The organism is Mixta intestinalis, assembly GCF_009914055.1.
In the GTDB taxonomy this organism is placed as follows: Bacteria; Pseudomonadota; Gammaproteobacteria; order Enterobacterales; family Enterobacteriaceae; genus Mixta; species Mixta intestinalis.
In genome coordinates this window covers 1198810-1256480 of the sequence record NZ_CP028271.1, presented here as the reverse complement: position 1 = coordinate 1256480, position 57671 = coordinate 1198810, and the positions used below count along the sequence as shown (strand labels likewise).

51 protein-coding genes, 2 tRNA genes and 1 other RNA gene (2 of these 54 only partly in view) are annotated in these 57671 nt (G+C 54.4%); 24 read left to right on the top strand and 30 right to left on the bottom strand.

Annotation, left to right across the window (positions count from 1 at the left end):
* The 4 genes from eptA to rnt all read left to right on the top strand — a co-directional run.
* On the top strand, window positions 1-1140 hold the 3' portion of the coding sequence (gene eptA / locus C7M51_RS05945; RefSeq protein ID WP_160620936.1) for a phosphoethanolamine transferase EptA. It extends 495 nt beyond the left edge of the window; the window shows 1140 of its 1635 coding nt (coding positions 496-1635); its start codon lies beyond the left edge, outside the window; the stop codon is at window positions 1138-1140.
* 38 nt (window positions 1141-1178) lie between these two features.
* Window positions 1179-1772: a TetR/AcrR family transcriptional regulator gene (locus C7M51_RS05940; RefSeq protein WP_160620935.1), complete on the top strand. Its 594-nt coding sequence runs from the start codon at window positions 1179-1181 to the stop codon at window positions 1770-1772.
* Between the two features lie 132 nt (window positions 1773-1904).
* Window positions 1905-2312 carry a lactoylglutathione lyase gene (gene gloA / locus C7M51_RS05935; RefSeq protein ID WP_160620934.1) on the top strand — a complete coding sequence of 136 codons (408 nt, stop codon included), beginning with the start codon at window positions 1905-1907 and terminating at the stop codon, window positions 2310-2312.
* A gap of 101 nt (window positions 2313-2413) precedes the next feature.
* A complete protein-coding gene (rnt, locus tag C7M51_RS05930; protein WP_160620933.1) occupies window positions 2414-3094 on the top strand; it encodes a ribonuclease T in 681 nt (226 codons plus the stop codon).
* Window positions 3095-3160: 66 nt separating this feature from the next.
* On the opposite strand, the gene C7M51_RS05925 is transcribed toward rnt, so the two are convergent.
* On the bottom strand, window positions 3161-3496 hold the full coding sequence (locus C7M51_RS05925; protein ID WP_208615362.1) for a Grx4 family monothiol glutaredoxin: 336 nt from the start codon (window positions 3494-3496) through the stop codon (window positions 3161-3163).
* A gap of 358 nt (window positions 3497-3854) precedes the next feature.
* Here C7M51_RS05925 and C7M51_RS05920 point away from each other — a divergent pair, with 358 nt between their 5' ends.
* Window positions 3855-4691, top strand: coding sequence for a C40 family peptidase (locus C7M51_RS05920; protein WP_160620932.1), 837 nt, complete (start codon window positions 3855-3857; stop codon window positions 4689-4691).
* Between the two features lie 62 nt (window positions 4692-4753).
* On the opposite strand, the gene cydH is transcribed toward C7M51_RS05920, so the two are convergent.
* Window positions 4754-4831 (bottom strand): cytochrome bd-I oxidase subunit CydH, encoded by a 78-nt coding sequence (cydH, locus tag C7M51_RS22725; RefSeq protein ID WP_425281005.1) that lies wholly within the window; start codon window positions 4829-4831, stop codon window positions 4754-4756.
* Window positions 4832-5130: 299 nt separating this feature from the next.
* On the opposite strand from cydH, the gene purR reads away from it, so the two are divergent.
* On the top strand, window positions 5131-6156 hold the full coding sequence (purR, locus tag C7M51_RS05910) for an HTH-type transcriptional repressor PurR (RefSeq protein ID WP_160620930.1): 1026 nt from the start codon (window positions 5131-5133) through the stop codon (window positions 6154-6156).
* Between the two features lie 10 nt (window positions 6157-6166).
* Here the strand turns inward: purR and punR are convergent, their stop codons facing one another.
* Window positions 6167-7102 (bottom strand): DNA-binding transcriptional activator PunR, encoded by a 936-nt coding sequence (gene punR / locus C7M51_RS05905; protein WP_160620929.1) that lies wholly within the window; start codon window positions 7100-7102, stop codon window positions 6167-6169.
* A 110-nt stretch (window positions 7103-7212) separates the two neighbouring features.
* Between punR and punC the strand changes: the two genes are divergently transcribed.
* A complete protein-coding gene (punC, locus tag C7M51_RS05900) occupies window positions 7213-8403 on the top strand; it encodes a purine nucleoside transporter PunC (RefSeq protein WP_160620928.1) in 1191 nt (396 codons plus the stop codon).
* A gap of 293 nt (window positions 8404-8696) precedes the next feature.
* A complete protein-coding gene (cfa, locus tag C7M51_RS05895) occupies window positions 8697-9845 on the top strand; it encodes a cyclopropane fatty acyl phospholipid synthase (protein WP_160620927.1) in 1149 nt (382 codons plus the stop codon).
* A 60-nt stretch (window positions 9846-9905) separates the two neighbouring features.
* Here cfa and C7M51_RS05890 read toward each other — a convergent pair whose 3' ends face one another.
* On the bottom strand, window positions 9906-10556 hold the full coding sequence (locus C7M51_RS05890) for a riboflavin synthase subunit alpha (RefSeq protein ID WP_160620926.1): 651 nt from the start codon (window positions 10554-10556) through the stop codon (window positions 9906-9908).
* A 221-nt stretch (window positions 10557-10777) separates the two neighbouring features.
* Between C7M51_RS05890 and mdtK the strand changes: the two genes are divergently transcribed.
* The 6 genes from mdtK (at window position 10778) to C7M51_RS05860 (ending at window position 15769) form a co-directional block, all read left to right on the top strand.
* Window positions 10778-12151 carry an MdtK family multidrug efflux MATE transporter gene (mdtK, locus tag C7M51_RS05885; protein WP_160620925.1) on the top strand — a complete coding sequence of 458 codons (1374 nt, stop codon included), beginning with the start codon at window positions 10778-10780 and terminating at the stop codon, window positions 12149-12151.
* Between the two features lie 138 nt (window positions 12152-12289).
* Window positions 12290-12366: transfer RNA gene (locus tag C7M51_RS05880), tRNA-Val, on the top strand.
* A 4-nt stretch (window positions 12367-12370) separates the two neighbouring features.
* A tRNA-Val gene (locus tag C7M51_RS05875) sits at window positions 12371-12447 on the top strand.
* 230 nt (window positions 12448-12677) lie between these two features.
* Window positions 12678-13196: a ClbS/DfsB family four-helix bundle protein gene (locus C7M51_RS05870; protein WP_160620924.1), complete on the top strand. Its 519-nt coding sequence runs from the start codon at window positions 12678-12680 to the stop codon at window positions 13194-13196.
* A gap of 623 nt (window positions 13197-13819) precedes the next feature.
* The gene (gene pykF / locus C7M51_RS05865) at window positions 13820-15232 is read left to right on the top strand and encodes a pyruvate kinase PykF (RefSeq protein WP_160620923.1); all 1413 of its coding nucleotides are present in this window, start codon (window positions 13820-13822) and stop codon (window positions 15230-15232) included.
* Window positions 15233-15532: 300 nt separating this feature from the next.
* Window positions 15533-15769, top strand: coding sequence for a major outer membrane lipoprotein (locus tag C7M51_RS05860; protein WP_002908860.1), 237 nt, complete (start codon window positions 15533-15535; stop codon window positions 15767-15769).
* A gap of 88 nt (window positions 15770-15857) precedes the next feature.
* On the opposite strand, the gene C7M51_RS05855 is transcribed toward C7M51_RS05860, so the two are convergent.
* From C7M51_RS05855 to sufA, 7 genes are all read right to left on the bottom strand, one after another.
* Window positions 15858-16844, bottom strand: a complete 987-nt coding sequence (locus C7M51_RS05855; RefSeq protein ID WP_244323830.1) for a L,D-transpeptidase family protein — start codon at window positions 16842-16844, stop codon at window positions 15858-15860.
* A gap of 115 nt (window positions 16845-16959) precedes the next feature.
* The gene (sufE, locus tag C7M51_RS05850) at window positions 16960-17376 is read right to left on the bottom strand and encodes a cysteine desulfuration protein SufE (RefSeq protein WP_160620921.1); all 417 of its coding nucleotides are present in this window, start codon (window positions 17374-17376) and stop codon (window positions 16960-16962) included.
* A 28-nt stretch (window positions 17377-17404) separates the two neighbouring features.
* Window positions 17405-18628 (bottom strand): cysteine desulfurase SufS, encoded by a 1224-nt coding sequence (gene sufS, locus C7M51_RS05845; protein WP_160620920.1) that lies wholly within the window; start codon window positions 18626-18628, stop codon window positions 17405-17407.
* Window positions 18628-19905: a Fe-S cluster assembly protein SufD gene (gene sufD, locus C7M51_RS05840; protein ID WP_160620919.1), complete on the bottom strand. Its 1278-nt coding sequence runs from the start codon at window positions 19903-19905 to the stop codon at window positions 18628-18630. The genes sufS and sufD overlap by 1 nt, the downstream gene beginning before the upstream one ends.
* Window positions 19880-20626, bottom strand: a complete 747-nt coding sequence (sufC, locus tag C7M51_RS05835; RefSeq protein WP_160620918.1) for a Fe-S cluster assembly ATPase SufC — start codon at window positions 20624-20626, stop codon at window positions 19880-19882. The genes sufD and sufC overlap by 26 nt, the downstream gene beginning before the upstream one ends.
* A gap of 48 nt (window positions 20627-20674) precedes the next feature.
* Complete coding sequence (sufB, locus tag C7M51_RS05830) at window positions 20675-22171, bottom strand: Fe-S cluster assembly protein SufB (RefSeq protein ID WP_160620917.1); 1497 nt, start codon at window positions 22169-22171, stop codon at window positions 20675-20677.
* A 7-nt stretch (window positions 22172-22178) separates the two neighbouring features.
* Window positions 22179-22553 (bottom strand): Fe-S cluster assembly scaffold SufA, encoded by a 375-nt coding sequence (gene sufA, locus C7M51_RS05825; protein ID WP_160620916.1) that lies wholly within the window; start codon window positions 22551-22553, stop codon window positions 22179-22181.
* A 391-nt stretch (window positions 22554-22944) separates the two neighbouring features.
* Here sufA and C7M51_RS05820 point away from each other — a divergent pair, with 391 nt between their 5' ends.
* A complete protein-coding gene (locus tag C7M51_RS05820) occupies window positions 22945-23349 on the top strand; it encodes a hypothetical protein (RefSeq protein ID WP_160620915.1) in 405 nt (134 codons plus the stop codon).
* Window positions 23350-23352: 3 nt separating this feature from the next.
* Here the strand turns inward: C7M51_RS05820 and C7M51_RS05815 are convergent, their stop codons facing one another.
* On the bottom strand, window positions 23353-23784 hold the full coding sequence (locus C7M51_RS05815; protein WP_160620914.1) for a hotdog fold thioesterase: 432 nt from the start codon (window positions 23782-23784) through the stop codon (window positions 23353-23355).
* Window positions 23784-26837, bottom strand: coding sequence for a D-2-hydroxyglutarate dehydrogenase YdiJ (ydiJ, locus tag C7M51_RS05810; RefSeq protein ID WP_160620913.1), 3054 nt, complete (start codon window positions 26835-26837; stop codon window positions 23784-23786). The genes C7M51_RS05815 and ydiJ overlap by 1 nt, the downstream gene beginning before the upstream one ends.
* 215 nt (window positions 26838-27052) lie before the next feature.
* Between ydiJ and ydiK the strand changes: the two genes are divergently transcribed.
* Both ydiK and rprA read left to right on the top strand, forming a co-directional pair.
* Window positions 27053-28183, top strand: coding sequence for an AI-2E family transporter YdiK (gene ydiK / locus C7M51_RS05805; protein WP_160620912.1), 1131 nt, complete (start codon window positions 27053-27055; stop codon window positions 28181-28183).
* 246 nt (window positions 28184-28429) lie between these two features.
* Window positions 28430-28539, top strand: an RNA gene (gene rprA / locus C7M51_RS05800) — antisense sRNA RprA.
* A gap of 68 nt (window positions 28540-28607) precedes the next feature.
* Here rprA and ppsA read toward each other — a convergent pair.
* Window positions 28608-30983: a phosphoenolpyruvate synthase gene (ppsA, locus tag C7M51_RS05795; protein WP_160620911.1), complete on the bottom strand. Its 2376-nt coding sequence runs from the start codon at window positions 30981-30983 to the stop codon at window positions 28608-28610.
* A 481-nt stretch (window positions 30984-31464) separates the two neighbouring features.
* Here ppsA and ppsR point away from each other — a divergent pair, with 481 nt between their 5' ends.
* Window positions 31465-32298, top strand: coding sequence for a posphoenolpyruvate synthetase regulatory kinase/phosphorylase PpsR (gene ppsR / locus C7M51_RS05790; RefSeq protein WP_160620910.1), 834 nt, complete (start codon window positions 31465-31467; stop codon window positions 32296-32298).
* A 148-nt stretch (window positions 32299-32446) separates the two neighbouring features.
* Window positions 32447-33493 (top strand): 3-deoxy-7-phosphoheptulonate synthase, encoded by a 1047-nt coding sequence (locus C7M51_RS05785; protein WP_160620909.1) that lies wholly within the window; start codon window positions 32447-32449, stop codon window positions 33491-33493.
* Window positions 33494-33557: 64 nt separating this feature from the next.
* Here C7M51_RS05785 and C7M51_RS05780 read toward each other — a convergent pair whose 3' ends face one another.
* The 14 genes from C7M51_RS05780 to thrS form a co-directional block, all read right to left on the bottom strand.
* On the bottom strand, window positions 33558-34997 hold the full coding sequence (locus C7M51_RS05780; protein ID WP_160620908.1) for a protein adenylyltransferase SelO: 1440 nt from the start codon (window positions 34995-34997) through the stop codon (window positions 33558-33560).
* 76 nt (window positions 34998-35073) lie between these two features.
* Complete coding sequence (locus tag C7M51_RS05775; RefSeq protein ID WP_244323805.1) at window positions 35074-35733, bottom strand: EAL domain-containing protein; 660 nt, start codon at window positions 35731-35733, stop codon at window positions 35074-35076.
* 454 nt (window positions 35734-36187) lie between these two features.
* Window positions 36188-36649 (bottom strand): C40 family peptidase, encoded by a 462-nt coding sequence (locus tag C7M51_RS05770; protein ID WP_160620906.1) that lies wholly within the window; start codon window positions 36647-36649, stop codon window positions 36188-36190.
* Between the two features lie 72 nt (window positions 36650-36721).
* A complete protein-coding gene (gene btuD / locus C7M51_RS05765; RefSeq protein WP_160620905.1) occupies window positions 36722-37471 on the bottom strand; it encodes a vitamin B12 ABC transporter ATP-binding protein BtuD in 750 nt (249 codons plus the stop codon).
* 1 nt (window position 37472) lies between these two features.
* Window positions 37473-38018: a glutathione peroxidase gene (locus tag C7M51_RS05760; RefSeq protein ID WP_160620904.1), complete on the bottom strand. Its 546-nt coding sequence runs from the start codon at window positions 38016-38018 to the stop codon at window positions 37473-37475.
* A gap of 35 nt (window positions 38019-38053) precedes the next feature.
* On the bottom strand, window positions 38054-39037 hold the full coding sequence (gene btuC / locus C7M51_RS05755) for a vitamin B12 ABC transporter permease BtuC (RefSeq protein WP_160620903.1): 984 nt from the start codon (window positions 39035-39037) through the stop codon (window positions 38054-38056).
* A gap of 111 nt (window positions 39038-39148) precedes the next feature.
* Entirely contained in the window at window positions 39149-39556 is a 408-nt protein-coding gene (locus C7M51_RS05750; RefSeq protein WP_160620902.1) for a DUF2502 domain-containing protein, read from the bottom strand.
* 202 nt (window positions 39557-39758) lie between these two features.
* Window positions 39759-40058: an integration host factor subunit alpha gene (gene ihfA / locus C7M51_RS05745; protein ID WP_038626354.1), complete on the bottom strand. Its 300-nt coding sequence runs from the start codon at window positions 40056-40058 to the stop codon at window positions 39759-39761.
* A 4-nt stretch (window positions 40059-40062) separates the two neighbouring features.
* Window positions 40063-42450 (bottom strand): phenylalanine--tRNA ligase subunit beta, encoded by a 2388-nt coding sequence (gene pheT / locus C7M51_RS05740; protein ID WP_160620901.1) that lies wholly within the window; start codon window positions 42448-42450, stop codon window positions 40063-40065.
* Between the two features lie 14 nt (window positions 42451-42464).
* Window positions 42465-43448, bottom strand: a complete 984-nt coding sequence (gene pheS / locus C7M51_RS05735; RefSeq protein WP_160620900.1) for a phenylalanine--tRNA ligase subunit alpha — start codon at window positions 43446-43448, stop codon at window positions 42465-42467.
* A 312-nt stretch (window positions 43449-43760) separates the two neighbouring features.
* On the bottom strand, window positions 43761-44117 hold the full coding sequence (gene rplT, locus C7M51_RS05730; protein WP_010616241.1) for a 50S ribosomal protein L20: 357 nt from the start codon (window positions 44115-44117) through the stop codon (window positions 43761-43763).
* A gap of 40 nt (window positions 44118-44157) precedes the next feature.
* On the bottom strand, window positions 44158-44355 hold the full coding sequence (gene rpmI / locus C7M51_RS05725) for a 50S ribosomal protein L35 (protein ID WP_038626362.1): 198 nt from the start codon (window positions 44353-44355) through the stop codon (window positions 44158-44160).
* Window positions 44356-44452: 97 nt separating this feature from the next.
* On the bottom strand, window positions 44453-44995 hold the full coding sequence (gene infC / locus C7M51_RS05720) for a translation initiation factor IF-3 (protein WP_160623582.1): 543 nt from the start codon (window positions 44993-44995) through the stop codon (window positions 44453-44455).
* A 3-nt stretch (window positions 44996-44998) separates the two neighbouring features.
* On the bottom strand, window positions 44999-46927 hold the full coding sequence (gene thrS, locus C7M51_RS05715) for a threonine--tRNA ligase (protein ID WP_160620899.1): 1929 nt from the start codon (window positions 46925-46927) through the stop codon (window positions 44999-45001).
* Window positions 46928-47456: 529 nt separating this feature from the next.
* On the opposite strand from thrS, the gene treZ reads away from it, so the two are divergent.
* From treZ to glgX, 3 genes are all read left to right on the top strand, one after another.
* Complete coding sequence (treZ, locus tag C7M51_RS05710; protein ID WP_160620898.1) at window positions 47457-49244, top strand: malto-oligosyltrehalose trehalohydrolase; 1788 nt, start codon at window positions 47457-47459, stop codon at window positions 49242-49244.
* On the top strand, window positions 49241-51775 hold the full coding sequence (gene treY / locus C7M51_RS05705; protein WP_160620897.1) for a malto-oligosyltrehalose synthase: 2535 nt from the start codon (window positions 49241-49243) through the stop codon (window positions 51773-51775). Before treZ ends, treY begins: the two co-directional genes overlap by 4 nt.
* A gap of 72 nt (window positions 51776-51847) precedes the next feature.
* Complete coding sequence (glgX, locus tag C7M51_RS05700; RefSeq protein WP_160620896.1) at window positions 51848-53923, top strand: glycogen debranching protein GlgX; 2076 nt, start codon at window positions 51848-51850, stop codon at window positions 53921-53923.
* A 48-nt stretch (window positions 53924-53971) separates the two neighbouring features.
* On the opposite strand, the gene C7M51_RS05695 is transcribed toward glgX, so the two are convergent.
* Together C7M51_RS05695 and C7M51_RS05690 are read right to left on the bottom strand one after the other, a co-directional pair.
* Window positions 53972-54127, bottom strand: a complete 156-nt coding sequence (locus tag C7M51_RS05695; protein WP_160620895.1) for a hypothetical protein — start codon at window positions 54125-54127, stop codon at window positions 53972-53974.
* A complete protein-coding gene (locus C7M51_RS05690; protein WP_160620894.1) occupies window positions 54120-54416 on the bottom strand; it encodes a hypothetical protein in 297 nt (98 codons plus the stop codon). The genes C7M51_RS05695 and C7M51_RS05690 overlap by 8 nt, the downstream gene beginning before the upstream one ends.
* Window positions 54417-54625: 209 nt before the next feature.
* Here C7M51_RS05690 and fdhF point away from each other — a divergent pair, with 209 nt between their 5' ends.
* A complete protein-coding gene (fdhF, locus tag C7M51_RS05685) occupies window positions 54626-57598 on the top strand; it encodes a formate dehydrogenase subunit alpha (RefSeq protein WP_160620893.1) in 2973 nt (990 codons plus the stop codon).
* Window positions 57598-57671 carry the beginning of a helical membrane plugin domain-containing protein gene (locus C7M51_RS05680; RefSeq protein ID WP_160620892.1) on the top strand. It continues 415 nt past the right edge of the window, so only the first 74 of its 489 coding nucleotides appear in the window; the start codon lies at window positions 57598-57600; its stop codon lies off the right edge, out of view. The genes fdhF and C7M51_RS05680 overlap by 1 nt, the downstream gene beginning before the upstream one ends.

Below are 57671 nucleotides of genomic sequence, written 5' to 3'. Positions count from 1 at the left end.
ATCCTGCTGATCGCGGTGTTGATGTATAAAGATTACGCCTCGCTGTTTCGCAATAATAAGGGGCTGGTGAAAATGGTCACGCCACCGAACGTGATAAGCGGTGCCATTCACTACGTTGACAACCGCTGGCTACAGGGCAATAAGGCGCTGGTACGTATCGGTCAGGACGCCCATAAAGGCCCATTGATTCAGGCCGCACAGAAAAAAACGCTGGTGATATTTGTGGTGGGCGAAACGGCACGGGCGGAGAATTTCTCGCTTGGTGGCTACGAGCGTGAAACAAATCCCAGGCTGAAACAGCAAAACGTCATCTACTATCCGCACGCCACCTCATGCGGTACCGAAACGGCTGTCTCCGTACCCTGCATGTTTTCCGGCATGCCGCGCGCTGATTATGATGCGAACCTGGCGCGCCATCAGGAAGGATTGATGGATGTACTGGCGCACGCTGGCGTCAATGTGATGTGGCGAGAAAACGATGGCGGCTGTAAAGGGGTCTGCGATCGTATCCCCCACACGGATATGACCCTGTGGAAGCTGAAGTCGCTCTGCCAAAGCGATTACTGCCTGGATAAAGTTCTGCTGCACCGCCTGGCGAATTACATTAATGGCGTCAATAACGACACGGTAGTGGTACTGCATCAGATGGGCAGCCACGGCCCCGCCTACTACCTGCGCTATCCGCCGGAAATGCGCCAGTTTACCCCCACCTGTGACAGCAAACAGATTCAGGACTGCGATCATCAGGCGCTGGTGAATACCTATGATAATACGCTGCTTTATACCGATTCGATGCTGAGCGATACCATCGATTTACTGAAAAGCTATCAGAGCCGGTTTAACGTTGCGCTAATCTACCTGTCCGATCATGGTGAATCGCTGGGTGAACATGGGATGTATCTGCATGGCGCGCCTTATCTGTTCGCGCCCAGTCAGCAGACCCACATACCGTTCCTGATGTGGCTCTCCGCCGACTATGCCCGTACTTTTGGCATCAACGAAAAATGTCTGCGCCAGCATGCCCAACAGGATGAGATATCGCAGGACAACGTGTTCCATACGCTGCTGGGGATGATGAATATTCAAACCGCTCTCTATCAGCCGGGACGCGATCTGTTGAAAAACTGTCAGACGCAGTAGGGTTGCATTAGACCAACTGGTCTATTACTCTGAACGCTATGAGTAAAACGACCCGACAAGATACCCGTGAACATCTGCTCGCTATCGGCGAGCAGCTTTGTTTACAGCGCGGTTTTACCGGCATGGGCCTGAGCGAACTGCTCAGCCGGGCTGGCGTGCCGAAGGGATCGTTTTACCACTATTTTCGCTCGAAAGAAGCCTTTGGCGTGGCGATGCTTGAACGCTATTTCAGCGCTCTGCAACAGGATATGTCCGGCTGGTTCGCCAGCCATCAGGATACGCCACGGGAACGTTTACTGCGCTATTATCAACAGGCCGAGCAGCGCTTTCGCGAAACCGGTCACATAGAAAATTGTCTGGCAGTAAAAATTTCGGCGGAAGTGTGCGATCTCTCTGAAGAGATGCGGCTGGCGCTGGAACGCGGCGCAGCCGCACAAACGGCGATTCTGGCATCGGTATTACGCAACGCGGCAGCTCAGCGCGCATTACCGTTCAGCCTTGATCCAGATGTGATGGCCCAGACGCTCTACTCGCTCTGGCTGGGTGCCAGTTTACAGAGCAAGATACGTCGTGACGGCAGCGCGTTAACCCATGCGCTGGCGGCAATTTTACAGCTGTTGCCGTCCAGCTAAATTAAAAAACGTGCGCTTCAAGACGACTGGTCTATTTCTTTGTCCTCCCAGTTCCGTCCCCTGAATCGCACGTTTGTACTACGCTTTTTTGACCGTTATCGGATGATGACACTCTTTTTTCAGGAGAAAACTATGCGCTTACTTCATACCATGCTGCGCGTTGGCGATATGCAGCGCTCCCTCGATTTTTATACGCGTGTACTGGGCATGCGCCTGCTGCGTGAAAGCGAAAATCAGGAGTATAAATACAGTCTGGCGTTCGTTGGCTACAGCGATGAAAGCGAAGGCGCGGTTATTGAACTGACCTACAACTGGGGCGTGGAAAAATACGATCTGGGCAACGCTTACGGCCACATCGCGCTGGGCGTGGATGATGTTGCGGCAACCTGCGAAAAAATTCGTCAGGCTGGCGGCAACGTAACCCGTGAAGCGGGCCCGGTCAAAGGCGGCAGTACCATTATCGCCTTCGTGGAAGATCCGGACGGTTACAAAATCGAACTGATTGAAAATAAACAGGCGGGACAGGGGCTCGGCCAGTAAGTTTTCAGGGCGTCTGCGGACGCCCTTCTTTTTCCGGCTGCTGCAAGCTGCGGCGAAATTTGCCATAATACGCGCTGCAATTTTTCGCCAATGAGATGCTGATGTCTGAATCGAAACAACTGAATGCGTTATCTGACCGCTTTCGCGGATTTTATCCGGTAGTTATTGATGTGGAAACCGCCGGGTTTAATGCTAAAACCGATGCGCTGCTGGAAATCGCCGCTATCACGCTGAAGATGGATGCCGACGGCTGGCTACAGCGTGACCAGACGCTGCATTTTCACGTCGAGCCTTTTGAAGGCGCGGTTTTACAACCCGAAGCGCTGGCGTTCAACGGCATCGATCCCCATAACCCGCTGCGCGGTGCCGTCAGTGAATATGATGCGCTGCACGAAATATTCAAGCAGGTTCGTAAAGGCCTGAAAGATTGCGGCTGCAATCGCGCCATTATGGTGGCCCATAATGCCAATTTCGATCACAGCTTTATGATGGCGGCCGCCGAGCGCGTTGGCCTGAAGCGTAACCCTTTTCATCCGTTTGCCACCTTTGATACCGCTGCGCTTAGCGGCCTGGTGGTTGGTCAGACGGTGTTGGCAAAAGCCTGCAAGGCAGCCGGTATCGCCTTTGACGCCAGCCAGGCGCACTCCGCGCTGTATGATACCGAGCGCACCACCGAGCTTTTTTGCGAACTGGTAAACCGCTGGAAACGGCTGGGCGGCTGGCCACCGCTGCCGGTAGAAGAAGACATGTCTGTCGAGAATATGCTGACGGCGGAAAAATAGTTCGTATCAGGCAATAAAAAAGGGCACCACTCCGGGTGCCCCTTGCTAATTATGCTGCGCTGAAGCTTATTCTGCTTCTTTATACTTCTCGGCGGTTTCTTTAATCAGCGTTTGCAGTTCGCCGCGCTGAAACATCTCAATGACGATATCACAACCGCCAACCAGCTCGCCGTCTACCCACAGCTGAGGGAAGGTCGGCCAGTTAGCATATTTCGGCAGCTCTGCGCGAATATCAGGATTTTGCAGGATATCCACATAGGCGAAGCGTTCGCCACAGGCAGAGAGAGCCTGAACCGTCTGAGCAGAAAAACCACAGCTTGGCAGCTTTGGCGAACCTTTCATGTACAGCAGGATCGGGTTTTCTGCGATCTGGCGCTGAATTTTTTCAACAGTACTCATAATTGCCTTCCTTAAATAGCTTGCTTCGTGTCAGATGATTGTAGCGACTGTAACGGGTCACTGAAAACGACATTTTCTGTAAGGTTAATACTGGCAGGGAAACCAATAAAAATTGCACAGAAAATCGACGCTGCTGTCACTTCGCTAAAATGGAAACTAATTAATAACTGGTAATAATTTCGTTGGGATAAGCGCCTGTTTCCGCTTATTTTTACATCTTAATGCAATTAAAGTTTAATCTACTGCAAAAGCTTTACCTTTTCAGAAAAAGTTAGATTAGAATTGGCCTTCAGGGGTCTGTCGTTACGACAGAAATATGTTTAACTTTGCGCGCTTATCGCGCCTTTATTGTAGCTACGCCATGCGTTTACTGATTGCGCTTTTTATGCTGGCCTTTGCTCAACTGTTTTTTAACGTTGCGCAGGCTTCTCCACAGGCACCGGTTAAGGCCAGCCAGCATAAAATTGATAAAAAGAGCGCCCGTGAAGATGAACGGCGCAAACGTCGCCCGGTAAAAACCACCAGCAAAAAATCCCGCCTGACGACGGCTGAAAAAAGCAAGCTGAATAAGAAAAGCAAGCCGGTGAAAAACGGCAGTGCCAGGCTGACAAAGGTAGGTCACCACGCGGCTACTGTCACCGCTGCCAAAAGCGGCAGCGCAAAAATGAGCAGTATCAAAACGGCTAAGTTGCGCTATGGACATCACCGTGGTGAACTGCATCATGATGAAGTTGAATTCACTGACGCGACCCACGGGCCGCTGGTATTGACCAGAGCGCACCGTGAGCGTTATCAACGGGCGCGTGAAACGGCAATGAATAAGCTGATGAATCAGCTGGGTAAACCTTACCTCTGGGGCGGTTCCTCGCCGCATACCGGCTTCGACTGTAGCGGTCTGGTCTGGTATGCCTATAAAGACGTGTTGAAATTTAAGATTCCCCGCACCGCCAATGAGATGTATCACCTGCGCGATGCTGCTCCGGTAAGCCGTGGGGCGCTGGAAAAAGGCGACCTGGTCTTTTTCCGCATTACTAACCGCGGCGCTGCCGATCACGTTGGTGTTTATCTCGGTAACGGGCGCTTTATTCAGTCACCGCGTACCGGTAAAGATATTCAGATTAGCCAGCTGAGCGATGATTACTGGCAGCGGCATTATGTTGGCGCACGCCGGGTGATGACGCCCAGAACCGTTCGCTAAGCAGTTGCGCAATAAAAAAAGCCTGTCTGATGACAGGCTTTTTTTATTACTGAGGCTTTTCCCTAATGCGTTGCAGCAGTGAGGCTGAACGCAAGAATCAACGACAGCGCTGCGGCGGCGGTACATAATGCCAGCTTCAAATCCGTGCTCAATCCGCCCTCCCTTATTAACCACAAAAAAAATGAGGGATTGATTTTCCCATACTCGTCGGTAAAAATCTCGTTTTCTTTGCGCCAGCTTGGTAGAATCCCCGCTTTGCGTTGCGCAACAGCGGTCAACTGCCGCTGTTAGTCCCTTTTTATAAAGACGTCCCGCCCGCCAGACGTACCTCAGCCAGCATAACGACAATCGCCAGGTACGCTGAATTACGCTATGGGGACGCAAACGTTTAACATCAGGCTTATCAACCTGTTATGATAGGCGCAGGAGTTATTTTTTAATGGCAACAATCAAAGATGTCGCGAAGCGTGCCGGCGTTTCTACCACGACGGTATCACACGTCATCAATAAGACCCGTTTTGTCGCGGAAGATACCCGTGAAGCAGTGTGGGCAGCAATCAAGGAACTACACTATTCACCAAGCGCGGTAGCGCGCAGCCTGAAAGTTAACCACACCAAGTCGATTGGCCTGCTGGCGACCTCCAGCGAAGCGCCCTATTTTGCTGAAATTATTGAGACCATAGAGACGCGCTGTTTCGCACAGGGCTATACCCTGATTTTGGGCAACGCCCATAACGATTTGCAAAAACAGCAGGCTTACCTGTCGATGATGGCGCAAAAGCGCGTGGATGGTTTGCTGGTTATGTGCTCTGAATACCCTGAAGCGCTGTTAAAAATGCTTGAGGAGAACCGCAACATTCCGATGGTAGTCATGGACTGGGGCGAATCACGCGGTGATTTTACCGATACCGTGCTGGATAACGCCTTTGAAGGCGGCTATATCGCCGGGCGCTATCTGATCGAGCGTGGCCATCGCGACATCGGCGTTATTCCCGGACAGATGGAGCGCAACACCGGCGGCGGACGACTGGCCGGGTTTATGAAGGCGATGAACGAAGCCAGCGTTACCGTACGCGATGAATGGATCGTACAGGGCGACTTCGAACCGGAATCGGGCTATCGCGCCATGCAGCAGATTCTGGCGCAAAAGCAGCGTCCCACCGCAGTATTCTGCGGCGGCGATATTATGGCGATGGGCGCCATTTGCGCAGCAGATGAGATGGGCCTGCGCGTACCGCAGGATATCTCGGTCATCGGCTACGATAACGTACGCAACGCCCGCTATTTCACGCCAGCGCTGACTACCGTGCATCAGCCAAAAGAGCAGCTGGGCGAGGCCGCCTTCGATATGCTGTTAGATCGTATCGTCAACAAACGCGAGGTATCGCACACCATTGAAGTGCATCCTACGCTGATCGAGCGTCGCTCGGTTATCGACGGTCCGTTCCGCGACTATCGCCGTTAATTGTTCCTGCTCAGGAGAGCACCTTCTCCTGAGCAACCTGCTCTTCCCGCAACCACTCCCGATTTAACGTCTCGGTATCCCCTAAATAATCCAGCAGCCAGCGCAGCGCGGGCGAGCCGCTTTGTTCTGCCCAGCTGACGCAGCAGTGGCTGTCTGGAAAAGGATCGGGCAGCGAGATCTCTTTTAGCAGGCCTGATGCCAACGGCGGCGCGGCAAAATGACCGGGCACCATACCGACACACAGCCCGGCGCGCAGACAATCAAAGGCGCTTTCCCAGTCGGGCACCACCAGCCGCCGCTGATTATCCAGCGTCCAGGTGGTACGGCGCGGTAAGGCACGCGAGGTATCTTCCAGTACCAGCGAAGGCCAGGGGCGAATATCATCCTCCTCCAGGCAACCTGATTTTTCCGCCAGCGGATGCCCGGCGCTGACCACACAGCGCCAGTTCAGCGCGCCCATATCCCGAAAGGCAAAGCGTCCGCCAACCGGAACGGCCTGGGTAGCGCCAATCGCCACATCCACGCGTCCATCCGCCAGCGCATCCCAGACGCCGTTAAAGACTTCCGTCGTAATAAGGAGTTCCATATCAGGAAAGTGTCGGTAAAAATCAAGCACCAGCTGGCGCGTACGCTGCGGCTTAACGATCCGATCGACAGCGATACTGAGCTGCCCGCGCCAGCCGTTAGCCACCTGCTGGCACTGCCGACGCGTGGCGAGCATTTTTTTGATAACAGATCGCCCTTCGCGAATAAAAAGCTCGCCCGCTTCCGTTAGCACCACATCGCGATGGCGTCGTTCAAACAGCGGTACTGCCAGCCATGACTCCAGCTGCCGTACCGTATAGCTGATAGCGGAAGGAACCCGATGTAATTCGCTGGCGGCGGCTGAAAAACTGCCGGTACGTGCTACGGCATCGATAACTTCAAGCGCATGTTCTGACCACATATTTTGCCTGCAAAAAATTTGACAGCATCCGGCAAATTTTAACGTTTCACATTAAAGAAAACATCCTTTAACCTCGCGCCGTCTGTTTACCTGCTAATGATGAGAAAAAAATGTCTGGTTCAAAAGGATTTATGCTCTACCTGGCGCTGCTCAGCACGCTTGGCTTCCTCGCCACTGATATGTATCTGCCCGCCTTCACCGCCATGCAGGACAGCTTTCATACTTCAGCGGGCATCATCAGCGCCAGCCTGACGGTATTCCTTGGCGGTTTCGCCTGCGCTCAGCTGGTGTGGGGACCGCTTTCCGATCGCTTCGGACGCAAGCCGGTTCTGCTGTTTGGTCTGGCGCTGTTCGCGCTGGGCTGTGCCGGTATGCTGTGGGCCAGCGAGACCTGGCAGATGCTGACCCTGCGTTTTATCCAGGCGGTAGGCGTCTGCTCCGCGACGGTAAGCTGGCAGGCGCTGGTGGTTGACCGCTATCGCGGCGCACAGGCCAACCGCGTGTTTGCAACGATTATGCCGCTGGTGGCACTGTCACCGGCGCTGGCCCCGCTGTTAGGCGCGTGGATACTGAATCATTTCTCCTGGCGTATCATTTTCCTGGTGCTGCTGCTGATTACTCTGCCGCTGCTGTTCGCTACCGCGACGCTCAAAAAAACCGTCACCCCACACGCCGAGCGGCCACGTGTCGGCTTTTTCCGTCTGCTGGCCTCACGTATCTTTAGCGGTAACGTGCTGATTTATGCCGCCTGTTCCTCTAGCTTTTTCGCCTGGCTAACCGGCTCGCCGTTTATTCTGCACGATCTCGGTTTAAGTCCGGCCGACATCGGTTTGAGCTATATTCCGCAAACTATCGCTTTTCTGATTGGCGGCTTTGGCTGCCGTGCAGCCCTGCAACGGCGCAGCGGCAAAACGTTGCTTCCTTTCCTGCTGGGCTTCTTTGCGAGCAGCGTGATTATTCTGTTTATGGTGGCGCTGAGCGGGCACGCTACGCTGTGGGGGCTGCTGGCACCATTTTGTGGAATGGCACTGGCTAATGGCGCTATCTATCCTGTCGTAGTGGCAAACGCACTGCTTCCTTTTCCGCACGACACGGGTAAAGCCGCCGCGCTGCAAAACTGTCTGCAACTGGGGCTCTGTTTTTTCGCCAGTCTGGCGGTTTCCAGCTGGCTTAGCCAGCCGCTGCTGACCACCTGCTCGGTAATGCTGTTTACCGTCTTTCTGGTTGTGCTGGGCTATATTCTGCAATTTACCCGACGTGATATTTCAGCAACAGCGGCTGATAACCAGGAAAGCATTTGAATGAATAAGTTTCTATCTGTGCCTATTAATTAGCACACTAACTGTTAGTCATTGTATATTCCCTGGGGTGAGCATATACTCGCTCCCAGGCTTTGACTTATAATAACTATTGCGTTTTTTTTCCAGGCAACGAATCTTTTATCGCCGTTTGTCGCGCTGGCTATTCGGTCAGTTTCAATCCTCTGTATAACGTCGGATATCTGACATACGTTTTTCCGTGAGATTTCTCACAACCCTGCAGAAATTGACTATTCTATTTCTCAGGTTCGTATCACACAGGTGATGGAGAAGCTATGAGTTCATCGTGCATAGAAGAAGTGAACCTGGAGGAAAACCATTGGTATCGTATCGCCCATGAAATGTTGGAAATGGCCGATATCGAGATCAACGGCAAGCGCCCCTGGGATATTCAGGTAAAGAACCCTGATTTTTTTAAACGTGTTTTACAGGAAGGCTCCCTCGGCTTGGGCGAGAGCTACATGGATGGCTGGTGGGAATGCGAACGGCTCGATATGTTTTTCCATCGCGTGCTGAAAAATAAACTGGATCAGCAGCTTCCTCATCATATCAAAGATACTTTGCGTATCGCTGCGGCGCGTTTGACCAATTTACAGTCTAAAAAACGTGCGTGGATGGTTGGCAAAGAGCACTACGATCTGGGCAACGATCTTTTTTCGCTTATGCTTGATCCCTTTATGCAGTATTCCTGCGGCTACTGGAAAGAAGCCAAAACGCTGGAAGAGGCGCAACAGGCTAAGCTAAAAATGATTTGCGAAAAGCTTCAGCTCAAACCGGGCATGAAGTTGCTGGATATCGGCTGCGGCTGGGGTGGCCTGGCCGAATTCGCCGCACGCAATTATGGTGTTTCCGTCCATGGCGTTACCATCTCCGCAGAACAGCAGAAGCTGGCGCAACAGCGTTGTGCCGGGCTTGATGTCACCATTCTGTTACAGGATTACCGCGATTTAAACGATCAGTATGACCGCATCGTTTCTGTCGGGATGTTTGAACACGTCGGCCCTAAAAATTACGCCACTTATTTTGAGGTTGCCGACCGTAATCTTAAGCCTGATGGGCTGTTCCTGCTGCATACTATTGGCGCAATCAAAACCGATATGAATGTCGATCCCTGGATCGATAAATATATCTTCCCTAACGGCTGCCTGCCTTCAGTACGCCATATCGCCCAGGCCAGTGAATCCCACTTCATTATGGAAGACTGGCATAACTTCGGCGCTGATTATGACACCACATTGATGGCATGGTATGAGCGCTTTTTACAGGCGTGGTCGCAGCTGGAAGAAAAATATGGTGAACGCTTTAAACGGATGTTTACTTACTACCTGAACGCCTGTGCCGGAGCATTCCGCGCACGTGACATTCAGCTCTGGCAGGTGGTATTCAGTCGCGGTGTGGAAGGCGGCCTGCGCGTACCGCATTAATCGCTGCGTTTAGCGTCAGCATAAAAACAGGCAACCCGGTTGCCTGTTTTTTTATGGCTTTTACTGTTCGCTCTCTGCGGCGGCGCTCGCTGCCAGCGTGGCTTCTCGCTGCGCCAGCACGCGCTCTACCGTATCAACAACCGCCTGCGTATGCGGGTCGATCTCAATATTAATCCGCTGTCCCAGCTTTTTCGTTCCCAGCGTGGTACGCGCCAGGGTTTCCGGGATCAGGTGCACGCAGAATTTAGTTTTGGTGACATCGCCAACGGTCAGGCTGATACCATCAATACCGATAAAACCTTTGTGCAGGATATATTTCATCAGCGCGCTGTCCTGCGGTTTAAACCAGATTTCACGGTTATTTTCCGCATTAATGATTTTGCAGACTTCTGCCGTGGTCATAATATGACCAGACATCAGATGTCCGCCAATTTCATCGCTGAATTTTGCGGCGCGCTCGATATTTACCACATCCCCGGTCTGCAATTCGCCCAGGTTGGTAATACGTAGCGTCTCTTTCATCAGATCGAAACTGACCCGATCGCCATCGATGTCGGTAACGGTCAGGCAGCAGCCGTTATGCGCTACCGATGCGCCCGTTTCCAGCCCGGGCAGGAGCTCCGGTGGCATTTTAATCGTATGGGTGCGAAAGTTGGTTTTTTCTTCAATGGCCACCACTTCTGCGGTGCCCTGTACAATTCCGGTAAACATAGCTTAACCTCAGTCTGTTTTTACTGATATTACCATACTCTCCGCCACTGACGAGGCGGGTAAAAGCGTGAACAGCGTGCGCTGGGGTAAATAAAATGCGGTTTCCTTACTAACGGGTTACCGCTATGATCCTTTCTCATCCGCTCATGGATTCTTCTATTCTTTACGATCTTGCCCGTCGGGCGGATGTTTCTTTCTTATAAACATAAAAAGGTGTTTACGTGCAGAAGTACCTGACAGAAGCGCGTCAATTATTAGCGCTGGCCATTCCCGTTATCCTGGCGCAGGTGGCGCAAACGGCCATGGGCTTTGTTGATACCATCATGGCCGGCGCCGTTAGCGCCACGGATATGGCCGCCGTCGCAGTGGGCACATCCATCTGGCTACCCGCCATTCTTTTCGGGCATGGTCTGATCCTTGCTCTGACGCCGGTTGTTGCCCAGCTTAACGGCTCCGGGCGGCGCGATCGCATCGCGCATCAGGTGCGCCAGGCCTACTGGCTTGCCGGGCTGGTCGCGGTACTGATTATGGTCGTGCTGTGGAACGCCGGTTATATGATTCGCGCCATGCATAATATCGATCCGGCGTTAACCGATAAGGCCGTTGGCTACCTGCGCGCGCTGCTGTGGGGCGCGCCCGGTTATCTCTTTTTCCAAGTCGCCCGCAATCAGTGCGAAGGGCTGTCAAAAACCAAGCCCGGTATGGTAATGGGCTTTATCGGCCTGCTGGTAAATATTCCGGTTAACTATATTTTCATTTATGGTCACTTTGGCGCGCCCGCGCTGGGCGGCGTCGGCTGCGGCGTCGCGACGGCATCAGTTTACTGGGTGATTTTTATCGTGATGCGTCTGTGGATCAAGCGGGCCCGTTCGATGCGCGATATCGCCCTGCCCGGCTATTTTAGCGCGCCCGACTGGGCGGTGCTGAAACGACTGGCGCTGCTGGGACTGCCGGTTGCGCTGGCGCTGTTTTTTGAGGTTACGCTGTTTGCCGTGGTTGCCCTGCTGGTGTCGCCGCTGGGCATTATTGACGTGGCCGGACATCAGATCGCGCTCAATTTCAGCTCCCTGATGTTCGTTCTGCCGCTGTCGCTTGGCGTCGCGACAACCATCAGGGTCGGTTTCCGTCTGGGCCAGGGATCCGTCGAGGCAGCGAAAATAGCTGCCTGGACCGGTCAGGCCGTAGGCATCATGATGGTAACCTGTACTGCGCTGTTTACCGTCACCTTCCGCGAGCAGATTGCCCTGCTGTATAACGATAATCCGCAGGTAGTGGCGCTGGCGGCCCAGCTGATGCTACTGGCGGCAATCTACCAGTTTTCTGACTCCATCCAGGTTATCGGCAGCGGCATTCTGCGCGGCTATAAGGATACCCGTTCAATCTTCTTCATCACGCTGGTTGCCTACTGGGTCATTGGCCTGCCGAGCGGCTATCTGCTGGCGTTGACCGATTGGCTGGTACCGGCGATGGGCCCGGCGGGGTTCTGGTGCGGCTTTATTCTGGGGCTGACTTCCGCTGCGATAATGATGATCTGGCGCATTCGCCGGTTGCAGAAATTACCGCCTGAAATGATCCTCAAACACGCTGCACGCTAAGGTAAAGGCCCGCCGTGCTTAAAAAAACGGCGGGTCGTGCAGTTGTTGGGCAGTCGCGCAGAAAATTACATGTTTCTACTTGCCAGCGCTAATCTGTGCCGTTAATATTCGTCCCCGTCGTCACCCAAGACGACAGATGCGTTCTTAGCTCAGTTGGTTAGAGCACCACCTTGACATGGTGGGGGTCGATGGTTCGAGTCCATTAGAACGCACCAAATTGCGTCCGTGGCTCAGTTGGTTAGAGCACCACCTTGACATGGTGGGGGTCGGTGGTTCGAGTCCACTCGGACGCACCAGATTTATTACAAATCTGGCTTTCCCATATATTCCTGCCGTTAAATTTGCCTTTTCCCCTTTGGTTTTGATTTTCACTGTTACGTAAACGTTGCATCCCTGCTTTGGGCCGACTGCGGCTGGTACGTCTGGAAACATTTATTGTCCTGCCAGCCTCATCCACTTATCGACGGGATCTTTTACAGTGGCTGCCTGTGGCCCGTTACCGCGCCGCTACGACAAAAGGATTTTTATGGGCGTACCACAAACTAAAGCTGAACTGCTGGCGGCAATAGAGAAAAACGTCAGCAAACTGATCGGTTATCTGGATGCCATCCCTCCGACGCTGGCGATGGAAAAGAGCATGGAAGGTCATGCGCAAGGCACGGTAATGAGCGTCAGCAATCTGGTCTCTTATCTGCTGGGATGGAATGCGCTGGTGGTTAAATGGATTACGCGTGATGCGCAGGGGCTACCGGTTGATTATCCCGAAACCGGTTATAAATGGAACCAGCTCGGCCTGTTGGCCGGAAAGTTTTATGCTGACTACCGCATGTTAACTTATCCAGAGTTAATCGCTCAGCTGCGTCTGGCTAACAATGAAATCGTCACGCTTATCGATCGGCGTACTGATGAGGAACTGTATGGGAAATGCTGGTATGGTAAATGGAGTATGGGAAGAATGATTTCTTTTAATACTTCATCACCCTATGCCAATGCATGTGCCAGATTAAGAAAATGGGCCAAAGAAAATAACGTTAAGTTAAAGTAATTCCCCTTATCTGTACCAGGACCTTTCTTACTGCACGCAGCACCAGCAGCTCGCTGCACATTTTTTGCACGTCGTTTATTATTGCCCGCCTCATGATTTTCGGCACCCTTTCCAAAAAAGGCATTTATTTTTCCAGCCGGTAATTCTTAACGCCCGAAAAAAGCCCCAGCGTTAGTAACACATCGCGCTTTGCAACATATTATTTTTTGCTGGCGTAAAAATCAGCATCTGCTGCTAATAAGAAAGAGGTACAGCCTTGAGAGCGGCTAAAGATGCTCCCCGAAGCAAAATTACGTTGCCGCAACGTCACTTTCCTTGATCTCGCCCCTGCTGATAAAGCGCTTTTCGATTGGTTTTCGAATACTTAGCGTCTATACTAGGCCGGTGTTCCACTTGAATGGTTTCAGCTCATTGACGTGCCCTTACCTACATCTACAACAGGTTGCGCAACTCGCCTTTATGGCGCATGGAACATCATCGCACAACTTCCTCTGCACGCTTCATATCTGTCACCTATTCTTAATTTGTATTGTAGTCCGCTCACAGAGCATGAATATTTCTTCGATGCGCCAGGCATCGACCTCAAACCTCTATCATCCATCACAACTTACAGATAACTTGTCATGAAAAAGACCAAGATCGTTTGTACCATCGGACCGAAAACTGAATCTGAAGAGATGCTGACCAACCTGCTGGAAGCAGGCATGAACGTTATGCGTCTTAACTTTTCTCATGGTGATTACGAAGAACATGGTCGTCGTATCGCCAACATCCGCGCGGTTATGGAGAAAACCGGACGTCAGGCTGCGATCCTGCTGGATACCAAGGGTCCTGAAATCCGCACCATGAAGCTGGAAGGCGGTAATGATGTATCGCTGAAAGCGGGCCAGACCTTTACCTTTACCACCGATCAGTCCGTGATTGGCAATAATGAACGTGTCGCGGTGACCTACGCTGGCTTTGCGGCCGACCTGAAAATCGGCAACACCGTGCTGGTTGATGATGGTCTGATCGGTATGGAAGTGACCGAAGTCACTGAACATACTGTTGTTTGTAAAGTGCTGAACAACGGCGATCTGGGCGAAAACAAAGGCGTTAACCTGCCGGGCGTTTCCATTCAGCTGCCTGCGCTGGCAGAAAAAGATAAGCATGACCTGGTCTTCGGTTGCGAACAAGGTGTGGATTTCGTTGCTGCCTCCTTTATTCGCAAACGTTCTGACGTGCTGGAAATCCGTGAGCATCTGAAAAAACACGGCGGCGAGCATATTCAGATCATCTCCAAAATCGAAAACCAGGAAGGCCTCAACAACTTTGATGAAATCCTCGACGCTTCCGATGGCATTATGGTGGCGCGCGGCGATCTCGGCGTAGAAATTCCGGTAGAAGAAGTGATTTTCGCGCAGAAGATGATGATCAAAAAATGTAATAAAGCACGTAAAGTCGTGATTACCGCGACCCAAATGCTGGATTCCATGATCAAAAACCCGCGCCCTACCCGTGCAGAAGCGGGTGACGTTGCCAACGCCATCCTGGACGGCACCGATGCGGTAATGCTGTCTGGCGAAAGCGCCAAAGGCAAATACCCGCTGGAATCCGTCAGCATCATGGCCACCATCTGTGAACGTACCGATCGCGTAATGAAATCACGCATTGATACGCTGAACGACAGCCGTAAACTGCGCATCACCGAAGCCGTTTGCCGCGGTGCGGTAGAAACGGCGGAAAAACTGGAAGCGCCGGTTATCGTGGTAGCCACCGAAGGCGGCAAATCCGCTAAATCCGTACGTAAATACTTCCCGGATGCGACCATCCTGGCACTGACCACCAACCCGATCACGGCACGCCAGCTGCTGTTAAGCAAAGGTATTGAAGCTCGCGTCGTTAATGAAATCGCCTCTACCGACGATTTCTACCGTATTGGTAAAGAGCTGGCGCTGCAAAGCGGCTATGCTCAGAAAGGCGACGTGGTAGTGATGGTTTCCGGTGCGCTGGTACCAAGTGGTACTACCAATACCGCTTCCGTACATGTACTGTAAATAATTACAGCCTTATTAAAAAAGCGCCTGATGGGCGCTTTTTTTTATTCTGCGGTAATCGTTATTCCCAAAAATTCCAATTGATAATAACGATAAAATCTGCGTAGCAGTAAAGATAAAATCAATTAAATCTGCCTGTTTTCATTTGTTTTTTTATAGCCGCTGGCATAACAGATGTTTCTTTGAGCGAACGAGCAAAATTAAGCATGTTCTCATCAAAAAATTATTCTCATACCAAAAAACTTTGTGTAATACTTGTAACGCTACATGGAGATTAACTCAATCTAGAGGGTATAAATAATGAATCGTACTAAACTGGTACTGGGCGCGGTAATTCTGGGTTCAACTCTGCTGGCTGGTTGCTCCAGCAATGCTAAAATCGACCAGCTGTCAAGCGACGTTCAGACTCTGAACGCGAAAGTTGACCAGCTGAGCAACGACGTGAACGCAATGCGCTCTGACGTACAGGCTGCTAAAGATGACGCAGCTCGTGCTAACCAGCGTCTGGACAACCAGGCTCACTCTTACCGTAAGTAAGAGTTCTGGTGACAGAAATGGCGTCCACTGGACGCCATTTTTTTATTCCATTTTTGCCTCCCTGCCCGGTAACCGCCTCAAACCCCCGTTACGCCTTTTCTGCTGTATCCCTTGCCTTATCCTGTTTTTCCGCGTTTATCTCCTCTGCGTGGCGCTGAGCGCCGTTTTCCGCCGGTTGCGCTACGCTTGCGCCCGCAGCTTCGCCAAGACTGACCAGAATCGGCATTCCGGAACGGCGCTGTAGGGCCTCATCGATCAGCGCGCCATCACTTTCTTTATTATCCATAAAGCGTTTTAGCGCCTTAGTCAGCGGCAGCCGCATGGTTTGAGGATCGTCCTGTTCGCTACGCGACAGCGGCTGATGCACTTCGATATAGCGTTTACCGTCCGGCTCGACGGCATATTTCACCGGCTGATTAATGATCTGTACGCGCGTCCCTTCCGGCACGCTGTTAAACAGCGCGGCGATATCGTCCGGGCGCAGGCGAATACAGCCGGAGCTGACGCGCATGCCGATGCCAAAATCAGCATTAGTGCCGTGAATCAGGTAGTGCCCGCTGCCGTAGGCCAGGCGCAACGCAAACAGCCCCATCGGATTATCTGGCCCGGCAGGGACCACGCCAGGCAGCGTGATACCCTCTTTGGCGTAACGCTTGCGGATATTTGGCGTGGGCGTCCAGGTGGGATTAGGGATTTTTTGCGTAATGCGCGTTACCATTGAGGGCGTCATCGCACCAAGCTGACCAATGCCTACCGGATAGACAATCACCTTATTCTCACCCGGCGGATAGTAGTAAAGGCGCAGCTCCGCCAGGTTCACCACGATACCCTCGCGTTTGGTATCAGGCAGCAACATCTGCTGTGGAATAACCAGTTCGCTTCCCGCCTTTGGTAGCCAGGGATCGGTGCCGGGGTTCGCCTCTAACATATTCAGCAGGCCGATTTTATAACGGGCAGCAATCGTCTCCAGCGGCTGTTTATCATCGGGAACAACGGTGGTGATGTTCTCACCAATCAGGCGGCTGTTTTCAGCAGGAAGTGGATATTCGGTTGCGCTGACCAGCGCTGGCATCATCAGGGCTGCGCATATCAGCCCGCAGGCGAAAGGGAAAAGTGCTTTCATGGAGGCTTCTCTCATCGACAATAAAAAGCGCCCCGTTAAACGTAACGGGGCGTGAGAGAAGTTTAGCTTAGCAGAGCGTCTGTGCCCGGGCGCGGATGGTGCGGATCATCGCTTCCAGCCCCTGTGAACGGGACGGAGTAAGGTGCTGCGTTAAGGCCAGTTGTTCAAACCACGGGCGAACATCAAACTCGACGATTTGCTGCGGCGTCATCCCCTGATAAAGGCTAAACACCACCGCAATCAGGCCCTTAACGATGGCGGCATCGCTGTCGCCCTGTAGCTGAATCGTCCCGTCCGCCGCCTGATCCATTACAATCCAGACCTGGCTTTGACAGCCTGAAACGCTGTACTGCGGCTGGTGGAAGGAATCAGATAATTCTGGCAACCGTCCCCCCAGTTCAATCACATACAGATATTTTTCTTCCCAGTTAGCGCAGCGGTTAAAGTTGCGTACCAGCTTCTCTTTTTCTGGCAGTGTCGCCATTCATTCCTCCCTTGCCGACCGGACGGCGTTAGCCTCCCAGCAGACGATGTATACGTGTCAGCCCTGCGGCAAGCCGATCGGCCTCTTCTTCGCTATTATACATGGCGAAGGAGGCGCGGCACATTGCCGGAACGCCGTAGTGTTTCATCAACGGCATAGCGCAGTGGTGACCGGTACGAATCGCAATGCCATACTGGTCAAGGAAGCTGCCCACGTCATAGGCGTGATGCTGGCCGAGATTGAAGGCGATCACGCCCGCTCGCGCCTGCGGCCCGTAAATCTGCAAATCGGGCACCGACGCCAGCTTATCAAGCGCATAGCGCATCAGCGACTGTTCTCTGGCCTGGATATTCTCCAGGCCCAGCGATTCCACATAGGCCAGCGCTGCGCCAAGACCGATAATGCCCACGGTATTTGGCGTCCCCGCTTCCAGGCTCCACGGCGTTTTAGTGTAGGTGGTGCCTTCCGGCAGCACCACCGTCTCAATCATCGAGCCGCCGCCTTCCCACGGCGGCAGCGTTGAGAGCAGCGCCTGACGTCCGTAAAGGATGCCGATACCGGTAGGGCCGTAGATTTTATGACCAGAGAAAACGTAAAAATCGCAGCCGATATCCTGCACGTCAACGCGCTGATGCATCACCGCCTGCGCGCCATCCACCAACGTTACCAGCCCCGCCGCTTTCGCCTGCGCGACCAGCGCTTTTACCGGGTTAACGGTGCCCAGTACGTTGGAGACGTGGGTGACGGCAAACAGCCGGGTGCGATCGTCGATTAAGGAGGCCAGGCGCGCGCTGTCCAGTTCGCCTTGCGTCGTCAGCGGCAGCACGCGAATGGTTGCACCGGTACGCGCGGCTACCATCTGCCAGGGGACGATATTTGCGTGATGTTCCATCTCGGTGATGATGATGTTATCACCCTGGCGTAGCTGACTGCCGCCCCAGCTGTTCGCCACCAGGTTAATCCCCTCGGTAGTACCCTTAACGAAAACAATCTCCTCCGGCGAGGCGGCGTGAAGAAAACGCGCCACCTGGGCGCGTACGTTTTCCATATCGGTAGTGGCGGCGGCGCTCAGGGTATGAATGCCGCGATGTACCGCCGCATAGCCGTGCTGGCTGAAGTGGCTTTCTGCGTTAATCACCGCCAGCGGTTTTTGCGCGCTGGCCGCGCTGTCAAGATAGGCCAACGGCTGCCCGTTGACCTCGCGCGTCAGGATAGGGAAATCCGCTCTGACACGTGCGAGATCAAAACTCATTACATGCCTCCGGGAAAACGCTGTTCGATACGTGCCAGCACCGCCTGTTTCAGCGTTTCATCCTGAATCGCTTCGGTCAGCTCGGCGGCGAAGGCGTAAATAATCATCCGCTGTGCCGCCTCTTCGCTGATGCCGCGCGCACGCAGGTAGAACATCTGTTCTTCATCAACGCGCCCCACGGTCGCGCCGTGACTACATTTGACATCGTCGGCGTAAATTTCCAGCTGCGGTTTGGTATCCACTTCAGCCAGACGGCCCAGCAACAGATTGTTGTTGGTCATCTGCCCATCGGTTTTCAGCGCGTGCGGCGCGACTTTAATCATGCCGTTAAACACCGCACGCGCCCGATCGCGCACGATGGTTTTGTGCAGCTGACGGCTCTGGCAGTAGCCTTTGTTATGCTCCAGGAAAGTGCGGGTATCGCACACTTCTTTATCTACCGGCAGCACCAGGCTGTTGATTACCAGGTTGCTGTTCTCGCCGTTAAGCTGCGCGCTGGTGTTATGACGGCTCAGTCCCGCGCCCAGCAGGAAGCTGTGGCTGCTGACGTTAGCGTCACGCCCAACGATGATATCGTTATGGGCAAAGTGATAGCTGCCTGCGTTTTCAAACGACAGTTTGGTATGGGTCAGCTGCGCGTTATCGCCTGTCGACATAGTCAGTCGCGCACCGGTAAAGTGTGGGCGATCGTTCAGGCTGACGTAATGTTCGATAACCTGTGCCGCCGCGCCCGCATCAATATGCAGATGATGACGATAGTGCACGGTATTCAGCGCCTCTTCCGTTCTTCCGCTGCTGATATGCAGCAGATAGAGCGGCCGCGCCGCCGCCTGACCGCGCGGCAGATGCAGCGTAATCGCCTGTTCCGCCAGGCTTTCGGTCAGATGAAGGAAAACCTCAGGCTGTACCGGCGCTGCCAGATTACGGCGCTCCGCCGCACTGGCGATATGTACCTCAAACGGGGCGAAAACGGTATCGCTGAGGCTGGCGTTAAAACGCCCATCAACAAATACCAGACGTACCGCATCCAGCGGCAGCGCCAGCGTATTCAGCGCGTCTGCCGTCAGCGCCGTTTCAGCGGGCAGCACAAAGCGGTGGCTGAACAGCTCATCCAGCGGCGTATATTTCCAGTTCTCATGCTTGCGCGTCGGCAAACCCAGCCGCATCAGCTGCTGCCAGTGCTGCTGCGCCTGTAACGAGCGATTATCGCTGTGCGATTCAAACAGGTGATGCCACTGTTGCAGTGCGTTCTCACTCCTGGTCGGTAAGCCAGCCATAGCCTTGCTCCTCCAGCTGTTTCACCAGCGTAAAGTCGCCAGATTTCACGATTTTGCCCTGATAGAGCACGTGTACATAGTCCGGCTTGATGTAGTCGAGGATGCGCTGATAGTGGGTCACGATAATAAAGGCGCGTTTACCGTCACGCAGCGAGTTAACGCCGTTGGAAACGATTTTCAATGCGTCGATATCCAGACCGGAGTCAGTTTCATCGAGAATACAGAGATCCGGCTCCAGCGCCGCCATTTGCAGAATGTCGTTACGTTTTTTCTCACCGCCGGAGAAGCCAACGTTAACGGAACGCGTCAGCAAATCTTCCGGCATTTTCAGCAGTTCGATTTTCTCTTCGATGAAGTCCTGGAAATCGAAACGGTCCAGTTCGCCCTGACCGCGATATTTACGTACCGCGTTAACCGCGGTTTGCAGGAAAAACTGATTGCTGACGCCCGGAATTTCGACCGGATACTGAAACGCCATAAAGATGCCTTCACCGGCGCGCTCTTCCGGCGACAGCTCCAGAAGATCTTTACCTTTAAACTGCACGGTGCCGCCAACGATATCATACTCTTCGCGTCCGGCCAGCGTGGCGGAAAGCGTACTTTTACCGGAGCCGTTAGGACCCATAATGGCGTGCACTTCGCCCGGCTTAATTTCTAAATCCAGCCCACGCAGGATAGATTTATCTTCAATGTTTACCTGTAAACCTTTAATGCTTAACATGTTTTATCCTTCGCTTGCCCGCAGGCAACGATGCAGACAGCCCCGGCCTTAACCGACGCTATGTTCCAGACTGATGGCCAGCAGCTTCTGCGCCTCAACGGCGAACTCAAGCGGCAGCTCAGAGAAGACATCCTTACAGAAGCCATTGACGATCATTGAGATCGCATCTTCTTCACTGATGCCGCGTTGCAGACAGTAGAACAGCTGATCTTCACCAATGCGCGAGGTGGTCGCTTCATGCTCCAGCTGCGCGGTGTTATTGCGCGCCTCCACATACGGGAAGGTATGCGCACCGCAGTCCGGGCCGATCAGCATCGAATCACACTGGGTAAAATTACGGGCGTTGGTCGCCGTCGGCATGATTTTCACCAGGCCGCGATAGGTATTCTGGCTTTTCCCGGCGGAGATCCCTTTCGAAATAATGGTCGACCTGGTATTTTTGCCGATATGAATCATTTTGGTGCCGGTATCGGCCTGCTGGCGTCCGCTGGTCAGCGCCACCGAGTAGAACTCACCGATAGAGTTATCGCCGCGCAGGATAACGCTGGGATATTTCCAGGTAATCGCCGAGCCGGTTTCCGACTGCGTCCAGGACATCTTGCTGTTTTCGCCTTCGCACAGCGCACGCTTGGTCACGAAGTTAAGAATGCCGCCTTCGCCTTCACCGCCGGGAAACCAGTTCTGCACCGTGGAATACTTCACCTCGGCGTTTTTGTGGATAATGACTTCCACTACCGCCGCGTGCAGCTGATAGCTGTCGCGTACCGGTGCCGAACAGCCCTCGATATAGCTAACGTAGCTGTCTTCGTCAGCGATCAGAATGGTGCGTTCGAACTGCCCGGTTTTCGCCGCGTTGATGCGGAAATAGGTGGAAAGCTCCATCGGGCAGCGCACCCCTTTCGGGATATAGACGAAGGTGCCATCAGAAGCGACTGCCGAATTGAGCGCGGCGAAAAAGTTATCATTGTGCGGCACCACGGTGCCAAGGTATTTCTGTACCAGCTCCGGGTGTTCCTGAATCGCTTCGCCAAACGAGCAAAAAATAATGCCCTGCTCCGCCAGTTTGTGACGATAGGTGGTGGCGACAGAGACAGAGTCAAAAATGGCGTCTACCGCCACCTCTTTCCCTTCGCGCACCGGCACGCCCAGCTGATCGAAAGCTTTTTCTACTTCCTGAGTCAGATAGCTGCTCGCCGTCTGCGCGCCGGAGGATTGCAGCGCGCCCGGCTCTGAGGCGCAGCTGTCGTCACAGTTGCCGCAGGAAGGCGCCGAGTAATAGCTGTAATCCTGATAATCCAGCTTGTCATAGTGGGCCTTCAGCCAGTGTGGCTCCTCCATTTGCAGCCAGGCCTGATAGGCTTTTAGCCGAAACGCCAGCATCCATTCCGGTTCGTTACGCTTGGCGGAAATCGCACGCACTACCTCTTCGCTGATGCCATGCGCCAGCTCATCGGTTTGCAGTTGGGTAAAGAAGCCTTCTTTATACTTTTGTTGGCCGCCTTCCCAGATTTGTACGTCATCTGATGCTTCACTGTTTCGGGACATAGCAATATTACTCTACGCCAAAGCTCTCACCACAACCGCAGGCGTGCTGAGCTTTAGGGTTATTGAATTTAAAAACCTGATTCAGACCTTCGCGTACGAAATCAACCTGCGTACCGTCAATAAACGGCATCGCCTGAAGCGGAACGTACAGCGTTGCGCCCTGATGGGTGAACAGCAGATCGTCAGCCACCGGTTCTTTTACCAGGTCCATGGTGTAACCGAAGCCCGCGCAGCCCGACTGTTTGACGCCCAGCCGTAGCCCTTTAACGTGCGGATCGTTAGCGGCCAGCGTTTTGATTTGCTGCGCCGCGCTGTCGGTTAAGGTCAATCCCTTCCAGACAAACTCATCTGGAGAGAAAGATGCCGGATTTGCAGATTGCATAGTTTATTACCTCGCGATGCGATGCCTGGCAGACTTATCCCACTATGGTAGTGATAATGTTAAAGGCTTCAACCTCTTGTTTTGCAGGGATAAGCGTAAAAGGCGTTTTTTGCTGCTGGTTTACTAAGGATAGTCTCTGTAAAGCAATTTGTGTTTGCAGCGACGCCGTGGTGTAAGAGAATGAATAATATTGCAAAAACAGCAGGTTAAAAAGCGATCGCTGCGTTAAATTGCACTGTTTATTATTCTACGCTTCTGTCGGACAAACGGGATTGTTATTGCCGATTTTATCGACAGGCAGCATTAATCGATAAATTCTCCTGGAGCGGCATTGCAACCTGAGACAAACTCGTTATGATAATGATTATCATTAACGTAACACAGGTGATGTATGAACATCTCTGTCAATGCCTGGCTACAATACAAAATCGACGAATACAAGTTTGCCGTGCGCGATATAACGGTAGATTTCTGGCTGGCGCAGGCCAGGTTAAATCGCCCCGGCTGTACACTCGATCAGCTGCGTCATTTCAATGACACCTGTTTAGATATGGCCGAATTATGTCAACTCAACGGCGATGAGCAGAGTTATCTGCACGCACTGGGAAAACTGCATCATCGTCTGATGCAGGAGATGAATAACGGACAGCGGGAGCGGCTGTTTCGCCTGCAGGCGTGCCAGCTGGCGCGCCAGTCACTGAGCAAGCTGTGCCATCAGCTGGCAATGAGCGGTGACTGGGAAAAAGCCACCGCGTTGCAAAGTGATTTTGTTAAGCACGCCGCCTGGATTTGGTAAGTTTCAGCCGCGTGCGACGGGACGTATAACCGTGGCGGTCAGACGTGAGCTACAGCAGAGACGATCGTCATTATCAAAGATATCGATCTGCCATACCTGATGCGTACGCCCCAGATGCAGCGCCCGACAACGTCCCCTGACCTCTCCTTTACTCACGGCACGCAGGTGGTTGGCATTGATTTCCAGCCCCACCAGCGTCTCCTCGCCTTCGGTGCAGAGATAGCCCGCCATCGAGCCCAGCGTTTCCGCCAGCGCCGCAGAGGCACCGCCGTGCAGCAGCCCAAACGGTTGACGGGTGCGCGCATCCACCGGCATCGTTGCTTCCAGCCCGTCATCGTGCAGCGCCGTCACGCGAATGCCCAAATGCGCTACCATAGTATCCGCGCCGAACGCGTTAATTTGCGCAAGCGTAGCCTGTCGTTTCCAGATTGCCATTACATCATCTCCAATAGCGCCTGCAGAGGATGGCGCATTCCATTGCCTTCAATACGCTTCACCTGGCTGCGGCAGGAGTAACCGGTCGCCAGACAACGCTGACGCGGCAACTTTTGCAGCTGTGGATGCCAGGAAAGCTCGTAGATACCGAGCGAGTTAGCGAGGTTTTTCGCTTCGTGTCCATAGGTGCCAGCCATGCCGCAGCAGCCGACATTGATATTTTCGAGGCGTGCGCCAAAGCGGGCGAAGATGGCGCGCCACTGTTCCGGCGTCGCGGGCAACGCGGTAACTTCCGTACAGTGGGCGAACAGATACCAGGCTTCGCCGGTCTGGGGCTGAATAGCGCGCTCCGCCAGCGCCTGATGCAGCCATTCATGTATCTGCAACACCTGAAAATCGCCGCGCCTGTCGCCCAGCGCCTGTTTATATTCATCACGATAACAGAGCACCAGTGCCGGATCGACGCCTACCATCGGCATTTCCAGCTTTGCCAGGCGGTTCAGCATGTCTGCGGTTTTCTGCGCGGTACGGGCGAATCGTTTCAGAAAACCTTTAATATGCTGTGCTTTGCCATTCGGCGAAAACGGCAGCAGTACCGGCTGATAGCCCAGTTTCTCAACCAGCCGCACAAAATCGGCCACCACCTGCGCTTCGTAATAGCTGGTAAAGGGATCCTGTACCACCAGCACCGTTTTTTCCCGGCGGGCGGCGTCAAATTGCTCCAGCTGCTCCAGCGTAACCGACGCGGCCTGATGGCCTGCCAGCTGCTGTTTCAGCGTAGGGGTAGAAAGCAGTGGCAGATCGACCATGCCGATATGGCGCTGGCTCAAATTACGCAACCAGGGCTGCTTAAGGAAAAAATTAAACACACGCGGCGCTCGCGCCATCAACGGCGCATAGCTTTCTACCGCCGCCACCAGATGATCGCTAACCGGGCGCAGATAGCGGCTGTGATAGAGCTGCAAAAAGCGCGAACGGAACGCCGGTACGTCAATTTTTATCGGGCACTGGGTGGAGCAGGCTTTGCAGGCGAGGCAGCCGGACATCGCCTCCTTCACTTCGTGCGAGAAATCATATTCCCCTTTACGCGCATACCAGCTGTTGCGGGTACGGGAGATCAGACCACGCAGGCTGATCGCCGCTTCAGGCAGCTGCCGCTCCAGCGCCAGCGGATCGACACCTTTTTCCGCCAGCAGACGCAGCCATTCACGCGTCAGCGAGGCGCGGCCCTTTGGCGAGTGAATGCGGTTGTGGGTAATTTTCATCGACGGACACATCGGGCTGCGCACGTCAAAATTAAAGCAGAGGCCGTTGCCGTTACACTCCAGCGCGCCGCGCCATTCGTTGCGCACGCTGAGCGGGATCTGGCGATCATAATAGCCGCGCTTCACGCCATCCACCTGCATCATCGGCTCATCCACGCCGAACGGCGTACAGATTTTACCGGGGTTGAGGCGGTTATCGGGATCGAAGGCTGCCTTGATGCGGCGCAGTTCGTTATAGAGCGTTTCGCCAAAAAATGCCGGACTGTACTGGGCGCGAAACCCTTTGCCATGTTCGCCCCACAGCAGGCCGCCATAGCGTGCCGTCAGCGCCACCACTTCGTCGGAGATCTGCTTCATCAGCATTTCCTGCTGCGGATCGCACATATCCAGCGCCGGACGCACGTGCAGCACTCCGGCGTCAACGTGCCCAAACATGCCGTAACTCAGCCCGTGGCTATCGAGCAGCGCACGAAACTCAGCGATATAGTCCGCCAGATGCGCAGGCGGCACCGCCGTATCTTCGACAAAGGGAATCGGCTTGGCGCGCCCTTTCGCATTCCCCAGCAGCCCCACCGCTTTTTTACGCATATTATAGATGCGTTCAATTTCTCCGGCGTCATTACAGAGCTGGTAACCGATAAGGCCGCCCTGCTGCTGCGCCATCAGCGCATCAAGCTGCTGGCACAGCGAGGCTACGCGATCGTCAATCAGCTGGCGATCGTCGCCGGCAAACTCGACGATATTGATGCCCAACATCTGCTGACCCGGCACATCGGTAATCAGTTCGCGCACCGAGTGCCAGACAATATCCTCACGCGCCAGATTCAGCACTTTTGAATCGATGGTTTCCACCGACAGCGCCTGTGCCTCCACCATCAGCGGCGCATTGCGCAGCGCCGAATCAAAAGAGTCATATTTAATATTGACCAGCCGCCGCACCGCTGGCAGCGGCGTGATATTCAGCCGCGCCTCGCTGATAAAGGCGAGTGTGCCCTCCGCGCCGCACAGAATGCGGGTGAGATCGAAGGTTTGCAGATCGTCACTCAGAACGTGACGTAAATCGTAGCCGGTAAGAAAACGGTTAAGCGCCGGAAATTTCTCCACGATCAACTCACGCTGTTCACGGCAGCGTGACAGTACGGCGTGACAGATACGTCCTTCCGGGGTCTGTTCGCTGGCAAGCTGCTCTGCCAGCGCCACCGGCATGGCGCGGGTATCGATGATATCACCGCCCAACAGCACCGCCCGCAGGCCCAGCACATGATCGGAGGTTTTACCGTACACCAGCGAACCCTGACCGGATGCATCGGTATTAATCATGCCGCCCAGCGTCGCCCGGTTGCTGGTAGAGAGTTCCGGTGAGAAGAAGTAGCCGTAAGGTTTAAGAAAAGCGTTAAGCTGATCCTTGATCACCCCAACCTCTACCCGCACCCAGCCCTGTTCAGGGTTAATCTCAAGGATGCGGTTCATATAGCGGGACATATCCACCACGATCCCCTGATTAAGGGACTGCCCGTTAGTGCCGGTGCCGCCGCCGCGCGGCGTAAACGTCAGGCGGGTAAACGCCGGTGCTGCGGCAACGCTGGCGATTAACGCCACATCCGCCGTGGAGCGCGGGAAAAGCGCCGCGTCCGGCAGCAGCTGATAAATACTGTTATCGGTAGAGAGCGTCAGCCGGTCGGCGTAGCTGGTGGCGATATCGCCGGTAAAACCACGCTGCTTCAGCGTATCCAGAAATGAAAGCACCAGCTGTACAAGGCCCGGCGCCTGAGAAATCTGTGGGATCATTATCGGGTGACCAATGTTGTGTATCGTTTGCGCTTGCTGTTTTATTGCGTGATTCTCGTTGTATCACATTTTTTTATGAGCTGCTGTTTTTTCAGGACGCATAAAAACTTAGCTTGCGTAACACTGTCGCAACGTGAAGAAATACCGCATTATTAGACGATAGCGGCAATGGGCCGTTGATGTCCGTAAGGCAAAAATTAAGGATCTTTTTTTGTATGAGAAAATTGCAACAGGATATGGATTTAACTCAGATCCTTTTCTCGCTGATGTTTATCCTGCTGATGATCGTCGCCTGCTTTTGGGTGGTGCAACCCTTTATCCTGGGGTTTGCATGGGCTTCGATGGTGGTTATCGCCACCTGGCCGCTGATGATCAAATTACAGGCGCTGCTCTGGGGACGGCGAACGCTGGCGATTATCGCCATGACGCTGATTCTGCTGCTGCTGTTTATCATTCCGGTTGCGCTGCTGGTTAATAGCTTAATTGATAACATCGGGCCGGTGGTCGCCTGGGCGACTTCGGGCGACGTGCATCTGCCGCAGCTGCGCTGGCTGACTGATGTTCCACTGATCGGCGATAAGCTCTACTCCAGCTACCATATGCTGCTGAACGGCGGCGGCAGCGCGCTGATTGCCAAAGTCCAGCCCTACGTGGGGCGCACCACCGGCTTTTTCGTTTCCCAGGCCGGGCACTTTGGGCGCTTCCTGCTGCACCTCGGCCTGATGCTGCTGTTCAGCGCGCTGCTCTACTGGCGCGGCGAGCAGGTAGGCAACGGCATTCGCCATTTTGCGTTTCGCCTTGCGGCGCGGCGTGGCGATGCGGCGGTGCTGCTGGCGGGCCAGGCGATCCGTGCGGTAGCGCTGGGCGTGGTGGTGACCGCGCTGGTACAGGGCGTACTGGGCGGTATCGGGCTGGCGCTCTCCGGCATTCCCTACGCCACGCTGCTGACGGTGCTGATGATTCTGTTCTGCCTGGTGCAGGCGGGGCCGCTGCCGGTGCTGGTTCCGGCGGTGATCTGGCTCTACTGGAGCGGCGATACCACCTGGGGAACCGTACTGCTGGTCTGGAGCTGCGTGGTAGGTACGCTGGATAACGTACTGCGTCCGGTGTTGATTCGTATGGGTGCCGATTTGCCGATGATCCTGATTCTGTCCGGCGTTATCGGCGGGCTGGTCGCTTTCGGTATGATTGGCCTGTTTATCGGCCCGGTCGTGCTGGCAGTCTCTTATCGACTGGTCTCAGTATGGATGCATGAGGCACCGATGCCGGATGAAGATCCTCAAGAAGTGGTGGAGGAACTGGCCGAACATGAAGAAGAAGTGAAGCAGTCAAACCACGCGCAATAATCCTGCCGCCGGGCGGCGCCTGCTGCCCGGCTCTGTTCCACACTATCGCAGCCTTTCATTTCCATTAGAGAAATTTAGCCATAACCTATTTTTTACATCTTTCGAGGTAGTACCACGCCGAAACTGATTACCACCACCACAGTTTTGTCCCCTGATTAACAGTTTACGTCTCACTAAATATTATGAATCGTTAACTAATAAGAGGATTCTTAGAGACGGCACACGCGTTGCTGAATACTATGAGAGCCATGTTTAGGATCAAACCCCTGATTTTTAAACAACCTTTTTCCCCTGAGTAAAGTGAAGAATTGCTGTGTGTAGTCTTTGCCCATCCCATGTGATGGGCTTTTTTTTTGCTTTTTTGCCTGTAAAAAAGGCCGGAGATTCCGGCCTTTAAACATAAGTTGCATTCTTAAGGAGTGTTTTACTTTATTTCGGCGAGGCTTAACCAGGTCTGAACGACGGTGTCGGGATTCAGCGACAGGCTGTCAATGCCTTCCTCCATTAACCAGGCGGCAAAATCCTGATGATCGGATGGCCCCTGCCCGCAGATACCGACATATTTGCCCTGCTGCTTCGCCGCGCGAATCGCCATTGAGAGCAGCGCTTTAACCGCCTCATTACGTTCGTCAAACAGCTCGGATACCACGCCGGAGTCACGATCCAGCCCCAGCGTCAGCTGCGTCATATCGTTAGAGCCGATCGAGAAGCCGTCAAAGTGTTGCAGAAACTGCTCCGCCAGCAGCGCGTTGGAAGGGATTTCGCACATCATAATCACTTTCAGGCCATTCTCGCCGCGCTTCAGCCCCTGGCGCGCCAGCTCGTCAATCACTGCTTCCGCCTGCGCTACGGTACGCACAAAGGGAATCATGATCTCAACATTGGTCAGGCCCATCTCATTACGCACGCGCTTCACCGCCTCGCATTCCAGAGCAAAACAGTCGCGGAAACGATCCGCCACGTAGCGTCCGGCACCGCGGAAGCCCAGCATCGGGTTCTCTTCTTCCGGCTCGTAGCGTTCACCGCCGACCAGGTTGGCATACTCGTTGGATTTAAAGTCAGAAAGCCGCACGATAACGCGCTTCGGCGCAAATGCTGCGCCCAGCGTGGCGATACCTTCCGTCAAACGCGCTACATAGAACTCCACCGGATCGTCAAAGCCCTTCATCAGCTCACGAATCTGCTGTTGCAGCTCTGGCGTCTGCTGGTCGAATTCCAGCAATGCTTTAGGATGCACGCCGATCATGCGGTTAATAATGAACTCAAGGCGCGCCAGACCTACGCCCTCGTTGGGTAGGCAAGCGAAATCAAAAGCGCGATCGGGGTTACCGACGTTCATCATAATCTTCAACGGCAACACAGGCATTTCATCCACCTGCGAACTCTTCACTTCAAAATCGAGCAGATCGTCATAAACGTAGCCGGTATCCCCTTCGGCACAGGACACCGTAACCTTATGTCCATCCTTTAAACGCTCGGTGGCGTCGCCGCAGCCCACTACCGCCGGAATACCCAGCTCACGGGCGATAATCGCCGCGTGACAGGTACGCCCACCACGGTTAGTAACAATGGCCGCCGCCTTTTTCATAATCGGTTCCCAGTCAGGATCGGTCATATCGGTAACCAGCACGTCTCCTTTCTGGATACGGTTCATCTCACTGATATCATGAATGACCTTCACTTCCCCGGCACCGATACGGTGGCCGATTGCCCGACCTTCGGTAACGATTTTGCCTTTACCGTGCAGCGTATAGCGCTCCATCACCTGACCGTTAGAACGAACGGTTTCAGGACGCGCCTGTACGATGTAAAGCTTACCGGTATGCCCATCTTTGGCCCATTCGATATCCATCGGGCGCTTGTAGTGCTGTTCAATTTGTATCGCCTGACGCGCCAGCGCCTGCACCTCATCATCGCTGAGGCAGAAGCGATCGCGATCCGCTTCCGGCACATCTTCGATTTTTACCTGCTCACCGTGCGCCTGCGAATCGGCATATACCATACGAATTTTTTTCGAGCCCATATTGCGACGCACAATGGACGGACGATTAGCCTGTAGCGTCGGTTTATGCACATAGAACTCATCGGGGTTTACCGCGCCCTGCACCACCATTTCACCCAGCCCCCAGGCCGCGGTGATAAATACTACCTGGTCGAAGCCCGATTCGGTATCGATGGTAAACATAACGCCGGAAGAGGCGCGATCGGAGCGCACCATGCGCTGTACGCCTGCGGAAAGTGCCACGCCACGGTGATCGTAGCCCTGATGCACGCGGTAAGAGATAGCGCGATCGTTAAACAGCGAGGCGTAAACGTGCTTCACCGCCACCATTACCGCATCAATGCCCTGCACGTTAAGGAAAGTTTCCTGCTGCCCGGCAAAGGAGGCGTCAGGCATATCTTCTGCGGTAGCCGACGATCGCACGGCAAATGAGGCATCGGCATCATCCGCCGACAGCTGCTCATAGGCTTCACGAATCGCCTCTTCCAGCTCCGGCTGAAAAGGCGTTTCCACGATCCACTGACGGATCTGCTTGCCCGCTTTCGCCAGCTCGTCGACATCATCAATATCGGTTTGGTCCAGCAGCGTATAAATACGCTGGTTAACGCCGCTCTGATCGAGAAATAGATTAAATGCTTCAGCGGTGGTCGCAAAACCGTCCGGGACGGATACTCCGAGCGACGACAGATTAGTAATCATTTCACCGAGAGAGGCATTTTTGCCTCCCACGCGATCGACATCATGCATGCCTAACTGGCTATACCAGAGCACTAGCGGCATTTCGCCTGTATTGGACATTGAGACAATCCTTTTATGATCATTTAAGGGGGGCATAAGGACAAAAAATGGTTTTTTTGCGCTTATTTAGCCTGGCACAGCGCATTGCAAAAGCGAAATTGTTGAATCGTTCAAGCTGGAAAAAAAAGATATTTTAAGAAAACTCCGTCTAATTAAATTCGTTTGCGCAACGGAATTTTATTTCAATAAAAACTTAAAAATCAAACATATAAATAAATGTAAGCGTTTTACCTGGTTTATTGCGTTGCGCAAACAGCCAGGGCCGTTTTTTACTTCTCCCTGTGGCGTTGAGCAGTAAAAAATTTAAATTATTGGGAACGCTATTTCATTTATTTATAAAATCCCGCCCGAAGTTGAATAAATTAAAACAAAATAATCATATTAAAATATAATGGAATTTTTATTTTACCGGAAGAGAGAAATTGCTGATTGCCTTCCGGCAAATTATCCGCCAGGCTCAACGCATCCTGCCTAAGAGGGAATGATAATGACAGCAGAACGCAGCGTTTTTTATATCTCCGACGGGACCGCCATCACCGCTGAGGTGCTGGGTCATGCGGTGATGTCTCAGTTTCCGGTTACCGCCAGCAGCTTTACCCTGCCTTTTGTGGAAAACGTCCAGCGCGCGCAGGCGGTAAAGGCGCAGATCAACGCCATCTTTCAACAAAGCGGACTGCGTCCGTTGGTCTTTTTTTCTATCGTGCAGCCGGAAGTGCGCGAAGTCATCCTGCAAAGCGAGGGGTTTTGCCAGGATATCGTTCAGGCACTGGTTGCGCCGTTGCAGCAGGAGCTGGGGATCCCGCCTGCTCCGGTCGTTCACCGGACCCACGGCCTGACCGCCAGCAACCTCGGTAAATATGATGCACGTATCGCAGCGATTGATTACACCCTGGCGCATGATGACGGCATCTCACTGCGTGGACTGGATGAGGCGCAGGTAATTTTACTCGGCGTCTCGCGCTGCGGTAAAACGCCGACCAGCCTCTATCTGGCGATGCAGTTTGGCGTACGCGCCGCCAACTATCCATTTATCGCTGATGATATGGATAACCTGAAGCTGCCTCCGGCACTGAAACCCCATCAGCATAAGCTGTTCGGTCTGACTATCGATCCTGAACGACTGGTGGCTATCCGTCAGGAACGTGCGGAGAATACCCGCTACGCATCGATGCGACAGTGCCGCCTTGAAGTGGGCGAAGTCGAAGCGCTGTTTCGCTCCCACCAGATCCGTTACCTCAACAGTACCAATTATTCAGTCGAAGAGATCGCCACCAAAATACTCGATATTATGGGGCTGACACGCCGAATGTATTAAGCCTTAGCGCCGCAAATCTACCGCCGGTTGATGCGGCGCAACCGTTCTACCTCTTACAGACGGTTGAATTTATGTCTGATTGGTTTATTGTGATCCCCATCACTTCCCGGCACTTCAGCCGCTGCGAAGACACCATTTCGAGATTTCAATGAACAAAACGGATGAACTGCGTACCGCGCGCATCGATACGCTGGTGACGCCCGCTACGCTGGCCCAACAGTACCCCATTACTGAGAGTATTGCCGCCAACGTGACGGCAGCCCGGCAGCGCATCGCGCGTATTCTCAACGGCGACGATGCGCGCCTGCTGGTGATTATCGGCCCCTGTTCGCTACACGACCCACGCGCCGCGCTCGATTACGCCGCACGGCTTAAGGTGCTGCGCGACCGCTATCAGGATCGGCTGGAAATCGTTATGCGCACCTATTTTGAAAAACCGCGCACCGTGGTGGGCTGGAAAGGGCTGATTTCCGATCCCTGCCTCGACGGCTCGTTTCGCGTTAACGAAGGGCTGGGCATCGCGCGTAAGCTGTTGCTGGATATCAACGCCTTAGGTCTGCCAACCGCCACCGAATTTCTGGATATGGTGATCGGGCAGTTTATTGCCGATCTCATCAGCTGGGGAGCCATTGGCGCTCGCACCACGGAAAGCCAGATTCATCGTGAGATGGCCTCGGCGCTCTCCTGTCCGGTCGGTTTTAAAAACGGCACCGATGGCAATACGCGTATTGCGATTGATGCCATTCGCGCCGCCAGAGTCAGCCATATGTTTCTTTCGCCCGATAAGCATGGGCAGATGACCATCTATCAGACCAGCGGCAATCCTTCCGGCCATATTATTATGCGCGGCGGCAAGGTGCCCAACTATCACCCGCAGGATATCGCCCAGGCGGCAGCCAGCCTGCGGGCATTCGATCTGCCTGAGCGGCTGGTGATCGATTTCAGCCACGGCAACTGTCTGAAGCAGCATCGTCGTCAGTGCGAGGTGGCAGAATCAGTGGCACAGCAGATTCGTGATGGCTCACGCGCTATTGCGGGCGTGATGATTGAGAGCTTTTTACAGGAAGGCAACCAGCCGGTAGTAAGCGGTCAGCCGCTGAACTATGGTCAGTCGATTACCGATCCCTGCCTGAGCTGGGAACAGAGCGAAGCAGTGCTGGCGCTGCTGGATGAGGCGGTCGCAAGCCGCTTTTGAGGCTCGCCCTTAACCGCAGATAACAAGCCGGTCACCGACCGGCTTTTTTATGCGCTGGCGGCGGCTAGCTGGAACAGCTAACCTCGATTTTTTTACTCCAGTCTGGCGGACGTCGCGTTAAATCGGCAAATTCAGGCGCATCGCTGAAGGGATCGCTAAGCGCCCGATGCAGATGCTGTAGCATGGTGATATCGCCCTGCTCCGCGCCGTCAATCGCCTGCTGCGCCAGATAGTTACGCAGGATCACCGCCGGATTTACCGACTTCATCAGGCGCTGGCGCTCTTCATCGCTGCGCTCATCTTTTAACAAACGCTGCTGGTAACGCTGATACCACTCGTCAAAGGCAGCGCGATCGATAAATTCATCACGCAATGGCGAGCGGCTCTCCCGCTGCTGTACTTCACTGAGCATACGGAACGTTCGGGTATAATCGCTGCCCTCCCGGCTCATTAACGCCAGCAGGCCAGTCAGCAGATCGTTATCCTCTTTTTGCGGCGTCAGCAAGCCCAGTTTGGCCCGCATGTTTTCGCCCCAGGCAGCCATCAGCGCTGGCTCATAGCCGCTGAGCGCCTGGCGTAACCGATCGGCACTTAGCAGATCGGATAAAGCGTGTGCCAGCCGGTTAAGGTTCCACAGGCCAATCATCGGCTGATTATCAAAAGCGTAGCGCCCCTGGTAATCAGAGTGGTTACAGATATAGCCCGGCTGATAGTCGTCCAGAAAACCGTAGGGCCCGTAATCAAGCGTCAGTCCCAGCACCGACATATTATCGGTATTCATCACGCCGTGTGCAAAACCGACGCTTTGCCAGGCGGCGATAAGCCGTGCGGTGCGCGCCACCACGTCGCTGAACCACAGCAGATAGCGATCGCTCTCCTGCTCCAGCATGGGCCAGTGATGACGAATAAGGTAATCCGCCAGCTGCCGCACTTTTTGCGTCTGCCCCTGATAGAAGAAGTGCTCGAAGTGGCCAAAACGGGCATGGCTTTCCGCCACGCGTAGCAGCATTGCGCCTCGTTCCTTTGTCTCGCGGTAAACCGGTTCATCGCTGGTGACAATGGTTAAGGCACGACTGCCGGGGATACCCAGATGAAAGATCGCTTCAGAAGCGAGGAATTCACGAATGGTAGAACGCAACACCGCGCGTCCGTCGCCCATGCGCGAGTACGGTGTCAAACCTGCGCCTTTCAGGTGCCAGTCAAACTTACGCCCATCCGCCAGCTGCTGCTCGCCCAGCAGAATACCGCGCCCGTCGCCCAGCTGTCCGGCCCAGACGCCAAACTGGTGTCCGCTGTAAACCTGCGCCAGCGGCGCCATACCTGGCAACAGGGTTTCACCGCACCAGACGGCGGATTTTTCCGGCGTAAACCAGCTTTCATCCAGCCCCAGCTCGCCAGCCAGCGCCGCGTTATGATAGAGCAGGCGTGCATTTTTGAGTGGTGTAGGATTCAACGCGGTATAGAATCCGCCTAATTCATCATGCCAGGTATTGTTAAAATTCATGCTTCCTCCGGTTACCGCATTAAGGTTTAAGTGTAAACCTGAAGTGATGCAGTAAACAGCGGAAGGAAAAGCTTTCTCAGCAGCGCCAGCCGGAAAAGCCGCCTGGCGGCTCGGTTAAGGTAGTCAGCTGAGTTTCCGGCACCGGCGGGAACAGCGCCCCCTGAAGGCCGCTAAAGGCAAAGGAAGAAATTTTTTCCAGCGTATCGGCGCTGTCCACGCCCTGCACGATAAACTGCTGACAGTGATCGCTCAGCTGCTGAATCAGCGCCTTCAGCATCGAAGGAAAAGAGGCGCGCTTCAGCGCCTGCTGCAAAAAATAGCGATCCAGCTTAATGCGCGTAAACAGATTATCGTAAACCGCTTTTGCCGGAGCTTTGCCTGAACCAAAGTTGCTCAGGGTTAATTTAAAATTATCGCTTAGCGCGCTTAATACCGGGTTATCCCTGCCCGCTTTAAAATCGGGGAAGCTTTCGCTAAGCGCTAACTCCAGCGCCGACAGTGAACGTAATTTCCTGAGCAGGACATCACTGGATAAAATAATGCGGGCCAGATAGCGATCGAGACTCAATACCACCGCGATGCTATTTTTCAGGAAAAAATCGTGATAACGCTCAATAACAGCGATTTGCTTTTGCAGAGTTTGCAAACGCTGCTCGTCATTAAACTGCGTCAGCAAAATATCCTGCGGCACGCTAACCTGATGTACAGAATCAATAAAACGGGACAGAAGATCCACGGCGATAAGCCTCCCGTTTAACGCGTAAACGGGATTGAATGCGGTATGAATAGAATAATCAGCAAAATTTCTGGTTGTCATTTTTTAGCCATAAAGAAGTGGCAATTTGCGCATCCTATCTCAGGCACTGATGACTATCAATAGCATCATTAATGTTACAACCCGAGAGAAACTGCACGTCACCCCAATTAACTCATTGAAAAACGGTAACTCAAGACAAATGCGACATAACCAGCGCTAATATTTTCTGTATTCAACTTATTAAAATATAAGTTTAAATAATGATTATCTGTACTGCGCACGTGATATCTCACTTAAGGAACAATCAGGTACGCAGCTAATGAAATAGGGTTTCATAAGTTATGAAATAAATGCTAAGAAAATCATTTTTTCATGAATCAAGCGATGATTAAATACGCTTAATCTGATTCAGATATGTTTTTTCAAAGGCGTTTTAGATGCGCCGGGCCTGCCAAAAAACTTTTTGCCAGTAGCTGTTATCCAGCGAAGATCGGATTACCCCCTGACTGGTAGAAGCGTGAATAAATTGATTATCGGTGTCATAGATACCGACGTGCAGGCCATTATCACCACGTCCGGTTTTAAAAAAGACCAGATCGCCCGGCAGCAGCTGATCTTTATCGATGCGTGTGCCAATATCGGTTTGCGCGCGCGTGGTACGCGGCAACTGGAGATTAAACCGCTCACGGAAGGTTAAATAAACAAAGCCTGAGCAATCCACACCGCGTCGGCTGAGGCCACCGTAGCGATAAGGCGTCCTGTGCCAGCGGCTTAGCTGATCGTTGAGTTCAGCAATCACGGTAATAGAATCGGAAAGGCGGCTGTTGGGCGGCGGCGCGTGATGGCTACAGCCGACCATAAGAAAACTAAGTAACAGCAACACGCCGATTCGCATAACCTGAGTCCTTCCTGATATGAGCGTAACGGAGCTAAATGTAACGGTAAAAGTGCGGCGCTGGCAATGGCTTCAGCGTAGCTCTCCGGCAATTAACCAGCTTTCGCCATCGGCCTCCAGCCGACGAAAAGAGAGATCGTAAACGGCACTCAGCGTAGCGGGCTGCATAACCGTCTCCACGCTGCCCTGCTGGATGACCTTGCCGCTACGCATCAGCCAGACGCGCTGCGCCTGATGCAGGCTGTGATTAATATCGTGCCCGCTAAGCATGACCGCGCCACCCGCCGCACGAAACGCGTTAAGCTGGTTATCCAGCGCACGCTGCTGCGCCACATCCAGCCCACCGTAAGGTTCATCAAGCAACAGCAACCCAGGCGGCCGATCAACCTGCGCCCATACCTGAAGCAATACCGCCGTCAGCCTCACCCGCTGCCATTCCCCGCCGGAGAGCTGCATCACCGAACGCGTCAGCTTATTCTCCAGCTGAAAAGCGTGCAGCAACTGCGGCAGTAACCTTTCCGATAGCGATGAGGTAACGATGTGCTGCTGTAGATAATGCCAGACGGCCATCTCTCCCGGCGGCGGCTGTTGCTGCGGTAGCCAGGCCCGACGCCGCGCCAGCGCTTTTGGTGACCATGCTTTTAGCGAACGCTCATCCAGCCGCACCTCGCCCTGCCCGGTCAGCAGACCGGCAACGCGCGCCAGCAGCGTGCTTTTTCCGGCACCGTTAGGGCCGAGCAGATGTACGATTTCGCCAGCGCTAACCTGGCCGCTAAAGGGATGCAGGCGACCGGCTACCGCCGCCTGTTCTACTGTTAACATCCTATTTCGCCAGCGCGAGCTTAATGCTTTCCATCACAATCGGGTCTTCCGGCGTCATATCGGGGGCGAAACGCTGTATCACTTCGCCATCACGTCCCACCAGGAACTTTTCGAAGTTCCATAAGATATCGCCCTTCTCTTTCGGCGCGCGTCCTTTGCTGGCCATGCGCTCATAGAAACCGCTGTTTTCCGGCTCTACCGCTTCCGGGCGCGCCGCAATCAGCTGCTGATAGAGCGGATGGCGCTGCGGACCGTTAACCTCAATTTTGCTGAACATGGGAAAGGTGACACCATAACGCGTGGAGCAAAACTGCTGAATTTCTTCATTGCTGCCCGGCTCCTGGCCGAGAAACGCGTTACAGGGAAAGCCCAGCACGTTAAAGCCCGACTGATGCCAGGCGCGCTGAAGGTTTTCCAGTTCCTGATACTGCGGCGTCAGGCCGCACTCCGAAGCGACGTTAACGATCAGCAGCACATCGCCTTGCCATTGACCCAGCGTTGTCCGGGTTCCATCCAGCATAACCAGTTCGGTATCATAAATGCTCATGTGCGTTTCCTGTCCTGATGGGTGATGCAGCATCCTTAACGATGCTGCGTGAGAAGCAGCCAAATAAACAGCGGTGCGCCCAGCGTGGCTGTGACCACGCCAATCGGCAATTCCGCTGCGCTGAGTAACAGCCTGGCAAGGATATCGGCAGCCAGCAACACGCTACTGCCAGCCAACGCGCTGGCGGGCAGCAGCGTACGGTAGTCGGTCAGGCCGTTAAGACGCAGCAAATGCGGTACCACCAGCCCGATAAAGCCAATTGCACCGGCCAGCGCCACGCTAACGCCTACCAGCCAGCCAATCGCCACCACCAGCAAATTACGCCAGAGAAAAACCGCCAGACCCAGCTGCCGCGCGCTGGTTTCCCCCAGCGCCAGCAGGTTTAATACCTTTGCCTGTGCGCCCAACCAGCAGAGCACCGGCAGCAGCGCCAGCATCAGCCAGCGATAGCGCCAGTCGATGCCGCTAAAGCCGCCCATCATCCAGTACATTAGCTGGCGCAAATCGAGGTTGCTGCTGAAATAGACCACCCAGGTCATTATCGCGCTACAGATAATCCCCAGCGCCACGCCCGCCAGCAGAAGTCGGCTGTTGGAGAGGTGTCGCCGGGCAAAAAAGAGCAGTATGGTCGTTACCAGCAGCGCGCCGGCCATCGCCGCCAGGCTGAACGCCCAAAAATCACCGTTGCCCAGCAGCACGCAGAGTACCAGCCCCACGCCCGCACCGTTCGATACGCCCAGCAGACCCGGCTCCGCCAGCGGATTTTCAAACAGCGCCTGCATGACGCAGCCTGCCATCGCCAGCGCAGCCCCCACCAGTAATACGCTGAGGGTACGCGGTAACCGCAGCTGCCAGACGAACAGCTCGCCTTCCGGGGTGAACCAGCGGTCAGGTAAAATCCACGTTTCACCGGCACAAAGCGCGATCAGCGTCATGCCTGCCGCCACAGCGGTTAAGCAGAATAGCCAGCGCCGGGCGCGGCAATCTGCCTTACGCGAGAGTTCATTTAACAGCGACATAGCCTTGGTTTTACAAGAAAAACAGTGATTTGATTGTAGTGGCTGGCGGAAAAAAAGAAAGCGCTAAGGCGAGGAATAAGCGGACGAGCGACACCTCGTCCACCCTGTCAGTTAGCTGTGTGGATGAAAACCGGCGCGGCGATCCGGCGCACCATGCCCGTCATGTTCCGCAGTCAGTCGATCGCCGTCGTGCATATCATGATGCGCTACCGGTCGGTTATGCTCTGCCGGACGGCGATGCGGCTCCGCATGATGCTGCGGCGGATGCGGCTGCCAGCCATTACCGTTCCAGTATCCATGCGGCCCCCTTTCCCCCAGATTACGCCCATGATGCACCCGCCACCACTCAGGGGCTCGCCAGTCATAGCCGTCCCAGTAATTACCGTGACGATCGCGATCGCCAATATGTATCGTGATACCGGCGGGGGCAATATCAAACGAAACAGCGGCGTTACTCACGGCGGGCACGCCCAACAGCAGGCTAAGCGCGATAGCAGAAACAGCAGTTTTTATTTTCATCAGGGTAACCTCATCGTGTGTTCCCCGTTTTTATACCGTCGACGCCTGGGAGTCACTATCAGTCACGGACGATTTTCAGCTTATTTTCCGGCCGTTTACGCTTTACTTACATTGTGCAGCGATAATGAAATTCACACGGCCGCCGCTGGTTAATGGACATAAAAAAGCCGCTCCGGAGAGCGGCCTTTTGCCTGACAGTCAGTCAGCTGTTTTTCGGGGATGCGTTTTCGACGCGGCTTTTCAGCTTTTGTCCTGGGCGAAAAGTCACCACGCGACGCGCGGTGATAGGAATATCTTCGCCGGTTTTTGGGTTGCGTCCCGGCCGTTGATTTTTATCGCGAAGATCAAAATTGCCAAATCCAGACAGTTTGACCTGCTCACCATTTTCTAAAGCTCTCCTGACCTCTTCAAAAAACAGTTCAACCAGCTCTTTGGCATCCCGTTTACTCAGTCCCAGCTTTTCAAACAGGTATTCCGACATATCAGCTTTTGTAAGCGCCATAGGTTCAATCCCTCAAGGTTGCCTGGAATCGCTCTTTTAATGCCGCAACGCAGTTGGCGACGGTTGCGGCAATCTCGTCTTCTTCGAGTGTCCGGCTGGTATCTTGCAAAATCAGGCTAATCGCCAGGCTCTTAAACCCTTCGTTTACGCCCTTACCGCGGTACACGTCAAACAAGTTTACGCCAACTAACTGATTTGCGCCAACTTTCTTACACTCTGCGATGATATCTGCAGCCGGGACGTTTTCAGCGACCACAACGGCAATATCACGGCGGTTGGCCGGGAAGCGCGAAACCTCGCGCGCATCAGGCAGGACGCGGTCTGCAACCTTATTCCAAAGCAGTTCAAACACTAAGGTGCGGCCGTTGAGATCAAGCTTACGCTCCAGTTCCGGATGCACTACACCGATAAATCCGATACGTTCGCCCTGTAAATAAATTGCTGCGCTCTGGCCCGGATGCAGGGCTGGATTCACTTCAGCACGAAACTCAATGGCGTCGAGCTTACCGGTCAACTCCAGCACCGATTCTAAATCACCTTTCAAATCATAGAAGTCGACGGTCTGACGCGCCAGATCCCAGTGCTCTTCAAAGCGGTTGCCACTCAGTACGCCCGCCAGCATAACATCCTGACGGATGCCCAGATCCGCTTGCGTATCCGGCACAAAGCGCAGGCCGCTTTCGAACAGGCGTACACGATTCTGCTGACGGTTCTGGTTATAAACCACCGCTGACAGCAGCCCGGTCCACAGGGAAAGACGCATTGCCGACATATCGCTGGAGATCGGGCTCGGCAGAATCAGCGCTTCTTCGCCCGGATGCAGCAACGACTGAATTTTCGGATCGACAAAGCTGTAGGTAATCGCTTCCTGATAACCCTTATCCACCAGCATCGCTTTGACGCGCTTCAGCGACAGATCCGCTTCACGATGCTGGGTCATCACCAGTTCAGCTTTCACCGGCACGTTAGGGATATTGTTATAACCATAAACGCGGGCAACTTCTTCCACCAAATCTTCTTCGATCGCCATGTCGAAGCGCCAGCCCGGTGCAACGGCACGCCACTCGCCTTCGCCTACGCTCACTTCACAGCCGAGCAGCTGCAAAATCTCCGTCACGCGGCTGTCTTCAATGTGATGACCAATCAGGCGATCCAGCTTTTCACGGCGCAACGTAATCCCGGCGCGTACCGGCAGTTTTTCCGGCACGCTGTTATCCACCACCGGCCCCGCTTCGCCACCGCAGATATCGAGCAGTAGACGCGTGGCTCGCTCCATGGCCTGATGCTGTAACGCCGGATCGACGCCACGCTCATAGCGGTGAGAAGCATCGGTGTGCAGACCGTGACGACGTGCGCGTCCGGTAATGGCCAGCGGCGCAAACCAGGCGCACTCCAGCAGCACGTTGCGCGTCTCATCATTCACGCCGGAATGTTCGCCACCAAAGATGCCGCCCATCGCCAGCGCCTTGTGGTGATCGGCGATCACCAGCGTGTCGCTGTCGAGCTTCACTTCGTTACCGTCGAGCAGCGTCAACGTTTCATCCTGCTGCGCCATGCGCACGACAATTCCGCCATCGATGCGATCCAGATCGAACGCGTGCATCGGTTGGCCCAGCTCCAGCAGCACATAGTTAGTGACGTCCACTACCGGATCGATAGAACGAATGCCGCAGCGACGAAGTTTCTCTTTCATCCACAGCGGCGTGGCGGCTTTAACGTTGATGTTTTTCACCACGCGGCTCAGATAGCGCGGGCAGGCATCCGTCGCATCAACGCGTACCGGCAGCGTGTCGGTAATGGTGGCAGCAACCGCAGCCATTTCCGGCACGTTCAGCGCGAGGCCATTCAGCACCGCCACGTCGCGTGCGATGCCGATAATGCCAAAGCAGTCGGCACGGTTCGGGGTGACGCTGATTTCAATGCTGTTGTCATCCAGCTGCAAATAGTCACGCAGATCGGTGCCGATCGGCGCATCCGCAGGCAGCTCGATGATGCCGTTATGATCGTCGCTAATGCCCAGCTCAGAGAAGGAGCAGAGCATCCCTTCTGAAGGCTCGCCGCGCAGTTTAGCCGCTTTAATTTTAAAATCGCCTGGCAGCACCGCGCCAACTGTCGCTACCGCCACTTTCAGGCCCTGACGACAGTTAGGTGCACCGCAAACGATATCCAGCAGGCGATCGCCGCCCACGTTAACTTTTGTTACGCGCAGCTTATCGGCATTCGGGTGCTGACCGCACTCCACGACTTCGCCGACTACCACGCCGTGAAAAGCGCCCGCAACGGGTTCAATGCCGTCCACTTCCAGCCCGGCCATGGTGATTTGATCCGCCAGGGCAGCGCTGTCAAGAGCCGGGTTTACCCATTCGCGTAACCAGAGTTCACTGAATTTCATTGGATAACCTGCCCTTATTTAAACTGTTTGAGGAAACGGAGATCGTTTTCGAAGAAAGCGCGCAGATCGGTTACGCCGTAGCGCAGCATGGTGAGGCGCTCCATGCCCATACCGAAGGCGAAGCCGGAGTAAACTTCCGGATCGATACCGACGTTACGCAGCACGTTAGGGTGCACCATGCCGCAGCCGAGCACTTCCAGCCACTTGCCGTTTTTACCCATTACGTCCACCTCAGCGGAAGGCTCGGTAAACGGGAAGTAAGAAGGACGGAAACGAATTTGCAGATCTTCCTCAAAGAAGTTGCGCAGGAAATCGTGCAGCGTGCCTTTCAGGTTGGTGAAGCTGATATCTTTATCGACAATCAGGCCTTCCATCTGATGGAACATCGGCGTATGGGTCTGATCGTAATCGTTACGATAGACGCGGCCCGGTGCGATGATGCGAATCGGTGGCTGCTGCTGTTTCATGGTACGGATCTGCACGCCGGAGGTCTGGGTGCGCAGCAGGCGCGTGGCATCAAACCAGAAGGTATCATGATCGGCGCGGGCCGGATGGTGTGCCGGAATATTCAGCGCGTCGAAGTTATGATAGTCATCTTCAATTTCCGGCCCGGTGACGACGGCAAAGCCCAGTTCGCCGAAGAAAGCTTCAATGCGGTCAATGGTGCGGGTTACCGGATGCAGGCCGCCGTTTTCTACGCGGCGTCCCGGCAGAGAAACGTCAATGGTTTCCGCTGCCAGACGCGCATTTAGCGCCGCTGATTCCAGCGTGTTTTTGCGCTCGTTCAGCGCTTCCTGTACCTGCTGCTTGGCTTCGTTAATCACGGCGCCCGCCGCCGGGCGCTCTTCCGCCGGCAGGTCGCGCAGGGTTGTCATCTGTAGCGTCAGATGCCCTTTTTTGCCCAGGTATTCAACGCGAACGTTATCTAACGCCGCAACATCCTGCGCATGTTCAATGGCTGCCCTGGCGTTGGCAACCAGCTCTGCGAGATGGGACATTGTTTCCTCTTCTTCCAGCCTAAGGCCGGGCGGTTTCAGGTGGGGACCAGAAGTCCATATCAATTCGCCTTAAAACAAAAAAGCCTCCACGAGGGAGGCTTTCAGCGCGATTTATCGTTTCTTTTCTTTGCGCACAAGCCCCCGACATTCAGGTGCTAAAGTAAAAAAAGAAACGGAAAATAGCGTACATGTCTGGTTTTACCTTATCGCTTGCGTTAACGGCTCTATTGAAATGCCAGCAGGCGGAAAAGTCAATCTTTTGCTACGGTTACAGATAATAAAAGAGGGAGCAAGCTCCCTCTTTCATCTGACTTACGCCAGCGCTGATTTCGCTTTTTCAACCAGTGCAGTGAATGCCACTTTGTCGAATACGGCGATGTCGGCCAGGATTTTACGGTCGATTTCAATGGACGCTTTTTTCAGGCCATTGATGAAACGGCTGTAAGAGATGCCGTTCTGACGCGCTGCTGCGTTGATACGCGCAATCCACAGCTGACGGAACTGACGCTTACGTTGACGACGGTCACGGTAAGCATACTGACCAGCTTTGATAACAGCCTGGAAGGCAACGCGGTAAACACGTGAACGTGCACCATAGTAGCCTTTAGCTTGTTTTAAGATTTTTTTGTGACGTGCGCGAGCAATGACACCACGTTTTACACGAGCCATGTTAGCTCTCCTGTTCTATATTCTGATGGAAAAAAATAACTTATGCGTACGGCAGGCAGGCAATTACCAGACCCAGATCGCCTTTAGACACCATGGCTTTCGGGCGCAGGTGACGTTTACGCTTGGTTGATTTTTTGGTCAGGATATGACGCAGGTTAGCGTGCTTGTGCTTAAATCCACCTTTACCGGTTTTTTTAAAGCGTTTAGCCGCGCCACGGACAGTTTTAATCTTAGGCATTTATAAAATATCCACTTCGCATTGTTAATAAAATGAACCAGACAGGCGAACAATAACCGCACAGCGCGAACGCTGCGCGACATTATTACTTGAAAGCCTACTGTTTCTTCTTGGGTGCGAGCACCATGATCATCTGGCGGCCTTCAATCTTCGAAGGGAAGGATTCGACCACTGCCAGTTCACTCAGATCTTCTTTCACGCGGTTAAGCACTTCCATACCGATCTGTTGATGCGCCATTTCACGCCCACGGAAACGCAGGGTGATTTTGGCTTTATCGCCTTCTTCCAGAAAACGAACCAGGTTGCGTAGTTTGACCTGATAGTCGCCTTCATCGGTACCAGGACGGAATTTAATTTCCTTAACCTGGATAACTTTCTGCTTCTTCTTCTGTTCCTTAGAAGATTTGCTCTTTTCATAGAGGAACTTGCCGTAATCCATTATACGACAAACCGGCGGTTCGGCGTTAGGGCTGATTTCAACTAAATCAACACCTGCTTCTTCAGCTTTTTCAATAGCTTCGCGTAAACTAACAATACCAAGCTGCTCGCCTTCGACGCCAGTCAGACGCACCTCGGTAGCACGGATTTCACCGTTAATACGATTGGGACGCGTCGGTTGAACTCGTTTTCCGCCTTTAATACCTTATTCCTCCAATTGATGAAGATTGCGGCTGCGTATTTCTTGCTGCAGCTTCTCGATCAGCACATCTACGTCCATCGACCCAAGGTCTTTACCGCGGCGGGTACGTACAGCCACTTTACCAGCTTCTACCTCTTTATCACCGCAGACCAGCATGTAAGGGACGCGACGCAATGTGTGCTCGCGGATTTTAAAGCCAATCTTCTCGTTTCTCAAGTCTGCTTTTACACGAATGCCCGCATTCTGTAGTTTTCGCGTTAATTCGTTGACGTAATCAGACTGCCCGTCGGTGATATTCATCACCACTGCTTGTACCGGTGCCAGCCAGGTTGGATAAAAACCGGCGTATTCTTCAGTCAGAATACCGATAAAGCGTTCCATTGAACCCAGAATAGCACGGTGAATCATTACCGGCACCTGTCGTTCATTATTTTCACCTACATACGATGCACTCAGACGGCCCGGCAAAGAAAAGTCGAGCTGAACGGTACCACACTGCCAGGCACGATCGAGGCAGTCATGCAGGGTAAATTCGATTTTCGGACCGTAGAATGCTCCCTCGCCCGGCTGGTAGTCGAACGGAATCGCGTTTTCTTCCAGCGCTGCGGCCAGATCCGCTTCTGCGCGATCCCATAGCGCATCGCTACCGATGCGTTTTTCAGGACGGGTAGAAAGTTTCACCACGATTTTTTCAAAACCGAAGGTGCTGTACATGTCGTACACCATTCTGATGCAGCTGTTTACCTCAGCGCGTACCTGTTCTTCCGTACAGAAGATATGGGCGTCATCCTGAGTAAAGCCGCGAACGCGCATCAGACCGTGCAGCGAACCAGAAGGCTCATTGCGGTGGCAGCTGCCGAACTCCGCCATGCGCAGCGGCAGGTCGCGGTATGATTTTAGACCCTGATTGAAAATCTGCACGTGGCCAGGGCAGTTCATCGGCTTAATGCAGTATTCACGGTTCTCAGACGCGGTGGTGAACATCGCCTCTTTGTAGTTTTCCCAGTGACCGGTTTTTTCCCACAGCACGCGGTCCATCATAAACGGACCTTTAACTTCCTGATACTGGTACTCTTTCAGCTTGCTGCGCACGAAGGTTTCCAGCTCGCGGAAAATCGTCCAGCCGTCGTTGTGCCAGAACACCATACCGGGCGCTTCTTCCTGCATATGGTAGAGGTCAAGCTGCTTACCGATCTTACGATGGTCGCGCTTCGCTGCCTCTTCCAGACGCTGTAAATAGGCGTTCAGCTGTTTCTTATCTGCCCAGGCGGTGCCGTAAATACGTTGCAGCATTTTGTTATCGCTGTTGCCGCGCCAGTAAGCGCCCGCAATTTTTTGCAGCTTAAAGTGGTGGCAGAAGCGCATATTCGGTACGTGCGGCCCTCGGCACATATCGATATATTCTTCGTGGTGATAAAGGCCAGGGCGGTCGTCGTGGCTGACGTTCTCATCGAGAATTGTCGTTTTATAGCTTTCGCCACGTTCGGCGAAGACGTCGCGCGCTTCCTGCCAGCTGACTTTTTTCTTCACCACGTCATAGTTGGTTTCAGCCAGCTCGTGCATGCGCTTTTCGAGCCGCTCGAGATCTTCCTGCGTCAGGGTATGATCGAGATCCACATCATAATAGAAGCCGTTATCGATTACCGGGCCGATAGCCATTTTAGCGTTTGGCCACAGCTGTTTCATCGCATGGCCCAGCAGATGCGCGCAGGAGTGGCGAATAATTTCCAGCCCCGCTTCATCTTTAGCGGTGATAATCGCCACGGAGGCGTCTTCAGAGATAGGATCGACCGCATCCACCAGCTCGCCGTTAACCCGACCGGCGATGCAGGCTTTCGCCAGGCCCGGTCCGATATCCTGCGCGATTTCCATTACGCTAATGGCACGATCGTAGCTGCGCTGACTGCCGTCAGGAAGAGTAATTACAGGCATTTCATATCCTTAAATGCAGTGGTAACCCACACGAAAGATTACATGCAAAATTGATTTTGAGTTAATTTTCAGCAATTCACCGACCAATACCAACCCACAATTGTCAGTTTGGCGCGCGGTCAGGCACGGACGTTCAACGTGACCGAACCGGTTGATTACTAAAGCGTGAATATCTTACACGCTTAAAGAGGGATATAAAACAGGTGAATAGTAAGCCGTTTTTCTTGCTGCAATTCGCCAACTATCGGTTGGCAGATGCTAACCCTGTCAGCCTTAGCCTGCCCGCCCTTCAACTCTTGCATAATGGTCTATGATTGTTCTCTGTACGCTGCCTGGAGCCGGGACAATCGGACACCGTTTCAATTTCGCCACGCTGAGTGGGCAGCCATCTCAGATAGCTGCCGCAAAAGCGCTGCCCCCGATGGCATCCAGATCGCGCTTACATCTATACGCTATTAAATCGCATCAGCGGAATAAATCCCGCGCGATGTCGTCCATTGCTCACTTCCGGATATAAAGAGGCAATTGAATGGAGTCCAAATCATTTGTGAAAAGTTGGGGTGCCGAATATCAGGCCGACGGTAGCGTTCGTTTTCGCCTTTGGGCGACCGGGCAGAAAACGGTAACGCTCAGGTTATCCGGCGAAGAAAAAGCGATGAACCCGATCGGTGACGGATGGTTTGAGCGACAGGTCTCCGGCGTTGCGCCCGGCGCGGAGTATCATTTTGTACTGGCTGACGGTATGACCGTACCGGATCCGGCGTCACGCGCCCAAAAGGCGGATGTCAACGGGCCTTCTCTGGTTATCGATCCCACCCGCTATCAATGGCGTAACACTAAATGGCAAGGCCGTCCCTGGAGCGATACCGTCGTTTATGAGATGCACATCGGCACCTTTACCCCGGAAGGCACCTTTCAGGCGGCGATTAAAAAGCTGCCATATCTGGCCGAACTGGGTGTCACCATGCTTGAGGTGCTGCCGGTTTCGCAATTTGGCGGTCAACGCGGCTGGGGCTATGATGGCGTATTGCTGTATGCGCCGCACGCCGCCTACGGCACGCCGGATGATTTTAAAGCTTTTGTGGATGCCGCCCACGATCACGGCCTCTCGGTAGTGCTTGATATCGTGCTTAACCATTTCGGCCCGGAAGGCAATTACCTGCCGCTGCTGTCGCCTGATTTCTTCCATAAAGAACGTATGACGCCGTGGGGCGCAGGCATCGCCTATGATGTAGAGGCAACCCGCAGCTACATTGCTGAAGCGCCGCTTTACTGGTTACAGGAGTTTAACCTTGACGGCCTGCGCTTCGATGCCATCGATCAGATAGAAGACAGTTCCGATCGCCACATACTGATCGAGATTGCCGAACGCATCCGCGCTGAGATTACCGATCGTCCGATTCACCTCACCACCGAAGATAACCGTAACGTTATCTTCCTGCACCCGCGCGATGAAAACGGCAACGCGCCACTGTTTACCGGCGAATGGAACGACGATTTCCACAATGCCGTGCACGTTTTCGCCACCGGCGAAACGCACGCCTACTACCAGGATTTTGCCAGCGCGCCGGAAAAACTGCTGGCCCGCACCCTGACGGAAGGCTTCGCCTGGCAGGGAGAGGTGTCACCGCAAACCGGCAAACCGCAGGGCGTCAAAAGCAGTGGTCAGCCGCCGGTCGCCTTTGTCGATTTTATTCAGAACCACGATCAAATAGGCAATCGCGCCCAGGGCGACAGGCTGATTACCCTGGCCGGATCCGCTCGCACCAAAGTTCTGCTCGCCATGCTGCTTTTCTCGCCACATATTCCCTTGCTGTTTATGGGCGAAGAGTATGGCGAAACCAACCCCTTCCTGTTCTTCACCGATTTTCATGGCGATCTGGCTAAAGCGGTGCGCGAAGGTCGGGCTAAAGAGTTTGCCGGTCACGCCGGGCATGAAGGCGAAAGCGTACCCGATCCTAACGCGCCGGAGACGTTTAACCGTTCAAAACTCGACTGGAACAAGCCTGAAAGCGAAGAAGGCAAAGCCTGGCTGGCGTTCACACGAGAACTGCTGGCGCTGCGTCAGCAACATGTCGTTCCGCTGCTGGCTACCGCAGGCGGTAACGCGGGCAGCGTGTTGAAAACCGCAACGGGATTTGTCGCCGTAAGCTGGCGCTTCCCGCAAGGAACGCTTTCTATGGCGATCAATATTGGCGAAAACGCCCAGCCGCTGCCGGAACTACCGGGCGAAACGATTTTTGCCTGGCCGCAGGCGAGCGCTGAACTGCCGCAAAACGCCATTATCGTCCGCCTTGCCTCAGGAGATGCATCGTGAATATTCCAACCGCAACCTACCGTATTCAGTTTCGCAACGGCATGACGTTCGATCGCGCCGCCGCGCTGGTGCCCTACCTTAAGCGGCTCGGCATCAGCCATCTTTATGCCTCACCGATCTTTACCGCTACCACAGGTTCAACGCACGGCTATGACGTTACCGATGCCAATGAGATCGATCCTTCCATCGGCGGACGCGCGGGCTTTGACCGCATGGTAAAGGCGCTCCAGCAGGCCGGGCTGGGGTTGATTCTGGATATCGTGCCGAATCATATGGCCGCCTCGCTGGAAAATGCGTGGTGGCGTGACGTGATAGAGCATGGATCGCAGAGCCGCTACGCCCACTATTTTGATATTGACTGGACGCGCCGCCTGACGCTGCCCTTTCTCGGCGATACCTTTGAAAAGGTACTGGAAAACGGCGATATCAGCGTACAGCGCGATCCGCAAACCGGTCGCCCCGCTTTCGCCTGTTACGAAAGCTTCTACCCGCTGACGCCGGAAAGCTGGCAGGGGCGCGAAGAGGAAGTCTTAGCGTTAACAGATGCCAGGGCGCTGTCTGAGCTGCACGATCAACAGCCCTGGCGTTTAATGTCGTGGCGTGACGCGCCGCGCGATCTCTCCTATCGCCGCTTCTTTGAGATTACCGGTCTGGTAGGGGTACGGGTTGAGGATAAGGCAGTATTCGATGATACCCATCGCCTGATTCTTGAACTGGTGCATTCCGGCGTAGTCGATGGACTGCGCGTCGATCACGTTGACGGCCTGGCCGATCCGCAGGCTTATCTGGCGCAGCTGCGCCAGCAGGCCGGGCCGGAGTGCTATATCACGGTAGAGAAAATTCTCGGCAAAGGCGAACAAATCCCCGAAGAGTGGCCGATCTCCGGCACCACCGGCTATGAATTTATCGAATCCCTTTCCGATGTGCTGGTGGATAACGATCAGCTCGGTGCCATGCGCAAAGCCTGGAATGAGGTAAACGGCAGGCAAGTCGATATGAAGGCCGAGCTGCGCGCCGCCAAGCTGCTGATGGCGAATAAAAACTTTGAAGGCGAGTTTACCCGTTTGCTGCATATCGCGCTAACGGTCGCTGAATCAGAAAACGTGGACCTGGATCGGGAGGCTGTCGCCACTGCGCTGCGCGAGCTACTGATCGCCTTCCCGGTTTACCGCACCTATGGCACCACAGCGGGTATGCGTACGGCGGATCGGGAGATGTTACAAAGCGTGGTTGACAGGGTAAAAGCCGGTGCCAATGCGCCCGATAGTGCAACGCTCGATTTTCTCACCCGGCTTCTGGCGGGCGATATTGCTGAAGACGCAGCCGCCGAAGCCGCAAACTTCCGCATCCGCTTCCAGCAGTTAACCGGCCCGCTAATGGCAAAATCGGTTGAAGATACGCTGTTCTTCCGCCAGAACATGGATCTGGCGCTGAATGAGGTGGGTGCCGAGCCGCTGCCGCGCACTTTCTCTATCAGCCGCTTTCATCGGGAAATGCAAACACGGCTGGAACGCCAGCCGGATGCGCTCTCCGGCACCTCAACCCATGATACCAAACGCGGTGAAGATGCCCGCGCCCGACTTTATACGCTGACCGAAGCGCCACAGCGCTGGGCGGAATGCGTAACCCGCTGGCGTCAAATAAACCAGGAAAAAGTGGTGACGCTGGAAGATGGTACGGCACCAAAACCGGCGGTCGCCTGGATGCTCTATCAGGCGCTGGCGGGCATCTGGCCAACCACGCTACAGCCGCAGGATCGGGCGGGCCTGAAAGCGCTGGAAGAACGCTTCCTGGAATTTACCGAAAAAGCGTTGCGTGAAGCGAAACAGCGCACCAACTGGGGCGACAGCAACGACAGCTATGAGAAGGCGGTGCTTAACTACGCCAGCCACCTGCTTTCTCCCGACAATACGCGTTTTCTGCAAGATTTTACCGCCGCGCTCCAGCCATTTATTCGTGCAGGCCTGGTGAACAGCCTGACGCAGACTATCCTGAAGCTAACGGCACCGGGCGTACCTGATATCTATCAGGGCAGCGAGGCACTTAATTTCAGCCTGGTCGATCCTGATAACCGACGCGATCCCGATTTTCCCGCGCTGGAACAGATGCTGGACGATGACAATATGTCGGCCATCACCGGTGAAGAAGGCTGGCGCAGCGGCGCGTTAAAACAGCGTATCGTCGCCCGATTGCTGCACCTGCGCCAGCAGCAGCCCGCACTGTTCCAGCGCGGTGACTATCTGCCGCTCAACGCAGTCGGCGAGCACGAAGAAAACGTTATCGCTTTCGCCAGGGTAGATGACGATGCGGCGCTGATCGTTATTGCTCCCCGTCTGGTGTTTAACGTTCTGCCAGATAACCTGGCGCAGCCACATCGTGAACACTGGGCGGGAACGGAGCTGGTGCTGCCCGAGCGACTCGCCAACCGCCGCTACCGCGACATGCTGAGCGGTGAAGAGCGCGACGTTACCGATCGTATTGCGCTGGAAACGTTCGATCGCTGCCTGCCGGTTTCTTTTTTAAGCATTTGATTTTATTGCTTTAACGTTAGTTAGCTATCGCTGCTCTCTGCGAAAACCTGAACATTCAATGGAGAAGAATGCATGTCAAACGGTAAGCCTTTTGAAATTACGGCGGGGTACAGTCACCTGCTTGGCGCCAACTTTGATGGCGAAGGCGTCAATTTCGCCATTTTCTCCGCCCATGCGGAGCGCGTGGAACTTTGCCTCTACGATCCGAGCGGGAAAAATGAGATCGCCCGCTTCGATCTGCCGGAATATACCCATGAAATCTGGCACGGCTACGTGCCGGGCCTGAAACCGGGCGCGCTCTACGGCTACCGCGTTCATGGCCCTTACGATCCTGAAAACGGCCACCGCTTCAACGCCAACAAGCTGCTTATCGATCCCTACGCGCGCGAGCTGGCAGGTGATATCGAATGGAACGAGGCGCATTTTGCTTACGATCTGCTGCATGAAGATAAAGACCTGACTTTCGACACGCGTGACAGCGCCCCTTTTACCCCGAAATGCCGGGTCATCGATCCCAACGCCGTTGACTGGCAGGATAATCATCGCCCCGCTATCGCCTGGCCGCGCTCAGTGATCTATGAAACCCATGTGAAAGGCTTTACCCAGCTCAACCCGGCGCTGCCGCCGGAACTGCAGGGCACTTTCGAAGGCATGGGCCATAAGGCATCGGTGGATTATATTAAAAGCCTCGGCATCACCTCGGTGGAGCTGTTGCCGGTTCACTGGTTCCCGGACGATCAGCATCTGCTGGATAAAGGGCTGAAAAATTTCTGGGGCTATAACTCACTCGGCTTCTTCGCCCCGGCCTCGCGCTATTACGGGCCGAATGGCATTCAGGGCTTCCGCGATATGGTGCGCTCATTCCATGATGCCGGTATCGAGGTCATCCTCGACGTGGTTTATAACCATACGGCAGAAGGCAACGAGCTTGGCCCGACGCTGTCGTTCAAGGGGATCGATAACTTCTCCTACTATCGCACCATGCCCGATCAGCACCGCTACTACATTAACGATACCGGTACCGGCAACACGGTTAACACCTCGCACCCGCGCGTGCTGCAAATGGTGATGGACTCGCTGCGCTACTGGGCGGAATCGATGCATGTCGATGGTTTCCGCTTCGATCTCGGCACTATTCTCGGTCGCGAGCCGGAAGGCTTTGACCAGCGCGGCGGCTTCTTCGATGCGGTGATGCAGGACCCGGTACTGTCGAAGGTGAAACTGATCGGTGAGCCCTGGGATATTGGCCCCGGCGGCTATCAGGTGGGTGGCTTCCCGCCGGGCTGGGCCGAATGGAACGATAAATATCGCGATACGGTGCGCGAATACTGGAAAGGCGATAACGTTTCTACCGATTTCGCCGCACGCCTGCTCGGTTCCGGCGATCTCTACGATCAGCGCGGGCGCCGCCCCTGGGCCAGCGTTAACTTTATCACCGCCCATGACGGCTTTACGCTCAACGACCTGGTGTCGTACAACGAAAAGCATAACGAGGCTAACGGCGAAGATAATAACGACGGTCATAACGATAACCGCTCCTGTAACTACGGTGTCGAAGGGCCAACCGACGATGAAGGTATCAACGCGGTACGTGAGCGGCAGAAGCGTAATTTTCTCGCCACTATTCTCTTCTCCCACGGCACGCCAATGCTGCTGGCAGGCGACGAGTTCGGGCGCAGCCAGATGGGTAACAACAACGGTTACTGTCAGGACAGCGAGATCTCCTGGGTACACTGGGACGATCTGCCGGAAAGCTGCGAGGCGCTGCGCGAGTTTACGCGTCAGGTCATCAAACTACGCGCCGAACAGCCGCTGCTGCGTCGGGAAAACTGGCGTGACGGCATGGATATCAAGTGGTTTAACGCCGGAGGCGGTTTCCAGCAGCCGGAACAGTGGGATGAAGGCTCCACGCTCGGCGTTTATCTCGGCCGTCCGGATTTGCAGCCGGAGGAAGGGATTTGGCATGATGTGTTGATGCTGTTTAACCCGTTTGAAGGCAATGTGCCGTTCCGCATTCCGCAGTTTGGCGAAGGCGGCTGGGTGCTGGAACTCACCACCTCTGACAGCGCAAAACGCGGGCTGGTGATCAATAAAGAGATGGATTTCGAACTGGAAGGACGCAGTATCGCCCTTTTCCGACGCCCTTAATATAACACGCGGGCGCTGCATCGGCGGCGCCCGCGCTTCGCTTAACGGTTACGATTTCTTATTGCTGCACAACCGATCCCACAATTCGTTATGGGTATTGATCGCCCTCACCGTGCGCGCATCCATCACTTCCGCATCGTTGCCGTGCGTATAAATCGGCTGAAACAGCGTGCAGGAAGAGTCCACGCTGGCGCGGTCAATCATTGACGTTGTATTTCGACTGGCGCAGCTTGTCACGAGCAGCAGCATCGCTGAGATTAGCGTTAGACGTTTCCACATTTTTTGCCACCTTAATATTTTCCGCCTGTTTATGCGCAACGACCTCTGCCTGACGCGTTTGTAGCTGGGCCGCCGCCACCTCTGCCTTAGCTCTCTCCTGCGTTTTACCGATCTTTTTTCCACCAAAGTAAGAGCCTGCGAGACCGACGATTACCGCCAGCCCTCCCAGTACCCAGCTCCAGCCCCCGGACAACAACGACATGACTTCGCTCATGATCAGGCCCTCCGCTCCCGCTTTTTCTTTAAAGCGTAGGCGGCAACCGTCGCCATGCAAGGCCTATGAAAATATTTTATTTGACAAACATTTAGCCGCTTCGCTTTGCCGGTCCCGCGGTTACGGTCTACCTTCAATGACATAACTTTACGAAAACAGGGATAACCCACAGGAAGTGGTTAACGCGCATGTCGTGATGAGAACACCCAATGAGCCAACACACCTGCACCATTATCTATAACGGTGAGCCGCTGCACGGCGATGCCGATATTCCGCTGATCGATTTTCTCCAGGCGCAGGGCAAAATATTGCCGCACGTCTGCTATCACCCGGCGCTGCCGCCGCTGCAATCCTGCGACGTATGCTGGGTAGAGCATCAGGGCGAACTGGTACGCGGCTGTACGCTGCGCAGCAAGGAGGGCCTGACCATCTCCAGCCGTCAGCCAGAGGCGCTGGCAGCGCAGGAAGAAGGCATGGATCGCCTGCTGGCGCGCCATGAGCTTTACTGCACGCTGTGTGAACACAATACCGGCGACTGTACGCTGCACAACACCGTCGCCGATATGCATATTCCGATTCAGTACTATCCCTACCAGCGCAAGCCTTATCAGAAAGATGAAAGCAACCCCTTCTATACCTACGATCCCGATCAGTGCATTCTGTGCGGGCGCTGCGTCGAAGCGTGTCAAAACGTTGAGGTCAACGAAACGCTCTCTATCGACTACAGCGCCGATCACCCGCGTGTGCTGTGGGACGGCGGCACGCAGATTGCCGGTTCCAGCTGCGTCAGCTGCGGTCACTGCGTTACCGTCTGCCCCTGCAATGCGCTGCTGGAAAAAACCATGCAGCCCAACGCCGGACCTTTTACCGCCATGCCGGAAGATCTGAAGCGGCCGATGATCGATCTGGTGAAAGCGCTGGAAAACACCATCGGCGCGCCGCCGATTACCGGCGTATCGCTGATGGATATGGCGATGCGCCAGAAAGAGATAAAAAAAACCAAAACGGTCTGCACCTACTGCGGCGTCGGCTGTAGCTTTGAAATGTGGACGCGCGATCGTCATATCCTCAAGGTACAGCCGGTGGTCGATGCGCCAGTCAACGGCATTTCCACCTGTCTGAAAGGCAAATTCGGCTGGGATTTCGTCAACAGCCCGCAGCGCCTGACCACGCCGCTGATCCGCGAACAGGGCCGCTTCCGCCCCGCCAGCTGGGATGAAGCACTGGACCTGGTAGCGCGGCGGCTGAAAGAGATCGCCGCGCAACACGGCGGCGACAGCATCGGTTTTATCGGCTCCAGCAAGGGCAGCAATGAAGAAGCCTACCTGACGCAAAAAATCGCCCGACTGATTTTCGGCACCAATAATGTGGATAACTCGTCGCGCTACTGCCAGAACCCGGCCACTCAGGGGCTGTTTCGCACCGTAGGCTACGGCGGCGATGCGGGCACGCTGGAAGATTTACAGCAGGCCGATCTGATCGTCATCGTTGGCAGCAACCTGGCGGAAAACCATCCGGTAATCGCCTCGCGCATCAAGGCGGCGCAGAAGCACAAGGGGCAGAAACTGCTGGTGGTCGATCCACGCATGAACGAAATGGCGGAGCGTGCCGATCTCTGGCTGCGTATTCGCCCCGGCAGCGACAGCCTTTGGGCCAGCGCCATGTCGCGCTATATGTTCGATCACGGCTATGCCGACACCGCGTTTCTTAATGACAAGGTCAATCAGGTAGAGGCGTATCGCGCCTCGCTGGCTCCCTACAGCCTGCACTACGCCAGCGAGCATACCGATCTTGCCGTCGGGCAGCTGATTGAGGCGGCAGAAATGATTGGTCAGGCGCAGCGCGTTTGCCTGCTCTGGGCGATGGGCATTACCCAGCACAGCCACGGTGCCGATACCAGCACCGCACTCTCTAATCTGCTGCTGGTTACCGGCAACTATGGCCGTCCCGGTACCGGTGGCTATCCGATGCGCGGCCATAACAATGTACAAGGTGCCAGCGATTTTGGCTGTCTGAGCAACGTCTATCCCGGCTATGAAAGCGTCACCGACGCGGCGGTACGGGAAAAATGGGCGCGCGCCTGGGGCGTTACGGCGACGGCACTCTCCGATAAGGTCGGCTCCGATAACTTTATGATGGTGCAACATGCTCATGAAGGTTCGCTGAAGGCGATGATGATTATCGGCGAGGAAACCGCGTTCTCCGATGCCGACGCCAGCAAAGTGCATGAGGCCTTCAGCAAACTCGATTTTATGGTGGTGCAGGATATTTTTATGAGCCGTACCGCCGAATTTGCCGACGTGGTGCTGCCCGGCTGCCCCAGCGTGGAGAAAGAGGGCAGCTACGTTAATACCGAGCGCCGCATTCAGCGCTTTTATGAGGTGATGCCGCCGCTGGGCGACAGCCGCCCGGACTGGCGCATTCTGACCGATCTGGCAGCGCGCCTCGGACATCCCTGGGATTACCGTCATCCGGGCGACATTATGGCTGAAGCGGCAAACATCGCCACGCTTTTCGCCGGGGTCAGCTATGCGCGTCTCAGCGGCTGGCAATCACAGCTCTGGCCGGTAAAAGCAGACGGCAGCAGCACGCCGCTGCTCTATACCGACGGTTTTAAATTCCCTGACGGCAAAGCGGTGCTGTGGCCTGTTGACTGGCAGCCGCCGCAGGAAGAACCGGACGAACAGTACGATCTGCTACTGAACAACGGACGTATGCTGGAACATTTCCAGTCCACTAACCAGACCGGACGCGGAGGTCGAATGTTCAACCTCTCGCCAAACTGGTTTGTTGAAATCAGCCCGCAGCTCGCCCGTGAACGGCAGCTCAGCGAGGGCGACTGGGTCAACATCGCTTCACGGCGCGGCGCGCTACAGGTGCCGGTTACCATCACTTCACGCGTGGCGGGAAACGTGCTGTTTATCCCAATCCACCACGGCAAACCCGGCATTAACAGCCTGACCGGCGATCACCACGATCCGGATGTCAACACGCCAGCCTATAAAGAGATCGCCGTGAGGATGCAAAAGCTGCCGCACCCGCCGCAGGCGGAGGTGCTGCCGCGGCAAAACTTCCGCCACGGCAGCCGTACCCCGCTGCCGCACCTGCCCATCGAAGAAAAGTGGCGGCAGGAAGGCTATACCCTGCCGCCTGAACACACCCAACACCCGGAGAAATTTTAATGGCTGAACGAATGAGCTACGAGGTGCCGCCAACCAAAACCGCCCCCGACGCGCATGACGCGCTGCACGAGTT

What these genes read in the sequence shown, in the direction of transcription:
- C7M51_RS05940 (WP_160620935.1), top strand. Translation starts at nt 1,179, where the DNA reads ATGAGTAAAACGACCCGACAAGATACCCGTGAACATCTGCTCGCTATC.
- gloA (WP_160620934.1), top strand. Translation starts at nt 1,905, where the DNA reads ATGCGCTTACTTCATACCATGCTGCGCGTTGGCGATATGCAGCGCTCC.
- rnt (WP_160620933.1), top strand. Translation starts at nt 2,414, where the DNA reads ATGTCTGAATCGAAACAACTGAATGCGTTATCTGACCGCTTTCGCGGA.
- C7M51_RS05920 (WP_160620932.1), top strand. Translation starts at nt 3,855, where the DNA reads ATGCGTTTACTGATTGCGCTTTTTATGCTGGCCTTTGCTCAACTGTTT.
- purR (WP_160620930.1), top strand. Translation starts at nt 5,131, where the DNA reads ATGGCAACAATCAAAGATGTCGCGAAGCGTGCCGGCGTTTCTACCACG.
- punR (WP_160620929.1), bottom strand. Translation starts at nt 7,102, where the DNA reads ATGTGGTCAGAACATGCGCTTGAAGTTATCGATGCCGTAGCACGTACC.
- punC (WP_160620928.1), top strand. Translation starts at nt 7,213, where the DNA reads ATGTCTGGTTCAAAAGGATTTATGCTCTACCTGGCGCTGCTCAGCACG.
- cfa (WP_160620927.1), top strand. Translation starts at nt 8,697, where the DNA reads ATGAGTTCATCGTGCATAGAAGAAGTGAACCTGGAGGAAAACCATTGG.
- C7M51_RS05890 (WP_160620926.1), bottom strand. Translation starts at nt 10,556, where the DNA reads ATGTTTACCGGAATTGTACAGGGCACCGCAGAAGTGGTGGCCATTGAA.
- C7M51_RS05870 (WP_160620924.1), top strand. Translation starts at nt 12,678, where the DNA reads ATGGGCGTACCACAAACTAAAGCTGAACTGCTGGCGGCAATAGAGAAA.
- pykF (WP_160620923.1), top strand. Translation starts at nt 13,820, where the DNA reads ATGAAAAAGACCAAGATCGTTTGTACCATCGGACCGAAAACTGAATCT.
- C7M51_RS05860 (WP_002908860.1), top strand. Translation starts at nt 15,533, where the DNA reads ATGAATCGTACTAAACTGGTACTGGGCGCGGTAATTCTGGGTTCAACT.
- C7M51_RS05855 (WP_244323830.1), bottom strand. Translation starts at nt 16,844, where the DNA reads ATGATGCCAGCGCTGGTCAGCGCAACCGAATATCCACTTCCTGCTGAA.
- sufE (WP_160620921.1), bottom strand. Translation starts at nt 17,376, where the DNA reads ATGGCGACACTGCCAGAAAAAGAGAAGCTGGTACGCAACTTTAACCGC.
- sufS (WP_160620920.1), bottom strand. Translation starts at nt 18,628, where the DNA reads ATGAGTTTTGATCTCGCACGTGTCAGAGCGGATTTCCCTATCCTGACG.
- sufD (WP_160620919.1), bottom strand. Translation starts at nt 19,905, where the DNA reads ATGGCTGGCTTACCGACCAGGAGTGAGAACGCACTGCAACAGTGGCAT.
- sufC (WP_160620918.1), bottom strand. Translation starts at nt 20,626, where the DNA reads ATGTTAAGCATTAAAGGTTTACAGGTAAACATTGAAGATAAATCTATC.
- sufB (WP_160620917.1), bottom strand. Translation starts at nt 22,171, where the DNA reads ATGTCCCGAAACAGTGAAGCATCAGATGACGTACAAATCTGGGAAGGC.
- sufA (WP_160620916.1), bottom strand. Translation starts at nt 22,553, where the DNA reads ATGCAATCTGCAAATCCGGCATCTTTCTCTCCAGATGAGTTTGTCTGG.
- C7M51_RS05820 (WP_160620915.1), top strand. Translation starts at nt 22,945, where the DNA reads ATGAACATCTCTGTCAATGCCTGGCTACAATACAAAATCGACGAATAC.
- C7M51_RS05815 (WP_160620914.1), bottom strand. Translation starts at nt 23,784, where the DNA reads ATGGCAATCTGGAAACGACAGGCTACGCTTGCGCAAATTAACGCGTTC.
- ydiJ (WP_160620913.1), bottom strand. Translation starts at nt 26,837, where the DNA reads ATGATCCCACAGATTTCTCAGGCGCCGGGCCTTGTACAGCTGGTGCTT.
- ydiK (WP_160620912.1), top strand. Translation starts at nt 27,053, where the DNA reads ATGAGAAAATTGCAACAGGATATGGATTTAACTCAGATCCTTTTCTCG.
- ppsA (WP_160620911.1), bottom strand. Translation starts at nt 30,983, where the DNA reads ATGTCCAATACAGGCGAAATGCCGCTAGTGCTCTGGTATAGCCAGTTA.
- ppsR (WP_160620910.1), top strand. Translation starts at nt 31,465, where the DNA reads ATGATAATGACAGCAGAACGCAGCGTTTTTTATATCTCCGACGGGACC.
- C7M51_RS05785 (WP_160620909.1), top strand. Translation starts at nt 32,447, where the DNA reads ATGAACAAAACGGATGAACTGCGTACCGCGCGCATCGATACGCTGGTG.
- C7M51_RS05780 (WP_160620908.1), bottom strand. Translation starts at nt 34,997, where the DNA reads ATGAATTTTAACAATACCTGGCATGATGAATTAGGCGGATTCTATACC.
- C7M51_RS05770 (WP_160620906.1), bottom strand. Translation starts at nt 36,649, where the DNA reads ATGCGAATCGGCGTGTTGCTGTTACTTAGTTTTCTTATGGTCGGCTGT.
- btuD (WP_160620905.1), bottom strand. Translation starts at nt 37,471, where the DNA reads ATGTTAACAGTAGAACAGGCGGCGGTAGCCGGTCGCCTGCATCCCTTT.
- C7M51_RS05760 (WP_160620904.1), bottom strand. Translation starts at nt 38,018, where the DNA reads ATGAGCATTTATGATACCGAACTGGTTATGCTGGATGGAACCCGGACA.
- btuC (WP_160620903.1), bottom strand. Translation starts at nt 39,037, where the DNA reads ATGTCGCTGTTAAATGAACTCTCGCGTAAGGCAGATTGCCGCGCCCGG.
- C7M51_RS05750 (WP_160620902.1), bottom strand. Translation starts at nt 39,556, where the DNA reads ATGAAAATAAAAACTGCTGTTTCTGCTATCGCGCTTAGCCTGCTGTTG.
- ihfA (WP_038626354.1), bottom strand. Translation starts at nt 40,058, where the DNA reads ATGGCGCTTACAAAAGCTGATATGTCGGAATACCTGTTTGAAAAGCTG.
- pheT (WP_160620901.1), bottom strand. Translation starts at nt 42,450, where the DNA reads ATGAAATTCAGTGAACTCTGGTTACGCGAATGGGTAAACCCGGCTCTT.
- pheS (WP_160620900.1), bottom strand. Translation starts at nt 43,448, where the DNA reads ATGTCCCATCTCGCAGAGCTGGTTGCCAACGCCAGGGCAGCCATTGAA.
- rplT (WP_010616241.1), bottom strand. Translation starts at nt 44,117, where the DNA reads ATGGCTCGTGTAAAACGTGGTGTCATTGCTCGCGCACGTCACAAAAAA.
- rpmI (WP_038626362.1), bottom strand. Translation starts at nt 44,355, where the DNA reads ATGCCTAAGATTAAAACTGTCCGTGGCGCGGCTAAACGCTTTAAAAAA.
- thrS (WP_160620899.1), bottom strand. Translation starts at nt 46,927, where the DNA reads ATGCCTGTAATTACTCTTCCTGACGGCAGTCAGCGCAGCTACGATCGT.
- treZ (WP_160620898.1), top strand. Translation starts at nt 47,457, where the DNA reads ATGGAGTCCAAATCATTTGTGAAAAGTTGGGGTGCCGAATATCAGGCC.
- glgX (WP_160620896.1), top strand. Translation starts at nt 51,848, where the DNA reads ATGTCAAACGGTAAGCCTTTTGAAATTACGGCGGGGTACAGTCACCTG.
- C7M51_RS05695 (WP_160620895.1), bottom strand. Translation starts at nt 54,127, where the DNA reads ATGATTGACCGCGCCAGCGTGGACTCTTCCTGCACGCTGTTTCAGCCG.
- C7M51_RS05690 (WP_160620894.1), bottom strand. Translation starts at nt 54,416, where the DNA reads ATGAGCGAAGTCATGTCGTTGTTGTCCGGGGGCTGGAGCTGGGTACTG.
- fdhF (WP_160620893.1), top strand. Translation starts at nt 54,626, where the DNA reads ATGAGCCAACACACCTGCACCATTATCTATAACGGTGAGCCGCTGCAC.